Raw genomic sequence first — 53,796 nt, forward strand, 5'->3', positions numbered from 1 at the left:
CCCGGCCGGTCGAAGCGGACCACCGTACGGTGCGGGGCGAGCCGGACCGCGACCTCGTCCCAGTCGAACCAGCTCATGCCCAGGCCGCCGCTGAGAACGCACACCGGGCCGCCGCCCTCCCGCAGGACGTGCAGCACCACCCCGTCGACGCGCAGCATGCGGCCGGGGGCGGGCCCCGGGCCGTCCGGGAAGCCCTTGCCCGCGCCGTTCCCCGTGTCCTGCCGTCCCTTCCGCCCGCCGTCCCCGCTCATGCCGTGTCCCCTTCCCTCCCCGTAGTGGTGCCCGCTCTCCCGACGCACCACGCGAGCAGCCCCACGTACAGGGCGACGAGCAGGACCTGGAGGCGCTGGCCGACGCCGAGCGCCCAGGTGCCGTGGCCCTCGGTGAAGGCCGCGATGGAGCTGAGCGTCCAGGCGGTCGCGGCCAGTTCGGCCAGCGTCAGCCACGGCGCGAGGCGGCCGAGCGGCGGCCACCAGCCGTACCGGCGGGCGGCGGCCGTCAGCAGGACCAGCGCGGCCAGCGCGCCCACCATGGCCAGCGAACTGCTGATCGCGTGCGCGGTGTGGGTGGCGGGCACCAGGCCCGCGGTCTCCCGGGCCGCGCACTCGGGGTCGCTGGTCGGCGCGCAGCTCAGCGGCAGTCGGGAGTCGACGGCGGTGGCCGCGCCGAAGAGGGCGAGCGCCGACCAGCCGGCGGTCGCCCAGGGCCGGCGCGGCAGGGTGCGCAGCGCGGCGAGGGCGCCGGCCAGCACCAGGAGTCCGGCGAGCAGGTCCGTGGCGCGGAAGAGTCCGCCGAGCGGCTGGTCGGCGGCGGCCAGTTCGCTGACGTACGTCCGGATCGGGTCGAGGCCGGTGGACAGGACCACCTCCAGGACCCAGGCGGTGTACGCCACCGCACCGAGCAGGAGGAGTACGGGGGCGGCGCGGCGGCGCTTGCTCGTCTGCACGGACATCCTGGTGGTCGGGCTGGGACGCCAGGGGCGCTTGGAAAGGTCAAGAATAGGCAAAGTGAGCGCGGGCCGGGGCGCCCGGGGGCGGCATACCCCGTAGGGGTAGGGTGCTGGACAGTGGCACCGGGAGGACCGTCGACATGCCGTACGAAGTGCGAGGACAGGGCAAGGCCGCCGCGTGGTGCGGCCGCCTGCTGCTGTTCGCCGCGCTGCTCGTCGGCATCGTCGGCATGCACACCCTGGGGCACCCGGTGGGCGGGCACGGATCGGACCCGATGCCGGCGGTACACCAGGCACAGCCCGCCCACGAAGCGCAGCCGTCCCACGAGACGCAGCCGGCCAATAAGGCGCAACCGGCCCATCAGCCCTCGCGGCACACCCAGCAAGCCCAGCATCCCTCCTCCCCCGCCTCCCCCTCCTCCTCGACCGCCGACGACCACCACGCCATGAACCCCGGCGCGGTCTGCCTGGCCGTGCTGTCCGTCTGGGTGCTCGCCCTCGTCCGCACCGGCCGGCTGCTGGGGCGGCAGGCGGCCGACCTCCTGGCCGCCGTACGGGCCCGGTTGCTGCGCGGCCTGCGTCCCGAACCACCGCCGGTCCCCCGGCACAAACACCTCGCCCGGCTCTCGGTCCTGCGCGTGTAGAAGCGCGGCCGGCCGCCGACGCCTGCGCGCGTCCGCGGCCCAGCCCCCACGCGCTCACCACAGACCGCACTCCACCACGAGGTGTTTCTCCACCATGCGTACGCACACCCGCCGCGCCGTACTCGGCGCGGGCATCGCGGCCGCCGGCAGCGGCCTGCTCGCCGCCTGTTCGGCAGGCTCGGGCCCGGACGGCACCGGCCACTCCGGACACGGCAAACCGGCCGAGGCGCCGGGCGGTTACGTCTCCCCCGACGGCCCGGAAGTGGCCGCCGCCGAGGCCAAGCGCGGCTCGGGCCCGGTGCGCAAGTTCGCGCTGACCGCCACCGCCGCCCGGCTCGACCTCGGCGGCCGTTCGGTCGCCACCTGGGCGTACGGCGACGACCTGCCGGGCAAGGAGGTCCGCGTCACCGCGGGCGACACCCTGGAGCTGGCCCTCGCCAACCACCTGCCCGAGGCCACGTCCCTGCACTGGCACGGCCTGGCGCTGCGCAACGACATGGACGGCGTGCCGGACCTGACCCAGCGCGCGGTCAGGCCCGGCGGCTCGTTCACGTACCGCTTCGCCGTCAGCCACCCCGGCACGTACTGGTTCCACCCGCACTCGGGAGTGCAGCAGGACCGCGGCCTGTACGCGCCCCTGATCGTCGAGGACCCGAAGGAACCCCTCGCCTACGACAAGGAGTGGGTGGTCGTCCTGGACGACTGGGTCGACGGCGTGGACGGCAGCACGCCGGACGCGGTGCTGGCCGAACTCTCCAAGGGCATGGGCGGCATGGACCACGGCTCCGGCGGCATGGACCACGGCGGGATGGACCACGGTTCCGGCGGGACGGGCCACGGCGCGCACTCCATGGGCGGCCGCGAGGAGCCGTCGCCCACCGGCCCGTCCCGCATGATGATGGGCGCCACCAGCAAGCTGCTGGGCGGTGACGCGGGCGACGTGGCGTACCCGTACCACCTCGTCAACGGCCGTACGCCCGAGGACCCGCAGACCTTCCGCGCGCGGCCCGGCGACCGCGTCCGCATCCGGTTCGTCAACGCGGGCGGCGACACCGCGTACCGGGTCGCACTCGGCGGCCACACCATGACGGTCACACACACCGACGGCTATCCCGTCGCCCACGCCCTGACGGACGCCCTGCTGCTGGGCATGGGCGAACGCTATGACGTGGTGGTCACCGTCAAGGACGGCGTCTTCCCGCTGACCGCGCTCGCCGAGGGCAAGAAGCGCACCGCGCTGGCCCTGCTGCGCACCGGCGGCGGCGCGGCGCCCGACGCGTCCGTACAACCGGACGAGCTGGACGGTCGGCTGCTGACGGCCGACCGGCTCAAGGCCGACGGTTCCGTACGCCTGGCGCCCCGCAAACCGGACCGCACCATCAGGTTCGACCTCACCGGCTCGATGGCGAAGTACGACTGGGCCGTCAACGGCAAGAAGTACTCACCTGACCAGCGCTATCCGGTGCGGGCCGGTGAGCGGGTACGGCTGTCGTTCCGCAACAACACCACGATGTGGCACCCGATGCACCTGCACGGCCACACCTTCGCGCTGCCGGACGGCGGTCCCCGCAAGGACACCGCGATCGTGCTGCCCGGCCGCCGGCTGGACGTCGACCTGGACGCCGACAACCCGGGTCTGTGGATGCTGCACTGCCACAACGTCTACCACGCGGAGTCGGGGATGATGACGGTCCTCGGCTACCAGAAGTAGGCGTGCCGGAAGCAGGCATACGCAAGCGGGGCCGGCACGCCACCGGCCCCGCTCACGCGCGCTGCTAGCCCTTCAGATAGCTGCTAGCCCTTCAGGAAGGAGTAGTCCTTGACCTTCCCGTTGTCGTTGACGTGGACGGTGGCCGTCGACATGGCCGAGTCCATCGTGTAGGTGGCCTTGCCCTGGTCACCGAAGTCGCTGGTGACCGGACCCGGGTTGTCGTCGGAGAGCACGCCGACGGCGTCGCCGTCCGGGTCCAGGACCGTGGCGGTGCCCGCCTTGCCGTCCCACGCGAGGGTGTAGTGGTTGGCGATCTTCACCTTTTTCACGCCGTGCGACGCGGCGGCGGACGCCGAGGGGGCGGGGGCCGCGGAGTCCGCCGGGGCGGCGACCGCGGCGACGGCCGGTACGGCGACGGCGGCGCCGGCTGCCACGGTGACGGCCGCGGCGCGCAGGCCCGCCCGCTTGCCCGCCCGCTTGCCGGGGCGGGCGGCGGAGGCGGGCGCGGACGTGTCGGCCCTGCGGCTGGCTGCGAAGAACATGCTGCTCCTTGCTGTAGGTGCGACGTCCGGGGCCGGGCCCGGACCTGGCGTGCGGGCCCGTGGAGACCCACGCCAGGAACGCTAGGAAGCCGCTGTTGCCACTTCCCGGCCATCGGGTAACAGCCACCGCGCGGCCGTGGCACAGGGCCGTTGCACCGCCACCGCCACCGCCGAGACGCCCGCCGCCTGACGGGCCGGAGAACGAGAGCGGCCCCCGGCCACGGTCGTGGTCGGGGGCCGCTCTCGCGGTGGTCCGCGGGGCCGGGTCAGCTCACCCGGTCCGGCAGTTCCGCCGGTACGCCGTCGGCGTCCTCGCTGCTCGCGACGATGCGGGAGGACGCGGAGCCGCCGCGGTCGAGCAGCCCGGCGGTCACCGCGATGCCCAGGCCGACGACGGCCAGCACCGCGCCGACCAGCGCCGGGGAGGTCCAGCCCCAGCCCGCCGCGATGGCCACGCCGCCGATCCAGGCGCCGCCCGCGTTGGCCAGGTTGAACGCCGAGTGGTTGGACGCCGAGGCCAGGGTGGGCGCGTGCTGGGCCTTCTTCATGACCAGCATCTGCAACGGCGTGGTGGTCATGAAGCCGACCGCGCCCAGGATGGCGACGCACACCAGGGCCGCCCACTGCACGTGCACCGCGTAGTTGAAGACGACCAGGGTGACGGCGAGCGCCGCCAGCGCCCCGTACAGGGTGGGCCGCAGCGCGCGGTCGGTCAGCGGCCCGGCGGCCAGCGCGCCCAGGGTCATGCCGGCGCCGAAGAGCGCCAGGACGAACGGCACGGAGTTCTCGGCGAAGCCCGAGACCTCGGTCATCATCGAGGCGAGGTAGCTGTAGACGGCGAACACGCCGGCGAAGCCGAAGACCGCGGTGACCAGGCCGAGGACGACCTGCTTGTTGCCCATGGCGCGGATCTCGTGGGCGACGCCGCCGCGTTCCTCGCGCGGCATGTGGGGCACGAGCCGGGCCAGCGAGGCCATCGCGACCAGGCCGATGGCGGCCACGACCAGGAAGGTCGCGCGCCAGCCGAGGTGCTGGCCGAGCAGCGTGGCGGCGGGCACGCCGACGATGTTGGCGACGGTCAGCCCGAGGAACATGGTGGCCACCGCGCGGGCCTGCCGGCCTTCCCTGACCAGCCGGGCGGCCACGACCGCGCCGACGCCGAAGAAAGCGCCGTGCGGCAGTCCGGCGAGCAGCCGGCCCGCGATCAGCAGGCCGAAGTTGGGCGCCAGGGCCGAGGCCAGGTTGCCGACCGTGAAGACGGCCATCAGCAGAAGGAGCATCCGCTTGCGCGGGATGCGCGACCCGAGGGCGGTCAGCAGCGGCGCGCCGATGACGACGCCGAGGGCGTAGGCGGAGACGAGATAGCCGGCCGTGGGCACGGACGTACCCAGGTCGCCCGCGACATTGGGCAGCAGGCCCATCATCACGAACTCAGTCGTGCCGATGCCGAAGGCGGAGACGGCCAGCGCGAGCAGCGCCAGGGGCATGAGAGACCTTTCGAAACGGTGCGTACGGGCCCCCGGGCACGCCGGAGCGGTTGCGCTGGGGCGTGGGGGATTCGTACGACGGTGCGCGGCAAGATGTCCGTAAGTTCTTACACGGAACAAAGTCTCTCAGGGCATTCATTCCGCCGGAAGAACGCAAGGTGACGGAGGAGGGGCGACGGCGCTCGCGCGGCCCTTGGCACAGGGGGAACGGCCGCCCCCTGCCGGGGTGGCGGCCGTTCCGACTTTGATTCCGACTTTGGTTCCGACTTTGTCAGATTTTGACCGAGGCGGCCAGCGGAAGGTGGTCACTTCCGGTCCTGGGCAGCGACCAGGAGGAGACCGGGTCGATCCCCTTCATCATGATCTGGTCGATCCTGGCCATCGGGAAGCCGGCCGGCCAGCTGAAGCCGAAGCCGTCGCCCGCCGCGCCCTGCGCCGAGCGCAGCTGCGAGGTGACCGGGGCCAGCGAACGGTCGTTCATCGTGCCGTTGAGGTCGCCCAGCAGGATGACCTGCTTGACGGGCTCCCGGGCGATCGCCTCGCCGAGGGCTGCGGCGCTGTTGTCGCGCTGGTTGGCGGTGAAGCCCGCGTTGAGCTTGACCCGCACCGACGGCAGGTGCGCGACGTAGAAGGCGACCTCCCGGCCGTCGGGCGCCTTGACGGTGGCGCGCAGCGCCCTGGTCCAGCCCATCTTGATGTTCACCGGCGCGGCGTCCGAGAGCGGGTACTTGCTCCACAGCCCCACCGTGCCCTGCACCGTGCGGTACGGGTACGCCTTGGCCAGCCCCTCCTTGTACTTGGGCAGCGCGTCGCCGGTCAGCTCCTCCAGGGCCACCACGTCGGCGCCGGACTTCACGATGTCCTTCGCGGTGCCCGCGGGGTCGGGGTTGTCGGCGTCGACGTTGTGGGTGGCGACGGTCAGGTTGCCGCCGGTGCCCTTCTTGTCGGTGACCTGCCCGCCGAAGAGGCTGACCCAGACGATGGCGGGCAGCAGGAGCGCGACGATCGCGGTCGTGGAACGCCGCAGTACGGCGGCGACCAGCAGCACCGGGACGCCGAGCATGCCGAGCCACGGCAGGAACGTCTCCAGCAGGCTGCCGAGGTTGCCCACGGTGTTCGGGACGTGCGCGTGCACGATCATCAGCAGGCCGAGCAGCAGCGCCAGCACCGCGAGCACGATGCCCCGGCGCCACATGCCCTCCGGGCGCCACCAGTCGCGCAGGCGCCGCGCTCGGGAGGCGGTCCGCTCAGGGTCTTGGCCCTGCCCCGACTCCGTCATGTATGCCTGCGCCATGCCGCCGTCCTCACTGCCTTGCTCCGTACGCCCCGCCTGTGGTCTCCGACCCTAGGCGATGGTCCGTAATGTGCTTTCTTAGAAGTGAGGACGGCACGCTGACGCGTCCGGGTTCCGGTTCCGGAGGCCATCGCGGCCGCTGTGACAGAACGGGCATAGTCCCGTCATCGAGCGGTCAGCTGGTGTCGTCTTTTGCGCACGGTTGTCGCTTCGGGACGGGTACGGCGGGGACGCCGCGGCGCCTACGTCCGGGGCCGTACGCCGTCCAGCACCGTGTCGACGATCTCCTCGGCGAGCCCCTCCGGCAGGTCCGCCCACTCGTGCAGCAGGGCCCGCGACAGCACCGGTCCGACGAAGAGGTCGGCGAGCAGGTCGGTGTCCCGGTCGGAACGGATCTCCCCGCGCTCCATGCCGCGGCGCAGCACGGACAGCAGCACCTCGCGGCGCGCCTGGACGACCGTCTCGTGGTACTCCCGCCACAGCGCCGGCTGCGCCTTGACGTGGGTGACGACGGTGCGCAGCAGCGCCGAGTTGCGCTTGGCCAGGCCGCGGATGCGCAGGAACTCGATGATGCCGACCAGGTCGTCGCGCACGGACGCGCCGGCCGGCGGCGGGATGTCGGTGTCCAGCGAGCGCATCACGTCGAGCATCAGCTCGCTCTTGCCCGGCCAGCGCCGGTAGACGGTGGCCTTGCCGACGCCCGCCTGGCGGGCGATGCGCTCCATCGACAGCTCGCCGATGGAGACGCCGTCCTCGATCAGGTGCAGCACCGCCTCGATGATCGCGGTGTCCGCGGCGGCGTTGCGGGGACGGCCCCGGCGGGGGTCCGCCCCTTCCCCGGCGGCCTGCGTGCCCGCCGCCTCCCCGCTCGTGCCTGCCGTCCGGCTGCCGTTCATGTCCGTACCTTCGCCTCTTCCCGGTCCGCGCGGTCCGCACCGTGCGCACCGGCCTCCATCCTGCCCGGCAGGAAGGCCGCGACCACCACGGCGCCGAGCACCGCCACGCCGGCCGAGCCCAGCGCGGTGACGTGCATGGCGTGGATGAAGGCGTCGTTCGCCTGGCCGGCCAGCGCCTTGCCCGCGGGGCCCAGCTGCCGGGCCAGGCCGAGCGTCGCCTCGATGGACTCGCCCGCCGCGTGCCGGGCGCCGTCCGGCAGGCCGGGTACGGAGTTCAGCGCGCCCTCGATGCCGTCGCGGTAGACGGTGGACAGCAGCGAGCCCAGTACGGCGACTCCGAGCGTGCCGCCGACCTGCCGGGACGTGTTGTTCAGCGCCGACCCGGAGCCCGCCTTCTCGCGCGGCAGCGACTGCATGACCGAGACGGTGACCGGCGGCATGATGTGCGCCATGCCGGTGCCCTGGATGAAGAAGAGCACCTCCAGCACCCAGATCGGGGTGCCGGTGTCCAGGAGCAGGAAGCCGGCCATGGTGACGGCGACCAGCAGCATGCCGGCCGTGCAGACGGCGCGCGAGCCGAAGCGGTCGACGACGAGCCGGGCCCGCGGCGCGAAGATCATCTGGGCGGCGGCCAGCGGCAGGATCAGCAGCCCCGCCTGGAGCGGCGTGAAGCCGCGCACGCTCTGGATGTAGAAGACGACGAAGAACGTGACGCCCATCAGCGCGAAGAAGACCAGCGCGATGGCACCCACGGCGGCGGAGAAGGCCGGCTTGCGGAAGAGACTGACGTCGATCGACGGGTGATCGATGCGCTTCTCGTACAGCACGAAAACGACCAGGACGAGCACGCCGCCCAGGACCGTGCCGAAGACCTGCGGGTCGGTGAAGTCGGCGAGCTGGCCGCCCTTGATGATCCCGTACACCAGCAGCACCAGGCCGACGACGGAGAGCAGCACGCCGACCGGGTCCAGCTTCCCCGGCCGCGGGTCCCTGGAGTCGGGCACCAAGAGGAGTATCGCGACCAGCGCGACAAGCACGATCGGAACGTTGACGAGGAAGACCGAACCCCACCAGAAGTGGTCCAGCAGCAGACCGCCCGCGATCGGGCCGATCGCGATGGCCAGGCCCACGCTGCCCGCCCAGATCCCGATCGCCTTCGGCTGCTCGTCCCGCTCGAAGACGTTCATCAGGACGGCGAGGGTGGACGGCATCACGAAGGCGCCGCCCAGCCCCATCACCGCACGGAAGGCGATCAGCTGCCCGGGCGCCCCGGAGACGGCCGCCAGCACCGAGCCGATGCCGAACACCACCAGGCCGAAGAGCAGCACCTTCTTGCGGCCCAGCCGGTCGCCGAGCAGCCCGGAGGTGAACAGCAGCCCCGCGAAGACGAGCGTGTAGGAGTTGATCGCCCACTCCAGCTGGCTCTGCGTGGCGCCGAGGCCGGTGGGGGCCGGTGTGGCGATCGTCTTCATCGCCACGTTCAGGATCGAGTTGTCCAGCACCACGATCAGCAGGCTGAGCATGAGGACGGACAGGATCGCCCAGCGGCGGCGGTGGATGTGCTCGGGTACGTGCCGGGAGGCGCCGGATATGCCGGAGGGTTCGGAAGCACTGGCCATGAAGCGAGCGTACCTCCTTTAACGATACGGGCCCGTTCCGTATCGCATAAGGCCGCCGGACGTGCGGCTTCCCTCCTCCGGCGCCCCTTTCCCTCCGCCCGCCGGGCGTGCCAGCATGGAAGGGAGTCCGGAGACGCCGTCAGGGCGCTTCGAGATGACGAACAGGAGCCGTCACCATGACGCAGCTTTCGCCTGCCACGAACCCGGCCGAAGAGGGGACCACGGCGCCCGCCGGGACCACCGCGAAGCCCGCAACCGGCAGCGGCAAGTCGCTGTACGGGGGCAAGAGTTCGCGGCGGGTCACCGTACGCGACATCGCCGCCGCCAAGGAGCGCGGCGAGAAGTGGCCGATGCTCACCGCCTACGACGCGATGACCGCCTCCGTCTTCGACGAGGCCGGCATCCCCGTCCTGCTGGTCGGCGACTCGATGGGCAACTGCCACCTCGGCTACGAGACCACCGTGCCCGTCACGATGGACGAGATCACGATCCTGTCCGCGGCCGTGGTCCGCGGCACCCAGCGCGCCCTGATCGTCGCCGACCTGCCCTTCGGCGCCTACCAGGAGAGCCCCGTCCAGGCCCTGCGCAACGCCACCCGCCTGGTCAAGGAGGCCGGGGTGCAGGCGGTCAAGCTGGAGGGCGGCGAGCGCTCCGCCCACCAGGTCGAGCTGCTGGTCTCCTCCGGCATCCCGGTCATGGCGCACGTCGGCCTCACGCCGCAATCCGTCAACGCGTACGGGGGCTACCCGGTGCAGGGCCGCGGCGAGGAAGCGGCCCAGCAGCTCCTGCGCGACGCCAAGGCCGTCCAGGACGCGGGGGCCTTCGGCGTCGTCCTGGAAGCCGTACCGGCCGAGCTGGCCGCCGAGGTCACCCGCTCGCTGCACATCCCGACGGTCGGCATCGGCGCGGGCGCCGGCTGCGACGCGCAGGTCCTGGTGTGGACCGACATGGCGGGCCTGACCAGCGGCCACGTGCCGCGCTTCGTCAAGCAGTACGCGAACCTCCGCGCGACCCTGGGCGACGCGGCCAAGGACTTCGCCGAGGAGGTCGTCGGCGGCGCGTTCCCGGCCCGGGAACACTCCTTCCGCTGACGCGCGGAGCCCCCGCCGCCACGGCGGCGGGGGCGTTCGCCGGCCCGCTGTCGGCCGGATGTCGGTCGTTTGTCAGTGGGGTCTGCCATCTTGGTGGCATGACGCGAAAGACGATATCCAACGGCGCGGGGAACGCCGTCGAAGTGCGGGGACTGGTCAAGCACTTCGGTGATGTGAAGGCCGTGGACGGGGTGGATCTCGACGTACGGGAAGGCACCGTCCTCGGCGTACTGGGGCCGAACGGTGCGGGAAAGACGACGCTGGTGCGCTGCCTGTCCACCCTGCTGGTGCCGGACGCCGGCACGGCGACGGTGGCGGGGTACGACGTAGTGCGCCAGCCTCGCGCGCTGCGCCGCACGATCGGGCTCACCGGCCAGTACGCCTCGGTCGACGAGAAGCTCTCCGGCCGGGAGAACCTGTACATGATCGGGCGGCTGCTCGACCTCTCCCGCAAGGACGCCCGCGCGCGGGCGGACGAGCTGCTGGAGCGGTTCTCCCTGACCGAGGCCGCCGGGCGGCCCGCCGCCAAGTACTCCGGCGGTATGCGCCGCCGCCTGGACCTGGCCGCCTCGATGATCGGCCGGCCCGCGGTGCTGTACCTGGACGAGCCGACGACGGGCCTGGACCCCCGCACCCGCAACGAGGTGTGGGACGAGGTCCGCAGCATGGTGCGGGAGGGCGCGACGGTCCTGCTGACCACCCAGTACATGGAAGAGGCCGAGCAGCTCGCGCACGAGCTGACGGTCGTCGACCGCGGCCGGGTGATCGCCGAGGGCAAGGTCGACGAGCTCAAGGCCAAGGTCGGCGGCCGTACGCTGCAGATCCGCCCGGCACAGGCCGCCGAGCTGGACCGGATGGTCGGCGCCATCGCGCAGGCCGGCCTGGACGGCGTCGCGGGCGCCACCGCCGACCACGAGGACGGCGTGGTGAACGTGCCGATCGTCAGCGACGAGCAGCTCTCCGCCGTGGTCGGCATGCTCGGCGAGCGGGGCTTCACGCTCTCCGGCATCAACACCCATCTGCCCAGCCTGGACGAGGTGTTCCTGGCCATCACCGGCCAGAAGAGTTCGGAGGCCGACGGCAGCGGCCCGCAGGACGGTCCGCGTGACCCGCAGGGCGTACAGGACAAGCAGTTCGAGGAGGTTCCGGCATGAGTGCCGCGACGGTGACGGCGCCGGGCAAGCCGCAGCGGCCGGGTGCCGACGAGGGCCGGATCGGGCTCCGGGCCCACCTGCGTCACACGAGCGCCCTGGTGCGCCGCAACGCGATGCAGATCAAGAACGACCCGGAGTCGATGTTCGACGCCCTGTTGATGCCCATCGTCTTCACGCTGCTGTTCGTGTACGTCTTCGGCGGCGCGGTGGGCGGCAGCCTGGGCGGCGGCCGCTCCGCGTACATCAACTACATCATTCCCGGCCTGCTGGCCATGGGCGGCCTGAACATCGCCATGTCGGTCGGCTCCGGCGTCAACGACGACTTCAACAAGGGGGTGATGGACCGCTTCCGCACGATGCCGATCGCCCGTTCCTCGGTGCTGACGGCGAAGATGCTCGTGGAGTCCGGGCGGATGCTGGTCTCCACCGTCATCCTGCTGGCGCTGGCCTTCCTGATCGGCTTCGACCTGGAGACCGGCCCGCTGCAGCTGCTGGCGGCCATCGCCCTGGCGCTGCTCTTCGGCTCCTCGCTGACCTGGATCTTCATGCTGCTGGGGCTGACCATGAAGACCCCGCAGGCGGTGCAGGGCGTCGGCTTCATGGTGCTGATGCCGCTGCAGTTCGGCTCCTCCATATTCGCCCCGACCACGACGATGCCGGGCTGGATGGAGGCGTTCACCAAGATCAACCCGCTGTCGAACCTGGCGGACGCGGCCCGCGCCCTGATGAACGGGCACGGCGCGGTCGCCCACCCGGTGCTGATCACCCTGGCCTGGACCGCAGGCATCACCCTGGTGTTCGCGCCGCTGGCCGTGAACAAGTTCCGCAAGAAGACCTGACGCGTCACCTTCGCCCGGCGCGCGTCAGATGAGGGCGGTGGCTTCTTCGAGAGAGAGGCCGCCGCCCTCCGCGTACGCCCGCTCGTAGGCGGCGTCGTCGCCGAGTGCCGCGCGCGTCTCCGCCTCGGCCGCCGCCCGGTTCTTCCGGATGATCCGCTGCGGCCGGCGGGAACCGGCGCGGAGCGTGTCGTACGCGCCGATCAGCCGCGCCGCGTCCGTGCCGCCGGCCGCCGCGCCCCGCACGCCCAGCAGCACCCGCGCCCCGGTCAGGAGCTGGACCACCGGCAGGTCGGGCGCGACGATCTGCGTCAGTTCGTCCTGGAACAGCGCCATGGCCGACCGGACCTGCGGCAGCATGCCGGGGGCGAACTTCCCCTCCTCGATGTCCAGGGCGATCAGGGACATGGCCAGCACGCCCTTGAACAACTCCGGTCCACGCTGGCCGAACGTTTTGCGCACCTCTTCCAGGTGACCGCGCGCTTCCCGGAGACGGCCCGCGCACGTGAGGTGCGTCGCGAGCGTCAGATGGGCGAACGGCACCGCGTCCCGGCCGCTGTTGTGCTCCTTCGCCAGCTCCAGCACCTCGTACAGCAGCCGCTCGCCGGTCGCTTCGTCGTCGGCCTCGATCAGCACGCTGCCCAGCCGGGTCTGGAGCAGCAGGATCTGGCTGCGCGCCCCGAGGTCCTCGGCGTAGCGGATGGCCGCCCGGTAATCCTCGGCGGCCAGCTCGTACTCGCCGCGCCCCTCCCGGGACTCGCCGCGCCCCGCGATGGCCTCCGCCGCGCCCCACGCGTCCCCGAGCCGTACGAAGATCTCCAAGGATTCGTCGGCGTCCCTGCGGGCCTTGGCCAGGCCGCCCGGCCGGTCGTTGAAGATCTTGGCGCGCAGCTGGAGGACGAAGGCCAGCTCCCATTCGTAGCCGTACTCCCGGCAGGCGCGTACCGCGTCCTCCGTCATCTCCGCCAGGTCGTTGAACCGGCCCGTCAGCAGCACCGCGTAGTACCACATCACGCCCGGCAGCCGGCAGGTCTGCGGCATGCCGCTGCGGTAGGCGCCCAGGATGCCGGTCAGCTCGTCCCGCCGGTCCTGCTTGCGCAGCACCTCGATGTCGCTCTCGACGCTGGCCAGCCCGACCAGCCGGATCTCCCGGCGCGCCTCCTTGAGCTGCTCGGGGTCCATCGGCGGCGGCGCGTCGATGGGCCGGGCGTGCAGGACGGGCGCCGGTTCGACGGGCAGCGCGAAGGGGTCGGGGCCGAGGGCCGCCACGGCCGTCGACCAGGCGCGGGCGTCGGCGCGGTGGTCGCGCAGCGTCCAGAACCACTGGAGCGAGAGCAGCAGGCACAGGGCTTCGTGCTCGTCGTGGGCGGCGACGGCCCGGCGCAGCGCGGTCCGCAGGTTGTCGTGTTCCAGTTCCAGGCGGTCCAGCCAGGCGCACTGCTCGGGGCCGCGCAGCAACGGGTCCGCGTTGCGGGCGAGTTCACGGTAGGCGACCAGGTGCCGCCGTTCGGTCGCGGTCCGCTCCCCCGCCTCGTCCAGGCGCTCGCCCGCGTACTCCGAGACGGTCTCCAGCAGCCGGTAGCGCATCCGCCCGTCGGCGTCCTGGCCCGCGACCACCAGCGACTTGTCGATCAGCGAAGCGAGCAGGACGGCCACGTCGCGGGGCGCCACCCGCGCCCGGGAGCCCGCCTCCCCGTCGCCGCAGACCTCCTCCGCGACGACCAGGTCGCAGCCGCCGGAGAAGACCGACAGGCGGCGCAGCACGGCCCGTTCGGCGTCGTCGAGCAGGTCCCAGGACCAGTCCACCACCGCGCGCAGCGTCTGCTGCCTGGGCAGTACGGTACGGCTACCGCTGGTCAGCAGCCGGAACCGGTCGTCCAGCCGGTCGGCCAGCTGGCGCGGGCCGAGCAACCGCAGCCGGGCGGCGGCCAGTTCGATGGCGAGCGGCAGCCCGTCGAGCCGCCGGCAGATCTCGGCGCAGGCGACCGGGTCGTCCTCGACGCGGAACCCGGGCCGCGCGGCGGCCCCCCGGTCGGCCAGCAGCCGCAGCGCGACCGGGTCGGGCAGCGGTTCCACCGGCCGCAGCGCCTCGCCCGGCACGGCCAGCGGCTCCCGGCTGGTGGCCAGCACCGTCACGCCGGGGCACTCGGCCAGCAGCCGGTCCGCCAGTTCGGCGGCGGCGCCGATCACGTGCTCGCAGTTGTCGAGGACCAGGAGCATCCGCCGGTTCTCGCAGAACTCGGCGAGCTGGGCCATCGGGTCGTACGCGGACCGGTCGGTGGCGGCGCGCAGTTCCTCGGCGGTGGAGCCGCGCAGCACGGTCTCGCGCGCCCCGAGAGCGGTCAGCACCGCTTCCGGGACGGTCTGCGGGTCGTCCACGGGCGCCAGCTCCGCGAACCACACCCCGTCCGTCCAGGCGTCCGGTGCCGCGGCTGCCGCCGCCTCGGCACTCTCCTGCGAAAGCCGCGTCTTCCCGGCGCCACCGGGACCCAGCAGGGTCACCAGGCGATGGGCGGCCAGGTCGGCACGGATCGCGGCCAAATCGTCCTCCCGGCCCACGAAGGAGGTCGGCCGCGACCGCAGATTGCCCGGCCGGGCGGCAGGCCCGCTACGAACACCGTTCACGGCACCGCCCCCAGGGGCCACCCCCGCGCTCCGCCCGGCGGGCCGTCCACCACCACCCCCCGCCAGCACCGGCCGATCCGTCTCACCACCCCCCTCCAACCGCAACAACTCCCCATGCAACTCGCGCAGTTCGGGGCCCGGCTCGGCACCCAGGCGGTCGGCGATCGCGGCACGTACCGAGGCGTACGCGTCGAGCGCCTCCGCCGTACGGCCCGCGGCCCGCAGGGCACGCAAGCGCAGCGCCTGGAGCGGCTCGTCCAGCGGATGGTCGGCACACAGGGCCGCCAGCGCGGGCAGCGCCTGGCCGGCACGGCCGAGGGCGACCTCCGCGGCGAGCCGCGCACGGCGGGCGTCCAGGTGGCCGCGCTCGGCGCGCGCCGCCTCGCCCGCCGCCTCCGGGAGGTCGGCCAGCGCCGGGCCGCGCCAGAGCGCGAGGGCGTCGTCGAGCAGCGCCGCGGCCTTGACCGCGTCGGCGTCCGCCAGCGCCTGCGCCCCCTCGGTGGCAAGCTGGTCGAAACGGTGCAGATCCACGTCGGCCGGGGCGGCGCGCAGCCGGTACCCGCCGTGTACGGAGTCGATCGCGTCCCGGCCCACGGACCGGCGCAGCCGCGCTATCAGAGCCTGCAAAGCGCCGGTCGCGTCGGCGGGCGGCTCCGGGCCCCAGACGTCGGCGATCAGCAGATCGGCGGCGAGCGCCCGGCCGGGGCGCAACGCGAGCGCCGTGAGCAGTGCGCGCAGGCGCGGACCACCGAGGGCGACGGGCGTACCGTCGCTCCGGTGGGCCTGGGCGGTGCCGAGGATTCCGTAGCGCACCGGCCCATTGTCCTTTATGGACGGTGATTTCACGCGCGGCGCTCCCCGCACGCCACGTCCACCTCGACGATCACGCCGCACTCGGCACGGTGGTAGGCGCACCGGCCCCCGCCGCCCTTCGCCCGCGGGCCGGCGCCCGGCCCCGTACCGTCCGCTCCGTCCGCTCCCTCCTCGACGCGGCCCGCGAACCACCTCGGGCAGTGCTCGACCGGGCGCAGCCACCGTTCACCGGGCACCGGCTCGGCCGCCCGGTACCCCACGACCACCACCTGTATGGACCGGACCCGCCCCGCGACCCAAGGAGCCCCCGACCCCTTCTCCGGCGCGCCCCCGTGCAACGTGGCCACCCGCAGCCGCCCCCGGCCGTCCAGACAGTCCGCCCAGATCTCCGCGTCCGCGGCCGGCACGTCCTCGAAAACCAGCGGCCAGGCGACCTCGTCACCGACCGAGAAGGGCTTGCCGCAGCACTCCAGCTCCCAGCTGCGGTGGAAGAGCCTTACCGTCCGCCCCGTGCCCGAATCCGTCATGGGCCCAGCCTCCCGGAACTCCCCACCCGCCGCCCGCCGTTTTCCGTGCACGGCCGACCGGTCCGCGGATACGGTCGGTGCTGCCTGCCACAGAACTACCGGGAGCACCAGAAAATGACCACAGCAGCACAGCGCGCCGACCGCCGCGTCAGCCCGGTCTTCCTCGCGCTCGTCGCCGTCATGGCGGTGTCCGGGTGGGCCGTCTGGACCGGACGGCTCGCGGCGAGCACCGGCTTCGCCGTCTTCCTGTTCGTGGTCTCCGGCTGGATCGTCTCCCTGTGCCTCCACGAGTACGCCCACGCCCGCACCGCCCTGCACAGCGGCGACATCTCCATCGGCGCCAAGGGCTACCTCACCCTCAACCCCCTCAAATACACCCACGCGCTGCTCAGCATCGTGCTGCCGGTGCTCTTCGTCATCATGGGCGGAATCGGCCTGCCGGGCGGCGCCGTCTTCATCGAACGCGACCGCATCCACGGCCGCTGGCGGCACAGCCTCATCTCGGCCGCCGGCCCCCTCACCAACATCCTCTTCGCCGCCGTCGTCTCGGCCCCCTTCTGGCTGGGCGCCATGGACGGCGTACCGCAGCCGTTCCGCTACGCCCTGGCGTTCCTGGCCCTCCTCCAGGTCACCGCCGCCATCCTGAACTTCGTCCCGGTCCCCGGCCTGGACGGCTACGGCGTCATCGAACCCTGGCTCTCCTCCAACCTCCGCCGCCAGGTCGAGCCCTTCGCCCCCTTCGGCCTGATCGCCGTCTTCGGCCTCCTGTGGATCCCGGAACTCAACACCGTCTTCTTCGACGCCGTCGACGCCATCCTGCGCACCCTCGGCATCACCAACTGGGACACCTACTGGGGCCAGGAACTCTTCAGGTTCTGGCAGGGCGAGCCCCAGATCCCGTAGCCGGGCGGGGCGGGCCCGGCACAGGGCTCACGCGGGCGAGGCGGGGAACCCCGGCCCTACTCCGGCCGCTCCGGGGCGGTGTCGGGAATGACGAAGCCACGGACCGGGGCGTCGTCCCGCCCTTCGTCTTCCTGGGCTGCCCGGTAGGACCGCACGAGTTCGGCGTACCGGGAATTCGTCCACTCGGCCATGGAGCCTCCAATCGATGCGCCGAGTGTGGCAGACGTTCACTACGGCTTGTCGCGACATGGCGGACGTGGCGCGGGCATGGGCTTGGTCGGCCCGTCGTCCGGTGGGGAGTGCTGGCACTGAGCGGCGACCGTGACCAGCTCCGCTCCGCCCGGAGGGCCCCACAGGTCGGCGTCGACGTCGTAACCGGCCGCCCTGATGGCATCCTGCGTACGTTCCAAGATCGCCGGGTCGTAGTTGCCCGGCGCGTACCCCGGGTAGTGGTGGACGCGGCGTCCGAGCGAGTCGCACAGCTCCGCGTACACACTCGTGTGAAGGATGAGAGCATGCCAGCCCTCGTCGACGACTCGGGACGGCGCAAGCGCGGCGTCCGGCGTGGCAGCGCACGCGGTGACGAATTTCAGCCCTTCGTCGGTGATGCGGACCGCCGTGGTGACGTCCATGCCCGGATTGTTGTCCTTTACCGTACTCACGATGCTGACGTGCGCGGCAGCGCTGATCAATTCCCGTACGTTCTTCATGTGCGGCTCCCTTTGCCCGGCACCGTCACCGCTGCCCGTTCGTCTTGCCGTTCGGATGGGGGTGGCGCCAGATCTCGACGCTCGCGTCGACGGCCGTGGCCGGCAGCCCGGCCACGCGCGCGGCGGTGCGGCGCTGGTCCGCCGCGGCGCAGCGTGTGCACCCCGGCTTGGGGATGGGATCGACGTCTGCTGAGTACGGGTCCGTCAGGTACACCGGAGGTCCTTGGATTCCGCGGGGCTTGCTCATGGGAAAACCATGGCTCCTCCGCGCAGGACAGCCCAGATACGCTGCGTAGCAGTTCGACGCGAGGAGGGGCGCAACCACCACATGACGTGGTAGTCAGCCGCTGACTCCCAGGTGAGCTACGAGCGTTCGCATATCGTCGGTGAGCGTACGCGTCCGGGTCCTCAGCACGTTCTCCAGTACGCGGCGTGCCATCGGCTGATGGCGCATCCACTCCGGCTGCGACCGGAAGACCCCCATGAGTTCGCACGTGGCGTCATGGTGCGCACCGGTCAGGCTGTGAGCACGTGCGACATCGAGCCGGTACCGGCCCCACACGTTGCTGCCGGGGATGCCATACGCCCGCAGACTGTCTTTGTGGAGCGGCCCGGTGTCCGCTCGCCGCAACACCCCTCGCGCGTCCCCCTTCAACGACAGATCCTCGATGACCTTGATTTCCGCCGTAGCCGGTCCGAACGCCGCCCAGTGGGTGCGGAAGTCGGCGTGTTCGCGGCCGATCGCGCGGGCAGCCGTGGCGGCCATCCTTCGGGCGCCTTTCGCTTCTTCCTTCCGGTTGTTACGCACGGCAGCAGCAGCCACACGGAGGAACAGTTCACCCCAAATGGCGAGCTCCTCCGGCGCGGCCTTCGACATCCGGGGCTCCACCGCGTCGGCCGTGTCCGACGCCAGGTCCGCACATTCGGCGAAGCGGTCCTGGCGTAGCAGGAGCCAGCACAGCCCGATGACGCCGACGGCGGCTGCGGACGTCGCCTCGACCTCGCGGGCGTCCCGGATGCCCGAGGCCAACGCTTGGTACGCCAAGTCGTACTGCCGTACCTGGGTCAGGTACTTGCCCGTGAGGAACAGAGCCTGGGCCCGGGTCACCAGGGTCTGGTGCCGCTGCTCGTCCCCGTCGGCCACGCGCGCACTTCCCCCGGCGGCGGAGAGGATGCCGGGCAGCCGCCGCGCGACCGAGTCGTAGCGGTCGGCCTGGTAGAGCGCGTGCGCTTCGTCGATGTCATGCAGCAGCACGCTCCGGGGTACGCCTGCCTCCTGCGCCCCGGCCACATCGACGAGCCCCACGGGCGGCATCAGGTGACGGCGGAGGTCCAGCAGCTGCTGACGGCTGGGGCCGTCGTCACGGACCGGTTCGGGGCTCGCGGCCGGGGCGAAGAGCGCCGCCGTATCGACATCCAGGGCCTCCGCGAGCTGCGCCAGCGTTTCGACGCGCGCCACGCCTCCCTGTTCCAGCTTGCGTACGGTGCCCAGGGACACCCCGGCCGCCTCGGCCAGCCGCTCCTGGCTCCACCCCAGGCGACGGCGGTGTTTGCGGATGTTGGTCGAGATCTCCGGAGACATGGCAATCACCTACCTCTGGCACCAGGGTAGGGCGTCCTACCCGTGGACCAGGTGCCCCCGAAGGGCCTCCACCGGGCCGCCCGGCGCACTCCCAAAGCCGACCTGATGCCAGCACTGCGTGCACCCCTCTCTGCGCCTGTCGCTGCGTCATCACGCACAACAGCCGCCCCACGTCGGCAACGTGCCGATCGCACGTCGGCCAGTATGGAGTCATGCCGGAAAACATCGGACCTCGCGTCCGCCACCCCCGGGGCGAGCGTTCACAAGCGTGGCACGCCTCGGTGAGGCAGCAACGCAAGGACGCCGCCGACCGCGTCCCGCTGCTTCGCCTGAATGAAACGCGCGGGCCCGAGTACGCGCAGGCAATCCGGGAGGCGTCGCAGCGGCTGGTTTTTCTGGACAACGAGTTGACGGGCCTGCCCATCGCCGAAGTGGCGGCACGCACCTTCAAGAGCGTGCACAGGCGGCTAGGGGACGGCGAATACGACAGCAGGTACGAGCGCGACATCAGGTCGGCGGCGAGCGAGCTGGCCGAGGTCGCCGGCTGGGTCCTCTTCGACGCCGAGCAGCACGAAGCCGCACGCCGCTTCAACCAGGAGGCGCTGTTCCTGGCAAGGCTGTCCGGCGACCGGTCGATCGAGCTGCTCATCCTGCAGAACGTGGCGATGCAGTCCGGCTGGCTCGGGCGGTACCGCGAAGAGCTGGCCGTGGCCCGCGCGGTCATCGAGCAGGACCGGCTGTCGCCGCGCGTGGAAGCGATCTTCCGTATGCGCGAGGCCAGGGGGCTCGCAGGCTGCGGTGCCCTTGCCGAGGCGGGCCGGACGTTCGAGAAGGCGCGGTCACTGCTGGAGTGCGACGACCCATCGGGCGCCCCCGCCTGGGCGTGGTGGATCATGCCGAATGAGATCGACGGGCACCACGGCCACGCGCTCCAGAGCGCAGGCGATCACGCGGGCGCCGTGCGCTTCCTCCAGCGCTCCACAGAGCAGCGAGGCGGGCCTGTAGTCGGTCACCGGGGCATGGCACCCGCTCGGATGCTGAACTGCCTGCTGCACCTCTGCGCATGGAATGACGCCGAAGAGCTAGCGGTCGGCATAGTGCCCACCGTGGGCGAGACCGCGTCCGCGCGCACCCTGCGGCTACTGCACGAAGCCGTACAAAGCGGGCTCACCTCGGCCAAAGCGCCACCGCGGCTCCGCGACGCCCTCAAACATCTCGACGACACCATGCACGCCGACCCGTATGCGCTCTGACCGGCGAGCGCTCGCCACGGCCTTCGCCGCGCTCCTGCCCCCCGACGACCACGGGCGCGTCAGCCGCTCCATCGCACGCCCGGCCAGGCTGGACCGGCAGGCGGTCGACGCGTTGGCCGGGGTTCTGGCGGCGCAGCGGAGGCTGGACGACGCGGTGGGGGCGGCGCCGCTGGTCCGTCCGACGGAGGCGCAGCTTCTCACCGTGAAGCAGTTGCTGCGCGATGCTCGCGGGCCTCACCGGGACGCGCTGCTCGGCGTCGTCGCGGAGTACGTGCAATTCGCCGGGTGGTTGCATGCTTCGGCCGGGAATTACGTGGAAGCGTCGGTGCACCTGTACGACGCGGTGGAGCTGGCGGACGAAGCGGGTGAGGGCACGCTGGCGGCTCAGGCGCTCAACTTCCGCGGCTACATTGCGCGCCGCCAGGGGCGTCCGGCAGCCGTCGCGCGGTGGTTCGACGCCGCGTACCGTACGCCGGGCGCCCATGCCGCTCAGCGTATGGGCGACGCGGCCCAGGCGGCCCAGGGGTACGCCCAGCTGGGAGAGCGCGAGACGGCGAAGCGCCTCCTGGGCGAGGCGGGGAATCTCGCCGAGGCCGCTCGCGCGCAGCCGCCCGGGACGGCGTACTGGCTGACGCCGGACTTCCAGCGGCTCTCACTCGGTCTGGCGCACTTGGGGATGGCGGAGTACGGCGCCGCCGCGGACCACCTCCGCGCCGGGCTGGACGGCCTGCCCGCCGAGCAGCGCCATGCCGACTGGACCGCCGAGTACCGGGCGGCGCTGGAGGAGGCGGAGAGGGCTCGGTGAACGGGGGTGGGTGCCCCGGGCGGGCCTGGTCCGGTCGGTGTGACTCAGACCGCCGAAGCCGCCCCCTCGCGCTTCGTGCGGTCCAGCTTGGCCTTGCGTACGTAGAACCACGCCATGTTGCTGGAGATGCCCGCCATCAGGATCCATACGATGCCGAGCCAGCTGCCCTCGGCGAAGGAGACTACGGCCGCGGCGACGGCGAGGATGCAGACGACGAGGGCGAAGACGGCGAGGCGGGGCATGGGGTCGGCTCCTGTGCGAAGGGGAGGTATGGGGGTTTTCCTCCAGTGTCCCCCATGGGCCTCGGCGCGGAGGGCCGGGGGCGGCCCCGGGGCCGCCCCCCGGAAGGGGGCGGGTCAGTCGCCGTAGGTGACGTAACGGCGTGCCGCGCGTCGGTCAGCGTGGCGTCGCTTGCGGTTGCCGGTCTTGACCATGTCCTGCCACTCCTTGACGCAGCCGCGCTTGTGGCACCCCGCGCAGCAGGTGCGGCCGAGCAGGATCATGCCGGGGTCCGCCCACCGGCACCGGGTGGCGGCGGGGTCGCGCACCGGGTGCGGTGGCAGGTCGCAGGGGCCGTAGCGGTGATCGTGGACGGGGCGGGGGCCGTGTTCCGCGTGGCGGACCCACAGTGGTTTCGTTTTGTCCGTACGGGACATCGCGTTCCTTCCGGAACCCGCCGCCCGGGCTCCCGGACTTTCCGGGCGGGCGGCTAGGTCGACCACTGCATGGCGTCACGTTCCTTTCGGTGGAGGAGGAAGAGGCGGGTGGGTGGACGCGGGTGGTCGGACTATACGTCCGTGATCCGCAGGCCCGCGTGGGCCTTGTAGCGGCGGTTGGTGGAGATGATGTTGGCCACCAGGGATTCCACCTGGTGGGCGTTGCGCAGGCGGCCCGCGTAGATGCCGCGCATGCCGGGGATGCGGGCGGCCAGGGCCTGGACCTGGTCGGTGTCGGCGCGGGATTCGCCGAGGACCATCACGTCGGTGTCGATTTCGTCGACCTCCGGGTTCTGGAGGAGGACGGCGGAGAGGTGGTGGAAGGCGGCGGTGACCCGGGAGTCGGGGAGCAGGGCGGCGGCCTGTTCGGCGGCGCTGCCTTCCGCCGGCTTGAGCGCGTAGGCGCCCTTCTTGTCGAAGCCGAGGGGGTTGACGCAGTCGATGACGAGTTTGCCGGTCAGCTCTTCGCGGAGGGCTTCGAGGGTCTTGGCGTGGCCGTCCCACGGGACGGCGACGATGACGATGTCGCTGCGCCGCGCGCACTCGGCGTTGTCCGCGCCCTCGACGCCCTGGCCCAGCTCGTCGGCGGCGGCCTGCGCGCGCTCGGCGGCCCGCGAGCCGATGATCACCTTCTGGCCCGAGCGGGCGAGCCGGTAGGCCAGGCCGCGGCCCTGGTCGCCGGTGCCGCCGAGGACGCCGACGACGAGGCCGGAGACGTCGGGGAGGTCCCAGGGGTCCTTCTTGAGCGCCTTCTTGGCCTCGGTCGCGACATTAACGGGCTGCGCGTCGTCGCCGGTCCGCGCGTCGTCGGAAGTAGTCATGACAGCGATACTGTCACGCCTTCACGCTGCCCTCCGTGAGCCCCGTGCGCCAGTAGCGCTGGAGGACGGTCATCAGCACCATCAGCGGCAGTACGGACAGGAACGCGCCGCCGACCGTGTACTGGTACAGCTCCGGCTGCCGGTCCGCGTAGCCCGTCCAGGAGGTCAGGCCGAGCTGGATCGGGTACAGGTCGGAGTCGGAGAGCATGACCAGCGGCAGGAAATAGTTGTTCCAGATGTGGACGAACTGGAAGAGGAAGACGGTGACCAGGGCCGGGGTCATGAGCCGCAGAGCCAGGCCGGCGAAGATGCGGGGCTCGCCCGCGCCGTCGATGCGGGCCGCCTCCAGGAGCGAGTCGGGTACGGCGGCCGCCGCGTAGATCCGGCAGAGGTAGACCCCGAAGGGGCTCACGACGCTGGGGAGGAGAACGGCCCAGTAGGTGTTGGCCAGGCCCATGGAGCTGAAGAGGAAGTAGAGGGGCAGGGCGAGGGCGGTGCCGGGGATGAGGACGCCGGCGAGGACGAGGTTGAAGACGGCTTCCCGGCCGGGGAACGGGAACTTGGCGAGCGCGTAGCCGGCCGCGGCGGAGAGCAGGGTGGCGGCGAGCGCGCCAACTCCCGCGTACAAGAGGGAGTTGGTGAACCAGCGGAGGTAGACGCCGTGGTCGTAGGTGAGTACGTCGCGCAGGTAGGCGAAGGGGCGCGGGTGGGCGAACCAGAAGCTGAAGGTGCCGAAGAGGTCGGCGCTGTTCTTGGTGGCGGAGACGGCGAGCCAGTAGACGGGGATGAGGAAGTAGGTGGCGGCGAGGGTGAGGAGGGAGGCGGTGATGATGCGGTATCGGAGGGGTGGGTGGGTGGTGGTTCGGGCGGAGGGGTGTGTGGTGGCCTCGCGCACGGTGGTCTTGCCAACGGTGGCCTTGCCAACGGTGGTCTTGCTCACCTGACGCTCCCGTCGCCGTTCACCTGACGCTCCCCTCGCCGCGCTGTCCGACCAGCCGCAGGAAGCCGAAGGACAGTACGCAGGCGACCAGCGCCAGCAGCACCGCCTCGGCCGCGGCGACGTGCTGGTTGTTGCTGACGAACGCCTCGCTGTAGGCGTGCAGGTTGGGGGTGAAGCCGGAGTCGATGGTGGCGGCGAGGGGCCGCAGCACCATCGGTTCGGCGAACAGCTGGAGCGTGCCGATGATGCTGAAGACGGTGGTCAGCACGAGTGCGGGCCGGATCAGCGGGATCTTGATGTGGCGGGCGATGTGCCAGGCGTTGGCGCCGTCGATGCGCGCCGCCTCGTACAGCTCCTCCGGTACGGCCTTGAGCTGGGAGATCAGTACGAGCATGTTGTAGCCGGTGAACTGCCACAGGACGATGTTGGCGATGGACCACAGGACGGTGTCGCGGGCGAGGAAGTCCACGTGCCAGCCGAGCGATCCGGCGATTTCGACCAGCGGGCTGATGCCCGGTACGTACAGGAAGCCCCACAGGATGGAGGCGATGACGCCGGGGACGCCGTACGGCAGGAAGAAGGCGCTGCGGAAGAAGGTGACGCCGCGTGCGCTCGCGCTCTCCAGGAGGAGCGCGAGCACGGTCGCCAGCGCGATCATCAGCGGTATCTGCACGACACCGAAGAGCAGGACCCGGCCGAATCCGGTCAGGAAGCGGTCGTCGGCGAGCGCGTGCGCGTAGTTGGCGAGGCCCGCGAAGACTTCGCGCTCCCGGCCGCCCAGGCCGAGGGGGCCGGTGCGCTCGGTGCGGTGCAGGCTCTGGTGGACGGCGTAGCCGATGGGGGCGATGAAGCAGAGGAGGAAGAGGGTGAGGAAGGGGAGGACGAAGGCGGCGGCGGCTCGGGCGTTGCGGGCTTCGGTACGGGTAAGGCGGGGGCGGTGGGTGAGGCGGGTGGGATGGGTGAGGCGGGTGGGATGCGTGCGTCGTACGCGCCCGGTAGTGGTCTGTCCCCCGTCTCGTCCGCTCACCCGCCGCTCTCCACTTTCAGGCCCTTGCCCCGCAGGTCGGCGACGGTCTGCGCCTGTACGGTCCGGAGCACCGACCGGAACGTGCCGCCGCTGTCGAGCGCTTCGGTGAAGGCGTCGCCGAGCCGCTGGTAGAGGGTGTCCACGCCCGGCCCCCACTGCCAGCTCGTGTCGACGTGCGCGCCCGCGTCCGCGAAGACCTTGCTGTACGCCTGCCCGCCGAAGAAGTCGCGGTACACGTCGAGGTCGGTGGTGGCGTAGCCCTTCTTGGCGCTCGGGAACCCGTAGCCGCCCTTGATGAGCAGCGCGATGGAGCGCGGGTCGGAGTCGAGCCAGACGGCGAAGTCCAGCGCGTCCTTGGGGTAGGCGGCCTTCGCGAAGACGGCGGTGGTCGAACCGCCCCAGTTCGCGTGGTCGTTGGCGCCCTTCTGCCACTGGGGCAGGGGCGCGACGCGCCATTTCCCCGCGGTGCCGGGCGCGTTGCCCGCCAGCAGCGCGTCGCCCCAGCTCGCGCCGATCCACGCGGGGATGGCGCCGGTTTGGATGTCCTTGTACCAGGCGTTCTGCCGGTCCGGGATGGTCTTGACGAGCTTGCGCCGCACCAGGGACTCCCAGTAGTCGGCGACCTTGCGGGTGGGCTCGTCGTCGATGTGCACGGTCCAGGTGTCGCCCTGGGCTGCGTACCACTTGGCGCCCGCCTGCCAGGCCAGGCCGGCGAAGCGGTTGCCGTTCGTGGGGGCGAACGTCTCGATCCAGGCGTCCTGCCTGCGGACGGCCTTGGCGGCCTCCTCGTACTCGTCCCAGGTCTGCGGGAGCTGGATGCTCCACTTGTCGAAGAGGTCCTGGCGCAGGAAGAAGCCCATCGGGCCGGACGCCTGCGGGATGGCGTAGACGCCCTTGCCGAACACCGACTGCTGCCACTGCCAGCCCACGAACCGGTCCTTGTAGCGTGCGGCGCCGAGCGCGGACAGGTCCATCAAGGCGTTGTCGAGGAGGAAGCTCGGGACGACGGGGAACTCGATCTGGGCGAGGTCCGGCGGGTTCCCGGCCTTCACGGCGGCGTGCATCTTGGCGTACTGGCGGCCGTCGACCGCGGACACCTTCTCCACCTCGACGCGCACGTCCGGGTGCTCGCTGTTCCACAGGTCCACCGGCTTGTCGATGCCCGGTACCCAGGACCAGAACGACAGCGTGATCTTCTGGCCCTTCTTGCGCTCCTTCGGGGCGGCGCCGTCCCCGTCGCCGTCGCCGCAGCCGGCGAGCGGGAGACCGGCGGCGGCCGCGGCCCCGCCGAGCAGGGTCCGGCGCCGTATCCGGGGCGCACGGGCGCTGTCGTACGAACCGGTGCTCATGCCAGCTCCTCCACGGGGATGCGGCGGAAGGTGATCGTCGAGTAGGGGCTGAAGTCGCCCGTCTCGTAGAGCAGCCCGACGGTCGCGGCGTCGATGCGTACGAGGTCGGAGTAGGCGGCCGGAAGCCCGTCGACGGTGTGCGCGTCGTACCAGGTCAGGCCGCGGTCCCGGCTGGCCCGTACGGTCATCAGGGCGCGGGCGTCCGGGTCGGCGGGTCCTGAGAAGAGCAGGACGCCGGGCTCGTCCAGGTGCAGCGCGCTGCCCTCGACGACGGGTCCTGCCAGCCCGGCCTGCGGCCGGAAGGGTTTGATCAGCTGCTCGCCCCCGTGTACGGGTGCGGAGTGCGCGTCGGCGCGGTTGCCGGGGGCCGGGGAGTCGTTGCGGGTGTTGAAGTAGAGGGTGCCGTCCGGGAGTTCGGCGGCGGTCGTCTCGTTGGCGTTGATGTAGCCGTTGGGGTTGCTGTCGGTGTAGCCGATGCGCCAGTTCGCGCCGTCGTCGTCGCTGAGCAGGACGTGGCCGCCGTTGTAGCGGCCCTCCGTGCCGTCGTCGCCCGGGACGGTGGGGGCGATGGAGTGGTTGGCGGGGACGGCCAGGCGGCCGGCGTGCGGGCCGTGCCGGAGTTGCAGGGCATGGCCGGGGGTGGTGGCGTACCAGCGCCAGTTGGAGCGCTTGGTCTGTGCCGTGATCTCGCGCGGCGGGCTCCACGTCACGCCTTCGTCGTCGCTGTGCTGCACCCAGACGCGCCGCGCGTCGGCGGCGGACACCAGGCCGCGGCGGATGCGGTCCTCGGTGGCGGTGGCGGCGCTGCGTACGTGGACGAGGACGGTCCGGCCGCCGTCCAGCACGACGGGGGCCGGGTTGCCCGCCGTACCGGTGCCGTTGCGGGCGACGGCCTGGAGCGGGCCCCAGGTGCGGCCGCCGTCGGCGGAGCGCTTCAGCACGATGTCGATGTCGCCGTGGTCGGCGGCGCTGTGCACCCGGCCCTCGGCGAAGGCGAGCAGGGTGCCCTGGCCGCCGTCGGCCGGGGGGCGGGTGGTGACCACGGCCGGGATGCGGAAGCTCGCGTATCCCTCGGAACCGGCGCGGAACGGTAGGGAAGTCTCGTGAGCCATGGGTCCTCCCCGACGGCCGGACGTAGGACGTCCTCTGTCAGCGTGACCATAGGGAGGCCCCAACTGGCCGTCAAGGCGCGTCACACGTCCGGCGGACCCGGCCGGTGCGCCCGGGTCCCCGCCGCGTCCCCGCCCGTAAATGCGTTGCCCGCCGGCCGGTGCCGCCGCACGATGGTCCGTTGTGACCGAGAAAGACCACCCCCCGCCGCGCTCCCGCCGCGCCGCCGCGCTGCTGCCCGACCTGGCGCCGTGGCGCTCCTCCGCCGACTTCCGCCGGATGTGGTGCGCCGGCGCGGTGACCGTCTTCGGCTCGTTCCTCACCCTCGTCGCGGTGCCGTTCCAGCTCAAGGAGCTGACCGGCTCGACGCTCGCGGTCGGCGCGGTGGGCGCGGTGGAGATCGTGCCGCTGATCGTCTTCGGCCTGTACGGCGGCGCGCTCGCGGACTCCATGGACCGCCGCAAGCTCATCGTGTGGACCGAGGCGGCGCTCGGGCTGCTGTCGGTACTCCTGCTAATCAACACGCTGCTGCCGAACCCGCTGATCTGGCCGCTGTACGTGATCGTGGCCGCCACCAGCGCACTGACCGGCCTCCAGCGCCCGGCCCTCGACTCGATCGTGCCGCGCATCGTCCCGCACGACCAGCTGCCCGCGGCCTCCGCGCTCAACGCCCTGCGCTGGCAGGTCGGCGCCATCGCGGGGCCCGCGCTGGCCGGCGTCCTGCTCGCCTACGCGGGGCTGCGCTGGGCGTACGCGATCGACGCCGTCACCTACGCGGTCTCCGTGGCGCTCAGCGTCCGTCTCGCCCCCTCGCCCGCCTCGCACGACGCGGAGAAACCGTCCCTGCGCGGCATATGGGAGGGCGCGCGCTACGCCTGGAACCGCAAGGAACTGCTCGGCACGTACGCCATCGACGTCACCGCGATGCTCTTCGCCTTCCCGATGGCGATCTTCCCGTTCCTCGCGGACGACCTGGACGCGCCGTGGTCGCTGGGCCTGATGTACGCGGCGCTGCCCGCCGGGTCCTGCATGGTCAGCCTCACCAGCGGGTGGACGTCGCGGGTGCACCGGCACGGGCGGGCGGTGCTGTTCGCGGCGGCGGCCTGGGGGCTGGCGATGACCGCGGCGGGCTGGGTGCCCAATGCCTGGCTCGTCCTGCTGTGCCTGGCCGCGGCCGGCGCCTGCGACATGGTCAGCGGCATCTTCCGCTCCGCCATGTGGAACCAGACCATCCCCGACGAGCTGCGGGGCCGGCTCGCGGGCATCGAACTCCTGTCGTACTCGGTCGGGCCCCAGCTCGGCCAGGTCCGCTCCGGCGGCATGGCGGCCGTCACTTCGGTACGGACCTCGGTCTGGGCGGGCGGCCTGCTCTGCTTCGCCGGGGTGGCGGCGCTGGCGCTGGCCCTCCCGAAGCTGCTGGCCTACGACGCGCGGACGAACGAGCACGCGGTCCGCATGCGGGCGGCGCGCGGCGCGCAGCCGGAGACCGCGACGGCGGCGTAGCAGGGGGCCGGCGCGGGGACGCCGCGCCGGCCCCCGGGCTACGCGGGGTTCTCCGGACCCTTCTCGTGCCAGCGCGGGTCCGTCTCCCACTCCTGGTTGCGCTCGCGCGCGGTCTCCATCGCGTGGGTCGCCTCGTCGCGTGTCGCGTACGGGCCGAAGCGGTCGGCGGCGCGGCACTGGGGGCCCTCTTCGACCGTTCCGTGCTTGAGGCAGTAGTACCACTCGCCGGGCTTGCCGGCCGCCCGCCTCTTGAACAGCGCCATCACGGCCTCCTCTGTGCGACTCCTGTGCCGCCATCCTGCCCGATGGGCCGCGGATACACTCGCTGGCATGTCTGGCCAGTCGCTTCTTGTCCCGGGGAAGATTTCCCCCACCCGCCCCGTCCCCGCCTCGATCCCGCGCCCCGAGTACGTGGGCAAGTCCGCGCCCACCCCGTACACGGGCCCGGAAGTGCAGGACGCCGAAACGATCGAGCGGATGCGCATCGCGGGGCGGATCGCCGCCCAGGCGATGGAGGAGGCCGCCAAGCTGATCGCACCGGGCGTGACCACCGACGAACTGGACCGGGTCGCCCACGAGTTCATGTGTGACCACGGCGCGTACCCGTCCACCCTCGGCTACCGCGGCTTCCCGAAGTCCCTGTGCTCCTCGGTCAACGAGGTCATCTGCCACGGCATCCCCGACTCGACCGTCCTCCAGGACGGCGACATCGTGAACCTGGACGTGACCGCCTACATCGGCGGCGTGCACGGCGACAACAACGCCACGTACCTGTGCGGCGACGTGGACGAGGAGTCGAAGCTGCTGGTCGAACGGACCCGCGAGGCCCTCAACCGGGCGATCAAGGCGGTGAAGCCGGGCCGCCAGATCAACATCATCGGGCGGGTCATCGAGTCGTACGCCAAGCGGTTCGGCTACGGCGTGGTCCGCGACTTCACCGGCCACGGGATCAACTCGTCCTTCCACTCCGGGCTGATCGTCCCGCATTACGACAGCCCGCACCACACCACCGACATCAAGCCCGGGATGACCTTCACCATCGAGCCGATGCTGACGCTGGGCACCCACGAGTACGACATGTGGGAGGACGGCTGGACGGTGGTCACGAAGGACCGCAAGCGCACCGCCCAGTTCGAGCACACCCTCGTCGTCACGGAGACCGGCACGGAGATCCTCACGCTGCCGTAGGGGGCACCACCGTCCGAGGCGGTACCGCGCGCCGACGCGAGGGCGCGCGGTACCGCTTTTTCGTCGGCGTCCTGCCCGGCTCCCGTTCCCCCGGCTTCTCCCGCTTCCCCTGCGCCACGGTGGTCGGCACGCGTAAGGTTTTACCGACAGGACGTCGGGAACAGGTTGACTTAGGTAAGCCTAACTAAGCACAATCTGATCCCGTACGCACCCCATCGGTCCCCGGAGGTCCGCCTTGGCCGCGCCCAGCTCGACCCCGTCCGTGCCCGCCGATACGGCGGTGCCGTTCTCCACGCTGATCCGCACCGCGTCGCACGAACAGCACACGGAGGCCGAGAACTCGTCCTTCATGGGCGACATGCTCGGCGGCAGGCTCGGCGTCACGGCCTACCGGCGCTACACCGAGCAGCTGTGGTTCGTCTACCGCGCGCTGGAGGGCGCCTCCGAGGCCCTCGCGGAGGACCCGGTCGCCGGGCCGTTCCTCCGCCCGGAACTGGCCCGCACGGCCGCACTGGAACGGGACCTGGCCCACCTCGGCGGCCCTGCGTGGCGCACCGGCCTGGAGCCGCTGCCCGCCACCGCCGCGTACGCCGACCGCGTCACCGAATGCGCCCGCCGGTGGCCCGCCGGCTATGTCGCGCACCACTACACCCGCTACCTCGGCGACCTCTCCGGCGGGCAGATCATCCGCGGCACGGCCGAGAAGACCTGGGGCTTCGCCCGCAAGGGCGACGGAGTGCGCTTCTACGTCTTCGAGGGCATAGGCAACCCCGCCGCGTTCAAGCGCGAGTACCGCGAGCTGCTGGACGCGCTGCCGGTCGACGACCTGGAGAAGCAGCGGGTGGTCGACGAGTGCAAGCGCGCCTTCGCGCTGAACACGGCGGTCTTCCGCGAGCTCAGGGAGGAGTTCCCGCTCAGCGCGTAGGAGTTCCCGCTCGGCGCGTGAGCGGGCGGGCGCCGCCCGTCAGGGCCGCCCCGCGACGGGCAGGACGTGGCCGCCCACGGCGATCGTGCCGTCCGGGCAGGGGCGCGTCAGGATGCGGGAGCCGGCACCCTGGCGGATGTCGAGGGCCCGGCCCAGCTCGTGGGTGAGGGCGAGGGCCGCGGCGCCCGTGGCCTCGTCCTCGGTGATGCCGTCGCCGCGGCGCGGGAAGAAGCGGGCGCGTACGGTCCCCGCGCCTCGGTCCTGCCAGGCCCACACGTAGAGCGGCCCCTCCCCCGGCGGCGGGCTGGTCAGCGCTTCCACGTCCGCCACCGTCCGGTACTCCTCCGTACGGCGCCCCGTGGCCCATTCCGGGCGCCCGCGCACCCACACGCACTCCCCTTCGTACGTGACCGGCACCTCCCCGGCCGGCGGCCGCAGGGTGCCCACCGGGCGCCCGAGGTGCCGCAGCAGCCACGCTACGCCGACCAGGGGGTGCCCGGCGAAGGGCAGCCGCACGCTGGGCGTGTGGATGTCGACGCGGGCACCGTCCGCACCCTCCGTGCCGCCCGCGTCGTCCAGGAACACGGTCTCGCTGAAACCCAGTTCGGCGGCCAGGGCCCGGCGGGCCGCCTCCCCCGGCACGGCGGCGCCGTTCCGTACGACGCCCAGTTCGTTGCCGCCCCGGCCGCCGGGACCGCAGAAGACGCGCAGAACGTGCAGTTGGCGCGGCTGTGACTGGTGAGGCGTGTTGGGCGTGTTGGGCACGTGGGGCGCTGTCATGGGGACATTGTCGCTCGGGCGCGTTCCGTTCCCGGGAACGCCGAGTACCCGCCGCGCGGAGGCTGCGCGGCGGGTACGGTCCCCAGAGCCCGGGGCGCCTGTGTGTGGGGTGTGGGGGGAGGCGGCCCCAGGGGGTGCGGGGCCCGGGGATGCGGGGGCCCGGCCGGTGGTTACCGGGTGGCGCGGCGGCGTACGGCGTACGTGGCGGCGCCACCCGCCGCGATCAGCGCGGCGGCCACGCCCGCCAGCGCGCCGGTCGGCGTGGCGGAGCCGGTGGCCGCGAGCGAGGCACTGCCGCTGGTGAAACTGGCACCGCCGGACGTACCGCCCGACGTACCGCCCGACGTGCCCGACGCGTCACCGGCGGACGGGAGTTGGGCACCGGGGTCGACGGTGACGACTGCGGTCACCGGATCGAGTTCCTGGCCCGCCGGGTAGTTCTCGAACGCCTTGGCGCCCGCCGCGGTCAGCGTCGCGGGCACGTTCTCGAGCGTGACGACGCCGTCCTTGGCGGTGAGGGCACCGGCCGGGATCTTGAGGTCGGCGACCGCCATGCCGGGCGTGCTGGTGACCTTGCCGGTGGCGCGGGACTTGGCCGAGACGTCCGCCACCAGCGTGCCCTTGGTGCCGGCGGCCTTGACCTTGAGGTGGGCGAAGGTCAGGTCGAGGGCGCCCGCGTGCCCCGTGAAGCGGACCGAACCGTTGAACTCGGCGGCGACGGCGGCCTTGGCGCTGTCGTACGTACCGTGCCCCTTGGGGAAGCGGTAGCCGGCGGCGGACGTGGCGGCGCCGCCCGCGAGTTCGGCCTTGCCGTGCGCGATGGGGCCGGTGACGTAGTCGCGGAAGGACTTCTTCACGCCCCAGTCGAGGTTGCCGTCCACGATCTTGCCGGCGGCGGCTGCGGAAGCGGTGCCGGTTCCGGAGGAGGGCGTGGCGGCGGGCTGCTCGGCGGGCTTCTTGCGGGGAGCGGCCGGGCCGGGGCCCGGGTGGGAGCCGGACGCGCTCCCGGACGTGCCGCCGGGCTGCTCTTCCGTCGTGCCGCCCTGGCTGCCCTGCCCGCCCTTTCCGCCCTGGCCCTCCCGGCTGTCCTCGCCGCCCTTGCCCGGCGTGCTCGCGGGCGTCACGGACAGCGTGGCCGGGTCGAGTTCCTGGCCCTCCTTGTACATGTCGTTGAACGCCTTCGCGCCCTGGGCGGTCAGTTTCACCGGGATCTTCGCGAACGTCATCGCGCCGCCCGTGCCGCTGCCCGGCCGGACGCCCGACAGGTCCAGCGAGGCCAGGGGCACGTCGCCCTGGGTCTTGCCGGCCGCCGTGATGTCGGCGGTGAGGGCGCCGGACGTGCCCTTCGTGGCGAACTTGAGGTCCGCCAGCTCGATGTCGAAGCCGTGTGCCTTCGAGGTGAAGCGGACGCTGCCCTTGAAGGTGGTGGCGACGGCGTGGGTGCTCGTGTCGTAGGTGCCGGTGCCGTCGGTGAAGGTGAACGGGCCGTTGCCGGGGGCCTGGCGGGCGCCGTCGGCGGTGGTGATGTCGCCCTGCGCCATACCCTTGACGTACTTGCGGAAGGACTCCTTGACACCCCAGTCGAGGGTGCCGTTCTTCAACTCCAGTTTCGGCGCCGCTGCGCCGGTCGCGGGGGCGGCCGTGGCGGTGGACGGCAGGCACAGGGCCGCTGTGGTGGCGGCGGTGGCGATGGCTGCCGCGAGGGCGAGCGGGCGGCGTATGGCGGCCATGGTCGGTGGCTCTCCTTGGGAGTGGGTGCGGACGTGCGGTGGGGGTCAGTCCTGCGGGGGCGCCGCGGGGGTCGTACGGCGGCGGGCGCGCAGGACGAGGAAGGCGGCGACGGCGACGAGCAGCACGCCGGCCGCGATGGCGAGGGTGCGGGTGCGGGCGGACACGGACGTGGCGGGGGCGGCCTGTTCGGTGGCGGCGGCCTTCTTCGCCTGCCCGCCGTCCGCGGGGGCGGACTTGGGGTCGGTGCCGAGGTCGGGGAGCGCGGGGAGCGCGGCCTTCTTGTCGACGGCCACGGCGAGCGAGACGGGGTCCATGGCGGTGCCGGCCCGGTACCTGCCGCCGAACGCCTTGGCGCCTTCGGCAGTGAGTTCCGTGGGCGCTTCGGTGAGCTTGATCAGGCCCTTTTCCAGGGTGAGGCGCTTCGCCTCGAAGGTGGCGAGCGGGGTGCCCTCGGTGGTCGTGCCGCCGGTCGTGACGTCGGCGGCGAGGGTGCCGCGGCCGTCCTTCACGGCGACGGAGACCGCGCTGAGGGTGAGGTCCAGGTTCTTGCCGGTGAAGCGGAGGGTGCCGGCGAAGTCCGCGTCGAGAGTGCCCGCTCCGGTGTCGTACGTGCCCTTGCCGCGCGGGAAGCGGAAGAGCGCGCCGCCGTCCTGGGCGCCGCCGGACAGGTGCCATGCGCCGTGGGCGATGCCGCCGGTGACGTACTCGCGGAAGGTGCGGCGGACGCCCCAGTCGACGGCGGCGTCGGCGACGGCACCGCGTTCGGGGTTCCCGTCCGCGTCGCCGCTGTCCGAAGGGCCGGGCTGCGGGCCGGGCTTCGCGTCCGCGCGGACGTCGGCGGACAGGCTCACCGGGTCGAGCTGGGTGCCTTCCGTGTAGTAGCCGGCGAAGGCCCGTGCGCCCTGTGCGGTGAGCTTCGCGGGGACGTTGGCGAGCGCGATGGGCGTGCCGCCGCCCCGGGTGTCGACGCCGTCGAGGCCGAGCGTGGCGAGCGGCACCCGCGCGGCCGTGGTGACCTTGCCGGTGCCCTTCTCCTTGCTGGTCATGTCGGCGTAGAGGGTGCCGTGTCCGCCGGCGACGGCGACCTGGGGGCGGCTGATGGTCAGGTCCAGTTCGTACGAGCCGTCCGGCTTGCGGTGGCCGGTGAAGTGGACGCCGCCGGAGAAGCCGGCCGTCAGGGCGCCGCTGTCCGGGTCGTAGCTGCCGGTGGCGGTGTGGAAGCGGAACCGGCTGTCGCCGACCGTGGCCGCGCCGCCCGTCAGGCTCCAACTGCCGTGGGCGATGGGCCCGGTGACATAGGACTGGAAGGAGGATTTGATGCCCCAGTCCAGTCTGCCGCCCGCCACGGTGCGGGCCGCGGCCTGCGCGGTGGAGGCGCCGGCCACCGGCAGCGTCGCCGCCGGCAGTGCCACCAGGGCGGCGGCGGCGAGCAGGCGGGCGCGGCCGCGGATACGGCCGCTGACCGGTCTGAACGGCAGCATCGGGGACCCCTCCAGGGCTAGCGATTAAGGTAAGGCTAACCTAAGCTAAGCCCGGTCGAAGCGGAACCCCGGGAGTCACCCGGAGCACCGGCCGCACCACCGGACCCGGGTGAACTCGCGTATACAGAAAGGCGGGACAGTGCCAGCAACCTTCCGGGAGCAGGGGAGCCGGCGCCCGTCACGCCCCCTCGGCGCACTGGCCGCCGCCCTGGCCCTCGCCCTCGCGCTCACCGGCTGCGACGGCGGCGCGGACACCGCCGCCCCCCACGGACGGCCCGCCGCCCGGCCCGCGGCCGACCGCGTCGAGCCGCTGTCCGGACCCGCGCCCCGGCCCGAACTGCCCGCGACCGTACGCTCCGCCGACGGCCACGACACGACGGTCCGGGAGGCCGGCCGTATCGTGCCCCTCACCGGCTCCCTCTCGGAGATCGTCTTCTCCCTCGGGCTCGGCGACCGGGTCGTCGCACGCGACATCACCGCCACCTTCGACCAGGCGAAGAAGCTGCCCGTGGTGACCCGCGCGCACGACGTCTCGGCGGAGAACGTCCTCTCCCTCAAGCCCGACGTGGTGCTCGCGGACACCACCACGGGACCGGCGGAAGCTGTCGCGCAGATCCGCGACGCCGGCATCCCCGTCGTCACCTTCGAGCCCGCGACCGAACTGGCCGATGTGGACGCCCGGATCGGCGCGGTGGCCGCGGCGCTCGGCGTACGGAAGGCGGGCGACGCCCTCACGTCCCGTACGGACCAGCGGATCAAGGCCGTGGAGAAGGACATCCCGCACGGCGCCGAGGCGGCCGACCGGCCCCGGGTGGCGTTCCTCTACCTGCGCGGCCCGGCCTCCGTCTACCTGCTCGGCGGCGCCGGGTCCGGCGCCGACTCGCTGATCGAGGCGGCGGGCGGCATCGACGCGGGCAAGGCGTCGGGACTCGGGAAGGACTTCACGCCGATCACGAGCGAGGCGCTGGCCAAGGCGGCGCCGGACGTGATCCTGGTGATGACCAAGGGCCTGGCGTCCGTCGGCGGCGTCGAGGGGCTGGTGAAGATCCCCGGCGTGGCCGAGACCCCGGCCGGGATGGACCGGCGGGTGGCCTCCGTCGACGACGGGGTGCTGCTCAACTTCGGGCCGCGCACCGACGCCGTACTGCGCTCTCTCGTGCAGCAGATCCACGCCAAGGGGAAGTGACATGACGGCTCCTCCCCGCGCGGCGGCGCCCGGCACCTCCGCACCCCTCCCGGCAGCCGCCGGCGACCGGTCCCTGGCCCGCCGGTTCCGCGGCCGTACCGCCCTGCTGACCGCCGGGCTCGCCCTCGCCCTGATCCTCTGCTGCCTGCTCTCCGCCGGCCTCGGCGCGTACCGCATCCCGCTCGGCGACGTCGCCGGCTCACTGCTGCACCGGCTGCACCTGGGCGGCGCCGGGCTGGACCGGGTCGCCGAGAGCGTGCTGTGGAACGTGCGCCTGCCGCGGGTCGTCCTGGCGCTGCTCGTCGGCTCCTCGCTCGGCTGCGCGGGCGCCCTCATGCAGGGGGTGTTCGGCAACCCGCTCGCCGAACCGGGCGTCATCGGCATCTCGTCGGGCGCGGCGGTCGGCGCGGTCGGCGCCATCGCGCTCGGCCTCGGCTTCCTCGGCACCTGGACCGTACCGGCCTGCGCGTTCGCCACCGGCCTGCTGACCGTCCTGATCGTCTACACGCTGTCCCGCTCCGGCGGCCGCACCGAGGTCGTCACGCTGATCCTCACCGGCATCGCGGTGAACGCCTTCGCGGCGGCGCTGATCGGCCTGTTCATCTTCTCCGCCGACAACGCCCAGGTCTCCCAGATCACCTTCTGGCAGCTCGGCTCGCTGTCCGGTGCCGTCTGGCCCAAGGTGCTGGCGGTCCTGCCCTGCGCCCTCGCCGGGCTGGCCCTCGCGCCCTGCTACGCACGCAAGCTGGACCTCCTGGCGCTCGGCGAACGCCCCGCCCGGCACCTGGGCGTCGACGTGGAGCGGCTGCGCGTCGTCCTCGTCGTGGTCGTCGCCCTGCTCACCGCTGCGGCCGTGGCGGTGGCCGGCGTCATCACCTTCGTCGGACTGCTGGTCCCGCACCTGCTGCGGATGGCCGCCGGGCCGGGGCACCGCTTCCTGATCCCCGGCAGCGCTCTGGGCGGCGCCCTGGTCCTGGTCGCCGCCGACCTCGCCGCTCGTACCGTGGCCCGGCCGGCAGAGCTGCCGCTGGGCGTCCTGACCGCCCTGTTCGGCAGCCCGTTCTTCTTCTGGCTGCTGCGCAGGACCCGTCGCAAGCAGGGAGGCTGGGCATGAGCCGCGGCCGGTTCCCGGTGCCAGGGCGGTGGTTCGCGGGGCGCTCCCGCACGCTGCCGGGACCCGTCGCCGAAGGCACGGCGTACGCGCGGGCCCGCGGCCTCGGTGTGCGGCTGGGCGGCCGTACGGTCCTGGACGGGGTGGACCTGGAGGTCACCGCGGGCCGGGTGCTGGCGCTCGTCGGGCCGAACGGCGCCGGCAAGTCCACGCTGCTCGCCGCGCTCGCCGCCGACCTGCCCGCCACCACGGGCGAGGTACGGATCGACGGCCGCCCCGCCACCGCCTGGACCGCGCCCGAACTGGCGCTGCGCCGGGCGGTCCTGCCGCAGTCCGCCGCCCTGTCCTTCCCGTTCACGGTGGACGCGGTCGTCCGGATGGGCCGCGCGCCCTGGGCCGGGACGCCGCGCGAGGCCGAGGACGGGGCCGCCGTGGCGGAGGCGATGGCGGCGACCGAGGTGGCCGGCTTCGGCGGGCGGCCGTTCTCCGCGCTGTCCGGCGGCGAGCGGGCCCGGGTGGCGCTGGCCCGCGTCCTGGCGCAGCGCGCCCCGCTGCTGCTGCTCGACGAGCCGACCGCCGCGCTGGACCTGCGCCACCAGGAGCTGGTGCTGCGGATCTGCCGGGAGCGGGCGGCGGCGGGGGCCGCGGTGGCGGTCGTCCTGCACGACCTGGGGCTGGCCGCGGCGTACGCGGACCGGGCGGCCCTGCTGTACGGCGGCACGGTCGCGGCGCAGGGCCCGCCCGCCGAGGTGTTCGAGGCGGAGCTGCTGAGCCGGGTCTACCGGCAGCCGGTCGAGGTGATCGGCCACCCGCGTACCGGAACACCGCTGGTCATGCCGCTGCGTGAGCGCTGAGGCACGGCCGGTGGCGGTCGTGCCGGTGCCGCGCGCGGGCCCGTACCGGTCCCCGCGCTTGCCGCCGTCGGCTTCCCCGGTAGGGTTGCGCCGAATCGCGCCACCCCGGCGGCCGCCCAGGCCGCCCCGGCCCCGGTCGCCCCGAAGGAGCCCGAGCCCCATGACACGCAGGTCGCCGTTCCGGGTGCCCGTAGCGATGACCGCCGCGAGCGCGGCGCTGCTGACCCTGAGCGGGTGCATGACCGTGCACGGCGAGCGGGAGATGCTCCCCGCGGTGTCGAAGGCCGAGGCGGGCAAGGCGCTCCAGCAGTTCGTCGACGGCTTCAACACGTCCAACAGCAAGCTGGACCCGAAGGTGAACCCGACGTACGAGACGGATTCGCTGCTCGCCGTCGACCAGGCGCTCACCAAGGCGGGGCACGCGATCAGCCCGCAGGGCAACCCCAAGTTCCCGCCGCTGGCGCTGCGCAACCCGACCTTTACCGTGCCCAAGCAGGCGGGCTGGCCGAAGGTGTTCCTCGCGGACGCGGTCAGCAACCGCAACAACGCGCGGTGGTTCCTGGTGTTCACGCGGGACTCCGTCGGCGCGAAGTGGAAGGCCAGTTACTTGTCGGCGCTGGCCGACAAGGAAGTACCGCAGTTCAAGACGGACAAGGACGGCTTCGCCGAGGTGGTGCCGGCCGACGCCGGGGACTCGGGGCTCAAGGTCGCGCCGGGCAAGCTGGGCGAGACGTACGCGGCGTACCTGAACACCGGCAAGGGTGACGTGTTCGCGCCCGGCCCGCACACCGACCGGTGGCGGGCCCTGCGCGAGAAGCAGGGCCGGCAGCCGGGCGCCCGCATCCAGTACGAGGACCAGGCGTCGGGGTTCGCGCCGGTCGCGCTGCGGACCAAGGACGGCGGGGCGCTGGTCTTCTTCTCGACCTACTACCACCAGCAGAAGACCGTCGCCGAGGGCTCGCGGATCAACATTCCCCCGGAGATAAAGGGGATCATGGACGGTCCGGCGAAGTCGTCCGACCGGATGACCTTCACGACGCTCTCCGAGCAGGTGGTGAAGGTCCCGGCGGCAAGCTCCCAGCAGAAGATCGCTTTTCTGCACCGGCTGGAGGCCAAGACCTCGGCCAAGTCGCTGTAGGGCCCGTTCAGCGGCCGATCGGCCAGGCCGCCGCTTCGTGGTCGTGGTCGGGCTGCCGGTCCGCGTACTCCGCGCAGGCGTCGGTGAGGGTCTCCAGCAGCGTCAGCGGGTCCGGCACCGGGCGCTCGGGGCCGCGCAGCCAGGACACCGAGGGCTGGTCACCGGGCAGGCGGGAGGGCGGCAGGAGCACGTAGCTGCCGCGGCAGTGCCAGCGCAGGCCGGGGTGCTCGTCCATGGTCTCCGGATGGCAGTCCAGCTCGCAGGGCCACCACTCGTCCTCGTCGTCCGGGGTGCCGCGGGTGGCGGTGAAGAACAGCATCCGGCCCTGCCCGAGCGCCGCGCCGCTCAGCGCGACCGGGCCGACGTCGATGCCCGCCGCCTCCAGGCGCTCCAGCGCGCTGCTGCCTGCCTCGACGGGGACGTCCAGGACGTCGTGGGCGATGCCGGTGGCGGTGATGAAGTTGGCCTGCGGATAGGCGCGCGCCCAGGCGGCGACCTTCTCCCGGTCGGTGCTGGCGACGGTCTGCCAGCCGAAGGAGACGGGGTGCCGGCCGGGCGTGGGACAGCCGATGCGCTCACAGGAACAGCCGTAGCCGGAGGGGTGGGCTGCCGGGGCGAGCGGGAATCCCGCGTCGGCGACCGCCAGCAGCAGGTCCTCGCGGCTCTGTGCGGCCGCTGATCCCGTGTCCGTATCGCCGCCGTCCGAACCGCTCTTCGGCCGGCGAAGCCACTGGGAGAACCTGCTCTTGCGTTCCATCTATCCCCTCACTTCGAGCGGTGGTCTGGGATCAATGCTGCCACCATCCTCCTCCTCGGGTGACCGGAGTACGGATCCGGGGTGGCCGACGAACGGGCGAATCGCACCATTACGGGCGTTATCCACTCCCTTTCGTTCATCTTCCTTTACCTTGCACGCCCCCCGCGGGACCCCGGCGCCTCATCCGGGTGCCTCAGCCGCGCGGCCGCAGCCCCGCGAGCGCCTGGTCGACCAGCGTGTCGACGAACTCGTACGTCAGCTCGCCGGTCCGCATCAGCCAGCGCTGCGAGAACGGGCTCAGCACCATCTCGGCCGCCACCCGCACGTCCACGCCCGGCGCGATCTCCCCCGCCTCCTGGGCGGCCCGCATCCGGTCCACGTAGACCTTGATGCCGGGCTCCAGCAGCCGTTCGACGAACCGCGCCGACAGCTCCGCGTCGTTCGCGCCGGCCACCGCGAGGGCGCGGTAGGGCGCCTGCCACTTCGCGTCGTTGAACTCGTCGGCGGTGGCCCGCAGGACGAACTTGAGGTCGGCCGCGAGGTCGCCGGTGTCCGGCAGTCCGGCCTCGTACCCCTCGACGTCCTGGGTGAAGGCGTCGAGCAGGACGGCGGCCTTGGAGGGCCACCAGCGGTAGATCGTCTGCTTGCCGACGCCGGCGCGGGCGGCGATGCCCTCGATCGTCAGCTTCTCGTAGCCGACCTCGCCGACGAGGGAGAGGGCGGCTTCGAAGATGGCGCGACGCGAGCGTTCGCTGCGGCGGGTGGCGTCGGGCGCTGTTTTGTTGGCCATGCCGGGAGTCTACCGACGCATGAGGCGAGACGTATCGTCTTGACAAGACGCGGCGTCTCGTTCAGACTCGGTAGCGAACGAGACGAAACGTCTCGTTGGCCGACGGACGAAGGAGATGACCCTCATGAGCAAGGGCAACGCGAGCGGCATGCTCGGCGTCGGCGGCACCCGCAGCAAGCTCTCCCGCGGCGCGCTGCGCGGCGGCCGGGGCGGCAACGGCGTGGGAGGCGGCACGGACCCGATGGCGCAGCGGCGCGCCCTGCTGCGCAAACTCCAGGAACAGCGCACCGACCGGCAAACCCCCTAGGGTTTGAATTCACCCGGCCGGACCACTGCGCCAACGGCTCCTCACCGTGCACGATTTGAGCGCGTACACCACCCCGTACGCCTACCGAGTCCCCCGCACCCTGAGGAGCCTTCCTTGCGTACACCCCAGCGCAGCGCCCGGGCCCGGCGTTACCTGATGTGCCCACCGGCCCACTTCAAGGTCAGCTACTCCATCAACCCCTGGATGGACCCGGACAAACCCGTCGACCTGCCGCTGGCGCTCGCCCAGTGGGAGGTGCTGCGCGACCGCTACCGCGCGCTCGGCCACACCGTCGAGGAACTGCGGCCCCACCCGGACCTGCCCGACATGGTCTTCGCCGCCAACGGCGCGACCGTCGTGGACGGCCGGGTGCTGGGCGCGCGGTTCGCCTTCGAGGAGCGCCGCGGCGAGGAGGCGGTGCACGCCGAGTGGTTCCGCGAGCACGGCTTCACCGAGATCCGCGAGCCGGCGAACGTGAACGAGGCCGAAGGCGACTTCGCGGTCACCGCATCCTGGCTGCTGGCCGGGCGCGGCTTCCGCAGCAGCCCGCTCTCGCACGCGGAGGCGCAGGAGTACTTCGGCCGCCCGGTCATCGGCCTGGACCTCGTCGACCCCCGCTACTACCACCTCGACACGGCGCTGTGCGTCCTGGACGACACGACCGACTCCGAGGTCATGTACTACCCCGGCGCCTTCTCGGCGGGCAGCCGGGCCGTGCTGGCCCGGCTGTTCCCCGACGCCCTGATCGCCTCGCGGGCGGACGCCGAGGCGTTCGGCCTGAACTCGGTGAGCGACGGCCGCCACGTGCTCCTGCCGCAGGCCGCCGTGGGGCTGTTCGCACCGCTCCGCGAGCGCGGCTACGAGCCGATCGGCATAGACATGACCGAGCTGCTCAAGGGCGGCGGCAGCGTCAAGTGCTGCACGCAGGAGCTGCGCTCAGCCTGACGTCCCGCCGTCCCGCGCGCCGTCCCACGCGTCGCCCCACTCGGCGTTCCTGGCGGCCTTGTAGCGCTCGCCGTGCCGCTTGGTGACCGTTTCCCGCCGCAGCCCCGCCTCCGTGCACAGGTCCAGCAGGACCTGTCCCTTGCGGAGCTGGGGTTTGCGGACGATGCGGGACGGCGCCGCGCCCGCGGCCGCCTCCGGGCGCACCGCCGCCACGTAGCTGAACTTCTCGTCCTCGTACGGCAGCGAGCCGCCCTTGACCTGGCGGTGCAGCGAGGAGCGGGTCACCCGCGCGGACATGTGGCACCAGTCCGCGCCCGGCACGATCGGGCACGCGCCGCTGTGCGGGCACGGGGCGACGACGCGCAGCCCGGCGTCCGTCAGCTGCTCGCGGGCCTCGCGGATACGCAGGTAGCCCTCCGGCGTGCCGGGCTCGATCAGGACGACGGCCCGCGCCCCGGCCGCCGCGCCGACGACCGCCCTGCGGGCCTCCGGGCGCAGCTCGCCAAGCACGTACGAGACCGTGACCAGGTCCGTGCCCTCCGGGACCGTCATGCCCTCGCCGATGACCCGGCGCTGCCAGTCCGTGTCCGGCAGCACGCCCGCCGCCAGCTCGCGGCCCAGCTCCAGCGCCGGTTCGGCCCAGTCGTACACGGTGGTGCGGTGGCCCGCCCAGGTGGCGGCCACCGCCCAGGTCGCGGCCCCGGTGCCGCCGCCGATGTCCACGTGCGAGGCGGGCGAGAAGTCCGGCAGCCGCGCCGCGAACGCGTCCAGCGCGTGCCGCACGGCCTCGAAGGTCGCGGGCATCCGGTAGGCGGCGTACGCGGCGACATCCGCGCGGTCCCTGAGCACCGGGGCGTCGGTGGGGGTACGGCCCCGGTAGTTGGCGATCAGCCGGTCGACGGCCCGCGCGGCCTGCGTGGGCGGCAGGCCGTCGAGCAGGCCGGCCAGTGCGGCGCGCAGTTCGTCGTGCATTCCGGCAATTTTACGGTGCCGGGGCGGTGGCTCCGGACGCGTCTCACAGCCCGCCGAAGGCGGCGGGGCCCGCCCCCGGCGCCCCGCGGCCCGCCCGTACCGCCCGCGCCAGCCGGGTCGCGGCCGCGGCCCGCGGCGCGCTGCCCGCCTCGCGCCGCCGCGGATGGACCGTGTTGGCCAGCAGCACCAGGAACGTGTCGGTCGCCCGGTCCACCACCAGGCTCGTACCGGTGAACCCGGTGTGCCCGGCCGCGCCGCGCCCCGCCAGCTCGCCCATGAAGTACGGCTGGTCGACGCCGAAGCCGAGGCCCGGCGGGTCCAGCAGCAGCGCCACCGACTCGGCGCTCAGGATGCGGGCCGTGCCGTACGCGCCGCCGCCGAGCAGGGCCCGGCACAGCACCGCCAGGTCCTGTGCCGTCGAGAACAGGCCCGCGTGCCCGGCGATGCCGCCCAGCGCCCACGCGTTCTCGTCGTGCACCGCGCCGCGCACCAGGCCGCGGTCCGCCTTGGCCCACGGCCGCCGCTGGTCCTCGGTGGCGGCCACGCCCGCCGGGGCCAGCGGCCCGAACGAGGTGCTGGCCATGCCCAGCGGGCCGGTGATCCCCTCCCGTACGAGGGCGTCCAGCCGCAGCCCGGTGAGCCGCTCCAGCACCAGCTGGAGGGCGATGAGGTTGAGGTCGGAGTAGCGGTACGCCCCGCCCGCCGGGCCGGCGGGCGCCGCCGCCTCCTCCCACAGCAGCGCCAGCTGGGCCGCGCGGCCCCTGCGCTCGTAGAACGGCAGCTCGGCGCGGAGTCCCGAGGTGTGGGTGAGCAGCCTGCGTACCGTGATCCCGGCGGCGAAGCCCGGCAGCCACCCGGCCGCCTCGGCGTCGAGGTCCAGCAGGCCGCGCTCGGCCTGCTGGACCGCCACGACGGCGGTGTACAGCTTGGTCAGCGAGGCCAGGTCGAAGACGGTGCCGACGCGCATCGGCTCCCAGCGTTCCCTGGGCAGTTCCACGCCGCGGTCGCGCTCCGGGTCGTAGCGGGCGTAGCGCAGCGCCCAGCCCGCCGCTTCCTCCGCCGCGACGACCGGGCCGCGCCCGGCGAGCACCACGGCCCCCGCACACCAGGGCTCCGGGCCCTCGGTCGCCTCCCGTACCCCGCGTACGAGCCGCCGCATCCAGGCGGGGTCGAGCCCCGCCCTGGCGGGGGTGCCGCGTCGTAGCCTCGGTGCGTTCAGAGCCTGGTCCTCTCGCCGGTCCCGGTGGCGGTCTCCTCCCTACGCTGCCACGGGCGGCACAGTCCCAGGAAGCTCAGCAGCGCCAGTACGCCACAGGAGAGCTGCACCACGGCCATCGGTACGGCGGTGTGCTCGCCCGCGATGCCGACGAGCGGCGAGGCGACGGAGCCCAGGAGGAAGGTCGAGGTGCCCAGCAGCGCCGAGGCGGAGCCTGCGGCGTGCCCGGAGCGCAGCAGCGCCTTGGTGTTGGCCGACGGCATGACCAGTCCCATCGCGGACATCAGGACGAACAGCCCGGCGGCCATCGGCCACAGTCCGACGGTGCCGAAGACGCCGCCCGCCATCAGCAGGAGCGCGGTCGCGGCGGCGGTGATCAGGCCCAGGCCGATGCCGAGGACCGTGTCCAGGCTGACCCGGCCGACCAGGACCTTGCCGTTGATCTGGCCGACCAGCACCAGGCCGACCGAGTTGACGCCGAACAGCAGGCTGAACGTCTGCGGGGAGGCGCCGTAGATCTCCTGGATCACGAAGGGCGAGGCGGAGATGTACGCGAACAGGGCGGCGAAGGCGAACGCGCCGACGAGGAGGTAGCCGGAGAAGGCGCGGTCGGCGAGGAGGGTGCGCATGGTGTGCAGGGCCTCGCCGAGGCCGCCGGAGTGCCGCCGCTCGGGCGGCAGCGTCTCGTGCAGGCGGCGCCAGACCAGCAGGGTCAGCAGCACGCCGACCACGGTGAGCACGACGAAGACGCCGCGCCAGTCGGTGATCCGCAGGATCTGCCCGCCGATCAGCGGCGCCACGACGGGGGCGACGCCGGAGATGAGCATCAGGGTGGAGAAGAAGCGGGCCATCGCCACGCCGTCGTACAGGTCGCGGACCACCGCCCGCGCGATGACGATGCCCGCGGCGCCGGCCAGGCCCTGGAGCAGGCGGAAGGCGATGAGCAGTTCGGCGTTGGTGGCCAGCGCGCACAGCGCGGTGGCCAGTACGTACAGGACCATGCCGACGAGCAGCGGGCGGCGGCGCCCCCACTTGTCGCTCATCGGCCCGACGACCAGCTGCCCCAGGGCCATGCCCGCGAGGCAGGTGGTCAGGGTGAGCTGGACGGTGGCGGCCGGGCTGTGCAGCGCGTCGGTGACCTCCGGCAGGGCCGGGAGGTACATGTCCATGGAGAGCGGCGGCACCGCTGTCAGGCCGCCGAGTACGAGGGTGACGAGCAGGCTGGTGCGGCGGGACGCGGCGGGCGGCGCCGGCGCGTCCCGCCCGGCTATCGGAACGCTGTCCTGGGTTTCTACCGCTCCGGTACCGGAGTCCGTCATGAGTGTCTCCATGGATGATTGATGTCTGGACCATGGTGTCATGCACGGAACGGGCTCCGGCGCCCTTTCGGCCAGGACCTTGGTACCGGGCCCGGGGTCCTAGGACCGCGGGTCCGGCGGGCTCAGGCCGGCTTGAGCCCCGGGTTGCCCGCCTCGGTCACGAACGACCCCGCAGTGATCACCGGCGCCCCCGGTGCCGTCACCTTCGACACCGTGCGGAAGTCGGCGCGCGCCTTCTCCCGGTCCAGCGTGACGGTCACGTAGCCGCGCCTGCCGTTGTAGAACTTCATGTGCGGGTTGGCCGCCATGTACGTGCCCCAGTTCGCGGGCTTGTCCGCGCCGTCCTCGCCGCTGGCGATCGAGGTGGTCACGAACTCCACGCCCGCGGTACGCGACTTCTCGTCCCGGAAGTCCCGCTTGACGTCGAACGCGTAGTGCACGTGCACATCGCCGGTCAGCACGACCAGGTTCTCCACACCCGCCGCCTCGGCCCCCTTCAGCACCCGCTCGCGGGAGGCCGGGTAGCCGTCCCAGGAGTCCATGCTGAGCTTGTAACCGGGGCCGGTGGCGTTGCGCCGCTCGGAGAAGGTGACCTGCTGCGGCAGCACGTTCCACAGCGCGGAGGACGACCGCCAGCCGTCGATCAGCCAGCGCTCCTGCTCCTTGCCGGTCAGGGTGCGGGCGGGGTCGGTCGAGTCGGGGCCCGGCGCGTGCCAGCCGTCGCCGTACGCCTGGTCGGAGCGGTACTGACGGGTGTCCAGGACGTCGAACTGCGCCAGCTGCCCGTAGTGGACGCGGCGGTAGAGCCGGGCGTCCGGGCCGTGCGGCTGCTGGGGGCGGCGCAGCGGCTGGTTCTCCCAGTAGGCGCGGTACGCGGCGGCTCTGCGCAGCAGGAACTCGCCCTTGGGGTCGTTGTTCTCGCTGATGTCGTCGGCGTAGTTGTTCTCCACCTCGTGGTCGTCCCACGTGACGATGAACGGGTGCGCGGCGTGCGCGGCCTGGAGGTCGGGGTCGGACTTGTAGAGCGCGTAGCGCAGCCGGTAGTCCTCCAGCGTCACCGTCTCGCGGTTGAAGCGCGCGGGCAGCTTGCGGTCGGTGTACTTCCGGGCGCCGCCGGCGGCGTCCACCGGGTACTCGTACAGGTAGTCGCCGAGGTGGAAGACCACGTCGAGGTCCTCGTCGGCCAGGTGCCGGTGCGCGGTGTAGTAGCCGTCGTGGTACGCCTGGCAGGAGACGACGCCCAGGCGCAGTTCGGCGAGCTTGGCGCCGCGCGCGGGGGCGGTGCGGGTGCGGCCGACCGGGCTGATCCAGCTGCCGGCCCGGAAGCGGTAGTAGTACACACGGTCCGGCGCGAGGCCGGTGGCCTCGATGTGCACCGTGTGGTTGAACTCCGGGTGCGCCTCGGCCCGTCCGCGCCCCGCCAGGCGCCGGAACTTCTCGTCGTAGGCGATCTCCCAGCGCACCGTGACGCGGGCCTGGGGCATGCCGTTGCCCGGCTCGTACGGCTTCGGGGCGAGCCTGGTCCACAGCACGACGGAGCCGGGCAGCGGGTCGCCGGAAGCCACACCGAGCGTGAAGGGGTTCTCGGTGATCTTCCTGGCGTCGGCCTCGGCCGCGGCGTACGCGACGCCGGTGCCGGGCAGGTTGGCCGCGAAGGCGAGCGCCGCGACGGTCCCGGTGCCGGCGAGGAAGCGGCGCCGGGCGAGCCGCGCCGCGGCGGCCCGCGCCTCCGGGCCGTGCGGTGCGTCCTGGGCCCCCTGCGTGCCCTGCGCACCCTGCTCGTACTGACCTTGACGGGCCATCTGCCCCTCCCCTGGCTGGTGTTGTCACCAGAGATTGGAGGGGCGGAGGACGGCGTACCGCTGTCCCGTGTACGACGCACTCATGACAACCCGATGATGTCTGCGCCCGCTTCGGACGCCGCCGGACAATCACGGCGGATCCGTGCGAGCCGTACCGTCTTCCACCGGTACGCGCGCTCCGTAGGATTCGGGGCATGGCTGAACTGATGGTGCGCGACGGCACGTGGTCCTTCGACGGCGATCAGGTACGGATCGTGCCGGGACAGGAACGAGGCGTGCACCGGCTGCGGCAGGACCTCGGCGAGATCTCCGTACCGCTCACGGCGCTGGCCGGCATCGCCTACGAGCCCGCGCGCAAAGGCGGCCGGCTGCGGTTGCGGCTGCGCGACGGCGCCGACCCGCTGCTGTACGTCACCGGCGGCGGCCTGCCGGACGACGCCAACCCCTACCAGGTGACCGTCGACCCGGACCGCACCGGCGTCGCCGAGTACTTCGCCGACGAGGTGCGCCAGGCCCTGCTGCTCGACCAGGTGGCGACCGGGCCCACCGACCGCTACCTGCTGCCGGGGCCCTCCGTACCGCTGTCCGCCGCCGGGGTGGACGGGGTGGCGACCTTCGACGGCGAGCACGTGCACATCGAGTGGCGCTGGACCACCAGCGAGAGCAAGAAGCACGCCGGCGCCAGGGACTTCGCCCTCGCGGACCTGGACGGGGTGGACTGGCACCCCGCCGGCGGCCTGGAACCCGGCTACCTGCGCTTCCGGCCCAAGGGCCTGAACGTCAGGCTCAAGCCGGAGCACGACCCGAACGCCATCGAGCTGTGGGGCTTCAAGAAGGAGAGCGGCCGCACGGCGCTGCTCGCGGCGGCGGTCGCGGCCCGGCTGCCGCACCCGGCGGCCCCGGCGGCACCCGTGGCGGGGCCCGAAGCCGCACCGGCCCTGGAGAAGAAGGCCGCGCCCCCGGGCGACGGAAGCGGCGGCGAAGGCGCCGACGTACTGCTGCGCCGGCTGCGCGAACTCGGCGAACTCCACCGGGACGGCATCCTGACCGCCGAGGAGTTCACCGCGGCCAAGGCCGCGGTGCTCAAGGACTTCCACGGGGCGGGCTGAACGAGAAACGCCCGCAGCCGCTCCGCGAGCCCGCTCCCCCGGGCGGCCGGGCCGCGCCCTACCCTGCCGCCATGACGACACCCGACACCCGCCCCGGCACCACCCCACCGCCCGCACCCGTCGCCCTGGTCACCGGCGCCGGCTCCGGCATCGGCCGCGCCGTCGCGCTGGCCCTCGCCGGGGCCGGCTGGTCCGTGGCGCTCGCCGGGCGGCGCGCCGACGCCCTGGAAGAGACCGCCCGCCGAGCGGCCCAGGACGCCGGCGGTGCCACCCTGTGCGTACCGGCCGACGTCACCCGCCCCGAGCAGGTCGACGCCCTGTTCGCCGCGGTCCGCGACCGCTTCGGGCGGCTGGACCTGCTCTTCAACAACGCCGGCACGTTCGGCCCGCCCGTACCGCTCGAAGAGCTGGCGTACGACGACTGGCGGACGGTCGTCGACACCAACCTCACCGGCGCGTTCCTCTGCGCCCAGGCCGCCTTCCGCACGATGAAGCAGCAGGACCCGCGCGGCGGCCGCATCATCAACAACGGTTCGGTCTCCGCGCACACACCGCGACCGCATTCCATCGCGTACACCGCCACCAAGCACGCGATGACCGGCCTGACCAAGTCCCTCTCCCTGGACGGGCGTCCGTACGACATCGCCTGTGGGCAGCTCGACATCGGCAACGCGGCGACCGAGATGACGGGGCGGATGCAGACCGGCATCCTCCAGGCCAACGGCACCACCGCGGCCGAACCCGTGATGGACGCGGCCGACGTGGCCCGTACCGTCCTGCACATGGCGCAGCTGCCACTGGCCGCGAACGTGCAGTTCGCGACGGTGATGGCGACGGCCATGCCGTACATCGGGCGCGGCTGAGGGCCCGCCCCTTCCGGACTTCGGCGCGCCACGCTCCTGACATCCGGCGCGTCCGGTGGCACGCTTCCTGACGCACGTCCATCCGCACCGCTCATCTGCCGGGCCGCGGAACCCGCGGCCCTGGAGGGACGGCCGCGCGGTTCGCCACGCGGCCCCGCAGAAGGAGTTACGCGTGAGACGAACCGCCAGCACCTCGCCGGGCGCCCGCAAGCGCGGGGTGTCCCGTGCCGTCGCCGGAGCCCTGACCGCCGCCGGCGCCCTGCTCGTGTCGGCCCTCCAGACCGGGCCGGCCGCCGCGACCGGCGCGGCAGCACCCGACCGAACCGGGACCGACACGTCCGCCGCGGCCGGCTTCTGGACCGCGGAACGGATGCGCGAGGCCACCCCGATGGACCTGATGTCCGCCGGGACGGAGGCAGCGGTACCGCGGTCCGGTACGGGGGCGGACACGACCACCCCGGCGGTTCCGCGCGGCACCGAGCGCACCGTACGCCCCAGCCTCCCCGGCGGCGCCCCGGCCGCCCCCACACCGAAGTCCTTCCCGCAGAAAGGCGCCGCCTGGACCGGCGGCGGCGCCGTGACGAAGACCGCGGGCCGGGTGTTCTTCACCTACCAGGGCCGCACCGCCTCCTGCTCGGGCAACGCCGTCACCAGCGCGAACAAGAGCACCGTGCTCACCGCCGGGCACTGCGTGAAGCTCCAGGGCGCCTGGCACGGCGACTGGGTCTTCGTGCCCGGCTACCACGACGGCCAGGCCCCGTACGGCAAGTGGGCCGCCTCCAAGACCCTCGCCACACCACAGTGGACGGCGAGCGAGGACATCAACTACGACGTGGGCGCGGCGGTCGTCGCCCCGGTCGGCGGCCAGCGGCTCACCGACGTCGTCGGCGGCCAGGGCCTGGCCTTCAACACCGGCTACAACAAGCCCATGTACGCCTTCGGTTACCCGGCCGCGGCACCCTACGACGGCAGCAAACTCGTCTATTGCAGCGGCAACACCATCAAGGACCCGCTGTTCTCCACCGACCACGGCCTGTCCTGCAACATGACGGGCGGCTCCAGCGGCGGCCCCTGGTTCACCTCGTTCAACGAGGCCACCGGCACCGGCTTGCAGTCCTCGGTGAACAGCTTCGGCTACACCTTCCTGCCGAACACCATGTTCGGCCCGTACTTCGGCGACGACGCCGAGAACCTGTACGACGAGGCCCAGTCGAGCTGACCCGCCCGGCACCGAACGGCAACCGCCGCCCCGGAGACACCGTCTCCGGGGCGGCCGAGAGGACTCCCGTGCCAGTGAACGAAGGCGGCAGCGATAGCGGCAGCGGCGGCGGTGCGAGAGACGCCTCGGGGGGGCCAAGCCGGAGTCCTGACCCGGCGGCCCTCCGCCTCTCTCCGACGTGCCCTCTCCCTCCCCCACTCGTTGACCGTGATGTGTCTCACGGGGCGTGTGGGCACCCGTGAGGTGGGTATCCGGCCCGAAGATCGCGGGCAGGGACCCTCCGTGAAATGGTAGAAATGCGGAGGAAAGCCCCACCTCGGAGAGGAGACGCCATGTCGTCGAAGCGACGCCGCAAGAAGAAGGCACGTCGTAAGAACGGTGCCAACCACGGCAGCCGGCCCCAGTCCTGAGCGGCCGCGCCCACATACGGGAGGGCCCCCGGGACAGCTGTCCCGGGGGCCCTCCCGCATGTGGGCGCCACGGCCCCGTTACGCGGCGTCCACCACGCCCGAAGCCGCCACCTCGATCTTCGCGGAGGTCGCGCCGGAGCGGGAGCCCAGGCCCTCGATCTTGGTCACCAGGTCCGAGCCCTCGACGACCTCGCCGAAGACCACGTGCGCGCCGTCCAGCCACGGCGTGGCCACGGTGGTGATGAAGAACTGCGAGCCGTTGGTGTTGCGGCCGGCGTTCGCCATCGACAGCAGGAACGGGCGGTCGTGCTTGAGCTCGAAGTTCTCGTCCGCGAAGCGGTCACCGTAGATGCTCTTGCCGCCGGTGCCGTTGCGGCGGGTGAAGTCGCCGCCCTGGAGCATGAACTCGGGGATCACCCGGTGGAAAGGCGAGCCCGCGTAACCGAAGCCGTGCTCGCCGGTGGCCAGCTCACGGAAGTTGCGCGCGGTCTTGGGCACGACGTCGTCGTACAGCTTGAAGACGATGCGGCCCGCGGGAACGTCGTCGATGGATATGTCGAAAAATACGTTGGAACTCATGGAAGCTATCCTTCCACTCCGCCCGGGCCCCTCCGTCCGCCCCCCTTCGTACGAGGGACACCCGGCCGGTCCGGCGGCATCCGCCCCGTACCGAAGGCATGATCGCACCATGAACGCGCATCGCGGACACGGAAACCGACAGGGGAGAAGGCAGACCCGGTGACCGAGCACGGCAGTGACCACGATCAGGACCACGACCACGTCTGCCCCGGCCCCCACCTGCTGTGCAAGGGATGCGGCGGCCAGCAGACGGAACTCCGCTCCACACTCTACGTATCCGGCGTGGGCCACCCCGGCGAGATACACGCCCCGCACGGATGCCGCTCGTGCCGGGGCCGCGGCTTCTTCTGCCGGCACGGAACGTCCTGCCGCGGCGAGCACAACGAACAGACCCCGTTCCGGCGCCCGGACGAGATCCCGCCGGTCTAGGGCAACGCCGGTCTAGGGCGACCGGTCCGGGGGCACCGGCCGGACGGCGAGGATGGCGATGTCGTCGGCGCTGTCGGCGCCGAGGCCGATGAGCAGTTCGTCACAGAAGACGTCGAGGGGCTCGCGCGCCAGTGCGGCGGTGTACCGGCGGAGCCGGTCCATGGCGTGGTCGAGGGACTCGTCGCGGCGTTCGATGAGGCCGTCGGTATACAACAGGACGGTCGAGTGGGCGGGGAAGGGGTTCGCGGCTCCCGGGCGGGGCATCTCGGGTTCCATGCCGAGCAGCAGACCAGCGCCGCCTTCGAGGTAGCGAGTGCCGCCTTCTTTGGTGGTCAGCAGCGGCGGCAGGTGCCCGGCGGAGGAGTGCTTCAATTCCCAGGGCCCGCTCTCGGGGCCCGTCACCAGGGCGTAGATGCACGTGGCGGTGGCTTCCTGGGACAGGGTGTGGCTCGCCACGTCCAGGCGGCGCAGCACCTCTTCCGGGGGCTCCTGGCGGTCGATGGCGATGCCGCGCAGCATGCTCCGCAACTGGCTCATGGCGACGGCCGCCTCCAGGTCGTGCCCGGCGACGTCACCGATGACCACGGCGGTCTGGCCGTTGGGGACGAGGAAGCTGTCGTACCAGTCGCCGCCGATCTGCGCGGTGGTGGAGGAGGGCGCGTAGCGGGCGGCCATCTGCAGGTGCTCGACGTCCGGCAGCACGGGCAGCAAGGAGCGCTGGAGACGCTCGGCGATCTGCCGGGTCTCCTGGTAGAGGCGGGCGTGCTCCACCCCCAGGGAAAGGCTGCGGACCAGGTCGCCGATCAGGGGCAGCGCCTCTTCGGTGAAGGCCCGCTCCTTGCCGGTACGGGCCAGGGTCAGGGCACCGAAGACCGGCCCGCGGGTCCGCAGCGGAGCGACCACGGCGCTGTTCGCCCCCACCCGCTCGAACAGATCGACGTAATGCGCGTCGAGCGGGCTGTTGACCTGACTCGGCGGCGGGCGCTCGGTGAGCAGCAGCGGGCCGGCTCCGCGCAGCACCCGCGCCAGCGGTCCCCGTGCGGTCCCGGTCACCGACGGCAGCCTGCCCGCGTGTACTTCGGCGGGCAGTGCCGCGGGGCCGCAGTGCCCGACGCACATCCGCTCCAGCTGGTCCCAATCGTTGAGCAGGTCCACCACACACCAGTCGGCCAGCCGCTGGGTCAGGATCGTGCAGACCCGCTGCAAGCCTTCCTCCAGGTTCGGGGTGCTGCTCAGCGACTCCCCGATGTCGGCCAGCAGCCGGCGCTCCTGGGCCGCCGCCCCGCCGGGTTCGTCACCAGACTCCTTCCCGACAAGCTCCGGAGCTTCCGGCAGGACGGCCTCGCCCACCTCGTCCGACCCACCCGCCTCGTCCGGCCCACCCATCTCACCCGACTCAGCCGGCTCTTCTGCCCCGGCGAACCCGCTCTCCCCCGAAGCCGGAGGTACCGGGTCGGGAGGCGCGGTCCTGGGAGAAAGCTGGGCGACGAACACAGTGCGGCCGTCGGCCGTCCCCTGCGTCTGGATGAACAGCCGTACGGGAACCAACCGGCCGTCCCGGTGCAGGGCCGGCAGCGGCACCGAGCGGCCCAGGATGTGCGGCTGCCCGGTACGCAGAAGCGAAGTGAACGCCGCCATGTGCCGACCCCGTAGATGCTCGGGGATGAGCACGGTCAGCCGCCGGCCGACCAGGTCGTCCGCCTGCCACCCGAGCATGTCGGCCGCCGGCCCGTTCGCCACGACGATCCGGTTCTCCTCGTCGGCCGCGATGGTGGGGA

At 72.6% G+C, this 53,796-nt stretch carries 54 protein-coding genes (2 of these 54 cut by a window edge); 22 read left to right on the forward strand and 32 right to left on the reverse strand.

The window, feature by feature from the left end; genetic code table 11:
* Together ACH4OW_RS00980 and ACH4OW_RS00985 are read right to left on the reverse strand one after the other, a co-directional pair.
* Window positions 1-158, reverse strand: partial view of an alpha/beta fold hydrolase gene (locus ACH4OW_RS00980; RefSeq protein WP_398024425.1) — the 5' end (the start) only. Its footprint begins 712 nt before the window's first position; only the first 158 of its 870 coding nucleotides appear in the window; its start codon is at window positions 156-158; the stop codon falls past the left edge of the window.
* 89 nt (window positions 159-247) lie between these two features.
* Complete coding sequence (locus ACH4OW_RS00985; RefSeq protein ID WP_360135109.1) at window positions 248-952, reverse strand: DUF998 domain-containing protein; 705 nt, start codon at window positions 950-952, stop codon at window positions 248-250.
* A gap of 137 nt (window positions 953-1,089) precedes the next feature.
* Between ACH4OW_RS00985 and ACH4OW_RS00990 the strand changes: the two genes are divergently transcribed.
* A complete protein-coding gene (locus ACH4OW_RS00990; protein WP_398023933.1) occupies window positions 1,090-1,593 on the forward strand; it encodes a hypothetical protein in 504 nt (167 codons plus the stop codon).
* A gap of 94 nt (window positions 1,594-1,687) precedes the next feature.
* Window positions 1,688-3,304 carry a multicopper oxidase family protein gene (locus ACH4OW_RS00995; RefSeq protein ID WP_398023935.1) on the forward strand — a complete coding sequence of 539 codons (1,617 nt, stop codon included), beginning with the start codon at window positions 1,688-1,690 and terminating at the stop codon, window positions 3,302-3,304.
* 83 nt (window positions 3,305-3,387) lie between these two features.
* Here ACH4OW_RS00995 and ACH4OW_RS01000 read toward each other — a convergent pair whose 3' ends face one another.
* The 5 genes from ACH4OW_RS01000 to ACH4OW_RS01020 all read right to left on the reverse strand — a co-directional run bounded on the left by ACH4OW_RS01000 (window position 3,388) and on the right by ACH4OW_RS01020 (window position 9,142).
* Window positions 3,388-3,846: a hypothetical protein gene (locus ACH4OW_RS01000; RefSeq protein ID WP_398023937.1), complete on the reverse strand. Its 459-nt coding sequence runs from the start codon at window positions 3,844-3,846 to the stop codon at window positions 3,388-3,390.
* Window positions 3,847-4,112: 266 nt separating this feature from the next.
* On the reverse strand, window positions 4,113-5,333 hold the full coding sequence (locus ACH4OW_RS01005) for an MFS transporter (RefSeq protein ID WP_398023939.1): 1,221 nt from the start codon (window positions 5,331-5,333) through the stop codon (window positions 4,113-4,115).
* 271 nt (window positions 5,334-5,604) lie between these two features.
* Window positions 5,605-6,612, reverse strand: a complete 1,008-nt coding sequence (locus tag ACH4OW_RS01010; RefSeq protein ID WP_398024427.1) for an endonuclease/exonuclease/phosphatase family protein — start codon at window positions 6,610-6,612, stop codon at window positions 5,605-5,607.
* 257 nt (window positions 6,613-6,869) lie between these two features.
* Window positions 6,870-7,523, reverse strand: coding sequence for a TetR/AcrR family transcriptional regulator (locus ACH4OW_RS01015; protein ID WP_360135127.1), 654 nt, complete (start codon window positions 7,521-7,523; stop codon window positions 6,870-6,872).
* Window positions 7,520-9,142 carry an MFS transporter gene (locus tag ACH4OW_RS01020; protein WP_398023941.1) on the reverse strand — a complete coding sequence of 541 codons (1,623 nt, stop codon included), beginning with the start codon at window positions 9,140-9,142 and terminating at the stop codon, window positions 7,520-7,522. Before ACH4OW_RS01020 ends, ACH4OW_RS01015 begins: the two co-directional genes overlap by 4 nt.
* A gap of 176 nt (window positions 9,143-9,318) precedes the next feature.
* Here ACH4OW_RS01020 and panB point away from each other — a divergent pair, with 176 nt between their 5' ends.
* The 3 genes from panB to ACH4OW_RS01035 all read left to right on the forward strand — a co-directional run bounded on the left by panB (window position 9,319) and on the right by ACH4OW_RS01035 (window position 12,226).
* A complete protein-coding gene (gene panB, locus ACH4OW_RS01025; RefSeq protein ID WP_398023943.1) occupies window positions 9,319-10,233 on the forward strand; it encodes a 3-methyl-2-oxobutanoate hydroxymethyltransferase in 915 nt (304 codons plus the stop codon).
* A 98-nt stretch (window positions 10,234-10,331) separates the two neighbouring features.
* On the forward strand, window positions 10,332-11,387 hold the full coding sequence (locus tag ACH4OW_RS01030; protein WP_398023945.1) for an ATP-binding cassette domain-containing protein: 1,056 nt from the start codon (window positions 10,332-10,334) through the stop codon (window positions 11,385-11,387).
* Window positions 11,384-12,226 (forward strand): ABC transporter permease, encoded by an 843-nt coding sequence (locus ACH4OW_RS01035; RefSeq protein ID WP_360135139.1) that lies wholly within the window; start codon window positions 11,384-11,386, stop codon window positions 12,224-12,226. The genes ACH4OW_RS01030 and ACH4OW_RS01035 overlap by 4 nt, the downstream gene beginning before the upstream one ends.
* 24 nt (window positions 12,227-12,250) lie before the next feature.
* On the opposite strand, the gene ACH4OW_RS01040 is transcribed toward ACH4OW_RS01035, so the two are convergent.
* Together ACH4OW_RS01040 and ACH4OW_RS01045 are read right to left on the reverse strand one after the other, a co-directional pair.
* A complete protein-coding gene (locus ACH4OW_RS01040) occupies window positions 12,251-15,661 on the reverse strand; it encodes an AfsR/SARP family transcriptional regulator (RefSeq protein ID WP_398023948.1) in 3,411 nt (1,136 codons plus the stop codon).
* 29 nt (window positions 15,662-15,690) lie between these two features.
* Window positions 15,691-16,188, reverse strand: a complete 498-nt coding sequence (locus tag ACH4OW_RS01045) for a DUF6578 domain-containing protein (protein ID WP_360135145.1) — start codon at window positions 16,186-16,188, stop codon at window positions 15,691-15,693.
* A gap of 114 nt (window positions 16,189-16,302) precedes the next feature.
* On the opposite strand from ACH4OW_RS01045, the gene ACH4OW_RS01050 reads away from it, so the two are divergent.
* Entirely contained in the window at window positions 16,303-17,091 is a 789-nt protein-coding gene (locus tag ACH4OW_RS01050) for a site-2 protease family protein (RefSeq protein WP_398023950.1), read from the forward strand.
* 56 nt (window positions 17,092-17,147) lie between these two features.
* Here ACH4OW_RS01050 and ACH4OW_RS01055 read toward each other — a convergent pair whose 3' ends face one another.
* From ACH4OW_RS01055 to ACH4OW_RS01070, 4 genes are all read right to left on the reverse strand, one after another.
* Window positions 17,148-17,282 carry a hypothetical protein gene (locus tag ACH4OW_RS01055; protein WP_398023952.1) on the reverse strand — a complete coding sequence of 45 codons (135 nt, stop codon included), beginning with the start codon at window positions 17,280-17,282 and terminating at the stop codon, window positions 17,148-17,150.
* Between the two features lie 39 nt (window positions 17,283-17,321).
* Window positions 17,322-17,801, reverse strand: a complete 480-nt coding sequence (locus ACH4OW_RS01060; protein ID WP_398023954.1) for a glycine-rich domain-containing protein — start codon at window positions 17,799-17,801, stop codon at window positions 17,322-17,324.
* 25 nt (window positions 17,802-17,826) lie between these two features.
* Complete coding sequence (locus ACH4OW_RS01065; protein ID WP_398023956.1) at window positions 17,827-18,048, reverse strand: hypothetical protein; 222 nt, start codon at window positions 18,046-18,048, stop codon at window positions 17,827-17,829.
* Between the two features lie 93 nt (window positions 18,049-18,141).
* The gene (locus ACH4OW_RS01070; RefSeq protein WP_398023959.1) at window positions 18,142-19,383 is read right to left on the reverse strand and encodes a helix-turn-helix domain-containing protein; all 1,242 of its coding nucleotides are present in this window, start codon (window positions 19,381-19,383) and stop codon (window positions 18,142-18,144) included.
* A 212-nt stretch (window positions 19,384-19,595) separates the two neighbouring features.
* On the opposite strand from ACH4OW_RS01070, the gene ACH4OW_RS01075 reads away from it, so the two are divergent.
* Both ACH4OW_RS01075 and ACH4OW_RS01080 read left to right on the forward strand, forming a co-directional pair.
* Complete coding sequence (locus tag ACH4OW_RS01075) at window positions 19,596-20,636, forward strand: XRE family transcriptional regulator (RefSeq protein WP_398023961.1); 1,041 nt, start codon at window positions 19,596-19,598, stop codon at window positions 20,634-20,636.
* Window positions 20,626-21,441 carry a hypothetical protein gene (locus ACH4OW_RS01080; protein WP_398023963.1) on the forward strand — a complete coding sequence of 272 codons (816 nt, stop codon included), beginning with the start codon at window positions 20,626-20,628 and terminating at the stop codon, window positions 21,439-21,441. The genes ACH4OW_RS01075 and ACH4OW_RS01080 overlap by 11 nt, the downstream gene beginning before the upstream one ends.
* A 44-nt stretch (window positions 21,442-21,485) precedes the next feature.
* Here the strand turns inward: ACH4OW_RS01080 and ACH4OW_RS01085 are convergent, their stop codons facing one another.
* The 7 genes from ACH4OW_RS01085 to ACH4OW_RS01115 form a co-directional block, all read right to left on the reverse strand.
* Window positions 21,486-21,683: a hypothetical protein gene (locus ACH4OW_RS01085; protein ID WP_398023965.1), complete on the reverse strand. Its 198-nt coding sequence runs from the start codon at window positions 21,681-21,683 to the stop codon at window positions 21,486-21,488.
* Window positions 21,684-21,797: 114 nt separating this feature from the next.
* Complete coding sequence (locus tag ACH4OW_RS01090; RefSeq protein WP_398023967.1) at window positions 21,798-22,097, reverse strand: hypothetical protein; 300 nt, start codon at window positions 22,095-22,097, stop codon at window positions 21,798-21,800.
* 131 nt (window positions 22,098-22,228) lie between these two features.
* Window positions 22,229-22,978, reverse strand: coding sequence for an NADPH-dependent F420 reductase (npdG, locus tag ACH4OW_RS01095; RefSeq protein WP_398023970.1), 750 nt, complete (start codon window positions 22,976-22,978; stop codon window positions 22,229-22,231).
* A 13-nt stretch (window positions 22,979-22,991) separates the two neighbouring features.
* Window positions 22,992-23,873, reverse strand: coding sequence for a carbohydrate ABC transporter permease (locus ACH4OW_RS01100; RefSeq protein ID WP_398024429.1), 882 nt, complete (start codon window positions 23,871-23,873; stop codon window positions 22,992-22,994).
* A 64-nt stretch (window positions 23,874-23,937) separates the two neighbouring features.
* The gene (locus tag ACH4OW_RS01105; protein WP_398023972.1) at window positions 23,938-24,945 is read right to left on the reverse strand and encodes a carbohydrate ABC transporter permease; all 1,008 of its coding nucleotides are present in this window, start codon (window positions 24,943-24,945) and stop codon (window positions 23,938-23,940) included.
* On the reverse strand, window positions 24,942-26,294 hold the full coding sequence (locus ACH4OW_RS01110; protein ID WP_398023974.1) for an ABC transporter substrate-binding protein: 1,353 nt from the start codon (window positions 26,292-26,294) through the stop codon (window positions 24,942-24,944). The genes ACH4OW_RS01105 and ACH4OW_RS01110 overlap by 4 nt, the downstream gene beginning before the upstream one ends.
* Complete coding sequence (locus tag ACH4OW_RS01115; protein WP_398023976.1) at window positions 26,291-27,406, reverse strand: exo-alpha-sialidase; 1,116 nt, start codon at window positions 27,404-27,406, stop codon at window positions 26,291-26,293. Before ACH4OW_RS01115 ends, ACH4OW_RS01110 begins: the two co-directional genes overlap by 4 nt.
* Before the next feature lie 139 nt (window positions 27,407-27,545).
* Between ACH4OW_RS01115 and ACH4OW_RS01120 the strand changes: the two genes are divergently transcribed.
* Entirely contained in the window at window positions 27,546-28,907 is a 1,362-nt protein-coding gene (locus ACH4OW_RS01120; RefSeq protein WP_398023978.1) for an MFS transporter, read from the forward strand.
* Window positions 28,908-28,945: 38 nt separating this feature from the next.
* Here the strand turns inward: ACH4OW_RS01120 and ACH4OW_RS01125 are convergent, their stop codons facing one another.
* Window positions 28,946-29,170 (reverse strand): hypothetical protein, encoded by a 225-nt coding sequence (locus tag ACH4OW_RS01125; protein WP_398023980.1) that lies wholly within the window; start codon window positions 29,168-29,170, stop codon window positions 28,946-28,948.
* 67 nt (window positions 29,171-29,237) lie between these two features.
* On the opposite strand from ACH4OW_RS01125, the gene map reads away from it, so the two are divergent.
* Both map and ACH4OW_RS01135 read left to right on the forward strand, forming a co-directional pair.
* Window positions 29,238-30,095: a type I methionyl aminopeptidase gene (gene map / locus ACH4OW_RS01130; protein WP_360135172.1), complete on the forward strand. Its 858-nt coding sequence runs from the start codon at window positions 29,238-29,240 to the stop codon at window positions 30,093-30,095.
* Between the two features lie 235 nt (window positions 30,096-30,330).
* A complete protein-coding gene (locus tag ACH4OW_RS01135) occupies window positions 30,331-31,020 on the forward strand; it encodes a heme oxygenase (biliverdin-producing) (RefSeq protein WP_398023982.1) in 690 nt (229 codons plus the stop codon).
* A 39-nt stretch (window positions 31,021-31,059) separates the two neighbouring features.
* Here ACH4OW_RS01135 and ACH4OW_RS01140 read toward each other — a convergent pair whose 3' ends face one another.
* The 3 genes from ACH4OW_RS01140 to ACH4OW_RS01150 all read right to left on the reverse strand — a co-directional run bounded on the left by ACH4OW_RS01140 (window position 31,060) and on the right by ACH4OW_RS01150 (window position 35,012).
* Window positions 31,060-31,800, reverse strand: coding sequence for a PhzF family phenazine biosynthesis protein (locus ACH4OW_RS01140; RefSeq protein ID WP_398023985.1), 741 nt, complete (start codon window positions 31,798-31,800; stop codon window positions 31,060-31,062).
* Between the two features lie 170 nt (window positions 31,801-31,970).
* The gene (locus ACH4OW_RS01145; RefSeq protein WP_398023987.1) at window positions 31,971-33,530 is read right to left on the reverse strand and encodes an HtaA domain-containing protein; all 1,560 of its coding nucleotides are present in this window, start codon (window positions 33,528-33,530) and stop codon (window positions 31,971-31,973) included.
* Between the two features lie 45 nt (window positions 33,531-33,575).
* Entirely contained in the window at window positions 33,576-35,012 is a 1,437-nt protein-coding gene (locus ACH4OW_RS01150; protein WP_398023989.1) for an HtaA domain-containing protein, read from the reverse strand.
* Between the two features lie 139 nt (window positions 35,013-35,151).
* On the opposite strand from ACH4OW_RS01150, the gene ACH4OW_RS01155 reads away from it, so the two are divergent.
* From ACH4OW_RS01155 to ACH4OW_RS01170, 4 genes are all read left to right on the forward strand, one after another.
* Window positions 35,152-36,198, forward strand: a complete 1,047-nt coding sequence (locus tag ACH4OW_RS01155) for an ABC transporter substrate-binding protein (RefSeq protein ID WP_360135182.1) — start codon at window positions 35,152-35,154, stop codon at window positions 36,196-36,198.
* A gap of 1 nt (window position 36,199) precedes the next feature.
* Complete coding sequence (locus tag ACH4OW_RS01160; protein WP_360135184.1) at window positions 36,200-37,312, forward strand: iron ABC transporter permease; 1,113 nt, start codon at window positions 36,200-36,202, stop codon at window positions 37,310-37,312.
* Window positions 37,309-38,163 (forward strand): heme ABC transporter ATP-binding protein, encoded by an 855-nt coding sequence (locus ACH4OW_RS01165; protein WP_398023991.1) that lies wholly within the window; start codon window positions 37,309-37,311, stop codon window positions 38,161-38,163. The genes ACH4OW_RS01160 and ACH4OW_RS01165 overlap by 4 nt, the downstream gene beginning before the upstream one ends.
* Before the next feature lie 160 nt (window positions 38,164-38,323).
* The gene (locus ACH4OW_RS01170) at window positions 38,324-39,301 is read left to right on the forward strand and encodes a hypothetical protein (RefSeq protein WP_360135188.1); all 978 of its coding nucleotides are present in this window, start codon (window positions 38,324-38,326) and stop codon (window positions 39,299-39,301) included.
* A gap of 7 nt (window positions 39,302-39,308) precedes the next feature.
* On the opposite strand, the gene ACH4OW_RS01175 is transcribed toward ACH4OW_RS01170, so the two are convergent.
* A complete protein-coding gene (locus ACH4OW_RS01175; protein ID WP_360135190.1) occupies window positions 39,309-40,058 on the reverse strand; it encodes a bifunctional DNA primase/polymerase in 750 nt (249 codons plus the stop codon).
* Window positions 40,059-40,251: 193 nt separating this feature from the next.
* Window positions 40,252-40,848, reverse strand: coding sequence for a TetR/AcrR family transcriptional regulator (locus ACH4OW_RS01180; RefSeq protein ID WP_360135192.1), 597 nt, complete (start codon window positions 40,846-40,848; stop codon window positions 40,252-40,254).
* A 124-nt stretch (window positions 40,849-40,972) separates the two neighbouring features.
* On the opposite strand from ACH4OW_RS01180, the gene ACH4OW_RS01185 reads away from it, so the two are divergent.
* Window positions 40,973-41,155 carry a DUF6243 family protein gene (locus tag ACH4OW_RS01185; RefSeq protein WP_360135194.1) on the forward strand — a complete coding sequence of 61 codons (183 nt, stop codon included), beginning with the start codon at window positions 40,973-40,975 and terminating at the stop codon, window positions 41,153-41,155.
* A gap of 114 nt (window positions 41,156-41,269) precedes the next feature.
* A complete protein-coding gene (gene ddaH / locus ACH4OW_RS01190; protein WP_360135196.1) occupies window positions 41,270-42,100 on the forward strand; it encodes a dimethylargininase in 831 nt (276 codons plus the stop codon).
* On the opposite strand, the gene ACH4OW_RS01195 is transcribed toward ddaH, so the two are convergent.
* The 4 genes from ACH4OW_RS01195 to ACH4OW_RS01210 form a co-directional block, all read right to left on the reverse strand.
* The gene (locus tag ACH4OW_RS01195) at window positions 42,092-43,072 is read right to left on the reverse strand and encodes a small ribosomal subunit Rsm22 family protein (protein WP_360135198.1); all 981 of its coding nucleotides are present in this window, start codon (window positions 43,070-43,072) and stop codon (window positions 42,092-42,094) included. The two genes, ddaH and ACH4OW_RS01195, sit on opposite strands and share 9 nt — an antisense overlap.
* 43 nt (window positions 43,073-43,115) lie before the next feature.
* A complete protein-coding gene (locus tag ACH4OW_RS01200) occupies window positions 43,116-44,231 on the reverse strand; it encodes a serine hydrolase domain-containing protein (RefSeq protein WP_360135200.1) in 1,116 nt (371 codons plus the stop codon).
* 56 nt (window positions 44,232-44,287) lie between these two features.
* Window positions 44,288-45,607, reverse strand: a complete 1,320-nt coding sequence (locus ACH4OW_RS01205; RefSeq protein ID WP_360135202.1) for a multidrug effflux MFS transporter — start codon at window positions 45,605-45,607, stop codon at window positions 44,288-44,290.
* Window positions 45,608-45,729: 122 nt separating this feature from the next.
* A complete protein-coding gene (locus ACH4OW_RS01210; protein ID WP_398023997.1) occupies window positions 45,730-47,409 on the reverse strand; it encodes an alkaline phosphatase D family protein in 1,680 nt (559 codons plus the stop codon).
* A gap of 194 nt (window positions 47,410-47,603) precedes the next feature.
* Between ACH4OW_RS01210 and ACH4OW_RS01215 the strand changes: the two genes are divergently transcribed.
* From ACH4OW_RS01215 to ACH4OW_RS01230, 4 genes are all read left to right on the forward strand, one after another.
* Window positions 47,604-48,518, forward strand: coding sequence for a DUF4429 domain-containing protein (locus ACH4OW_RS01215; RefSeq protein ID WP_360135206.1), 915 nt, complete (start codon window positions 47,604-47,606; stop codon window positions 48,516-48,518).
* A 71-nt stretch (window positions 48,519-48,589) separates the two neighbouring features.
* Window positions 48,590-49,381, forward strand: a complete 792-nt coding sequence (locus ACH4OW_RS01220; RefSeq protein WP_398023999.1) for an SDR family oxidoreductase — start codon at window positions 48,590-48,592, stop codon at window positions 49,379-49,381.
* A gap of 172 nt (window positions 49,382-49,553) precedes the next feature.
* Entirely contained in the window at window positions 49,554-50,600 is a 1,047-nt protein-coding gene (locus ACH4OW_RS01225) for a trypsin-like serine peptidase (RefSeq protein WP_398024001.1), read from the forward strand.
* Window positions 50,601-50,932: 332 nt separating this feature from the next.
* Window positions 50,933-51,010, forward strand: a complete 78-nt coding sequence (locus tag ACH4OW_RS01230; protein WP_370443954.1) for a 50S ribosomal protein bL37 — start codon at window positions 50,933-50,935, stop codon at window positions 51,008-51,010.
* Between the two features lie 78 nt (window positions 51,011-51,088).
* On the opposite strand, the gene ACH4OW_RS01235 is transcribed toward ACH4OW_RS01230, so the two are convergent.
* A complete protein-coding gene (locus tag ACH4OW_RS01235) occupies window positions 51,089-51,589 on the reverse strand; it encodes a peptidylprolyl isomerase (RefSeq protein WP_360136803.1) in 501 nt (166 codons plus the stop codon).
* A gap of 159 nt (window positions 51,590-51,748) precedes the next feature.
* Between ACH4OW_RS01235 and ACH4OW_RS01240 the strand changes: the two genes are divergently transcribed.
* On the forward strand, window positions 51,749-52,018 hold the full coding sequence (locus ACH4OW_RS01240; RefSeq protein ID WP_360136804.1) for a hypothetical protein: 270 nt from the start codon (window positions 51,749-51,751) through the stop codon (window positions 52,016-52,018).
* Between the two features lie 12 nt (window positions 52,019-52,030).
* Here ACH4OW_RS01240 and ACH4OW_RS01245 read toward each other — a convergent pair whose 3' ends face one another.
* Window positions 52,031-53,796, reverse strand: partial view of a SpoIIE family protein phosphatase gene (locus ACH4OW_RS01245; RefSeq protein ID WP_398024003.1) — the 3' portion only. 934 nt of this gene lie beyond the right edge of the window; the window shows 1,766 of its 2,700 coding nt (coding positions 935-2,700); its start codon lies off the right edge, out of view; its stop codon occupies window positions 52,031-52,033.

Origin of the sequence: Streptomyces sp. NPDC017056 (assembly GCF_044332485.1) — a bacterium.
Classification (GTDB): Bacteria; Actinomycetota; Actinomycetes; order Streptomycetales; family Streptomycetaceae; genus Streptomyces.

What these genes read in the sequence shown, in the direction of transcription:
- ACH4OW_RS01070 (WP_398023959.1), bottom strand. Translation starts at nt 19,383, where the DNA reads ATGTCTCCGGAGATCTCGACCAACATCCGCAAACACCGCCGTCGCCTG.
- map (WP_360135172.1), top strand. Translation starts at nt 29,238, where the DNA reads ATGTCTGGCCAGTCGCTTCTTGTCCCGGGGAAGATTTCCCCCACCCGC.
- ACH4OW_RS01110 (WP_398023974.1), bottom strand. Translation starts at nt 26,294, where the DNA reads ATGAGCACCGGTTCGTACGACAGCGCCCGTGCGCCCCGGATACGGCGC.
- ACH4OW_RS01005 (WP_398023939.1), bottom strand. Translation starts at nt 5,333, where the DNA reads ATGCCCCTGGCGCTGCTCGCGCTGGCCGTCTCCGCCTTCGGCATCGGC.
- ACH4OW_RS00995 (WP_398023935.1), top strand. Translation starts at nt 1,688, where the DNA reads ATGCGTACGCACACCCGCCGCGCCGTACTCGGCGCGGGCATCGCGGCC.
- ACH4OW_RS01175 (WP_360135190.1), bottom strand. Translation starts at nt 40,058, where the DNA reads ATGGAACGCAAGAGCAGGTTCTCCCAGTGGCTTCGCCGGCCGAAGAGC.
- ACH4OW_RS01065 (WP_398023956.1), bottom strand. Translation starts at nt 18,048, where the DNA reads ATGAGCAAGCCCCGCGGAATCCAAGGACCTCCGGTGTACCTGACGGAC.
- ACH4OW_RS01090 (WP_398023967.1), bottom strand. Translation starts at nt 22,097, where the DNA reads ATGTCCCGTACGGACAAAACGAAACCACTGTGGGTCCGCCACGCGGAA.
- ACH4OW_RS01145 (WP_398023987.1), bottom strand. Translation starts at nt 33,530, where the DNA reads ATGGCCGCCATACGCCGCCCGCTCGCCCTCGCGGCAGCCATCGCCACC.
- ACH4OW_RS01010 (WP_398024427.1), bottom strand. Translation starts at nt 6,612, where the DNA reads ATGACGGAGTCGGGGCAGGGCCAAGACCCTGAGCGGACCGCCTCCCGA.
- ACH4OW_RS01085 (WP_398023965.1), bottom strand. Translation starts at nt 21,683, where the DNA reads ATGCCCCGCCTCGCCGTCTTCGCCCTCGTCGTCTGCATCCTCGCCGTC.
- ACH4OW_RS01165 (WP_398023991.1), top strand. Translation starts at nt 37,309, where the DNA reads ATGAGCCGCGGCCGGTTCCCGGTGCCAGGGCGGTGGTTCGCGGGGCGC.
- ACH4OW_RS01045 (WP_360135145.1), bottom strand. Translation starts at nt 16,188, where the DNA reads ATGACGGATTCGGGCACGGGGCGGACGGTAAGGCTCTTCCACCGCAGC.
- ACH4OW_RS01170 (WP_360135188.1), top strand. Translation starts at nt 38,324, where the DNA reads ATGACACGCAGGTCGCCGTTCCGGGTGCCCGTAGCGATGACCGCCGCG.
- ACH4OW_RS00985 (WP_360135109.1), bottom strand. Translation starts at nt 952, where the DNA reads ATGTCCGTGCAGACGAGCAAGCGCCGCCGCGCCGCCCCCGTACTCCTC.
- ACH4OW_RS01185 (WP_360135194.1), top strand. Translation starts at nt 40,973, where the DNA reads ATGAGCAAGGGCAACGCGAGCGGCATGCTCGGCGTCGGCGGCACCCGC.
- ACH4OW_RS01220 (WP_398023999.1), top strand. Translation starts at nt 48,590, where the DNA reads ATGACGACACCCGACACCCGCCCCGGCACCACCCCACCGCCCGCACCC.
- ACH4OW_RS01115 (WP_398023976.1), bottom strand. Translation starts at nt 27,406, where the DNA reads ATGGCTCACGAGACTTCCCTACCGTTCCGCGCCGGTTCCGAGGGATAC.
- panB (WP_398023943.1), top strand. Translation starts at nt 9,319, where the DNA reads ATGACGCAGCTTTCGCCTGCCACGAACCCGGCCGAAGAGGGGACCACG.
- ACH4OW_RS01205 (WP_360135202.1), bottom strand. Translation starts at nt 45,607, where the DNA reads ATGACGGACTCCGGTACCGGAGCGGTAGAAACCCAGGACAGCGTTCCG.
- ACH4OW_RS01235 (WP_360136803.1), bottom strand. Translation starts at nt 51,589, where the DNA reads ATGAGTTCCAACGTATTTTTCGACATATCCATCGACGACGTTCCCGCG.
- ACH4OW_RS01125 (WP_398023980.1), bottom strand. Translation starts at nt 29,170, where the DNA reads ATGGCGCTGTTCAAGAGGCGGGCGGCCGGCAAGCCCGGCGAGTGGTAC.
- ACH4OW_RS01215 (WP_360135206.1), top strand. Translation starts at nt 47,604, where the DNA reads ATGGCTGAACTGATGGTGCGCGACGGCACGTGGTCCTTCGACGGCGAT.
- ACH4OW_RS01230 (WP_370443954.1), top strand. Translation starts at nt 50,933, where the DNA reads ATGTCGTCGAAGCGACGCCGCAAGAAGAAGGCACGTCGTAAGAACGGT.
- ACH4OW_RS01030 (WP_398023945.1), top strand. Translation starts at nt 10,332, where the DNA reads ATGACGCGAAAGACGATATCCAACGGCGCGGGGAACGCCGTCGAAGTG.
- ACH4OW_RS01020 (WP_398023941.1), bottom strand. Translation starts at nt 9,142, where the DNA reads ATGGCCAGTGCTTCCGAACCCTCCGGCATATCCGGCGCCTCCCGGCAC.
- ACH4OW_RS01150 (WP_398023989.1), bottom strand. Translation starts at nt 35,012, where the DNA reads ATGCTGCCGTTCAGACCGGTCAGCGGCCGTATCCGCGGCCGCGCCCGC.
- ACH4OW_RS01080 (WP_398023963.1), top strand. Translation starts at nt 20,626, where the DNA reads ATGCGCTCTGACCGGCGAGCGCTCGCCACGGCCTTCGCCGCGCTCCTG.
- ACH4OW_RS01210 (WP_398023997.1), bottom strand. Translation starts at nt 47,409, where the DNA reads ATGGCCCGTCAAGGTCAGTACGAGCAGGGTGCGCAGGGCACGCAGGGG.
- ACH4OW_RS01075 (WP_398023961.1), top strand. Translation starts at nt 19,596, where the DNA reads ATGCCGGAAAACATCGGACCTCGCGTCCGCCACCCCCGGGGCGAGCGT.
- ACH4OW_RS01015 (WP_360135127.1), bottom strand. Translation starts at nt 7,523, where the DNA reads ATGAACGGCAGCCGGACGGCAGGCACGAGCGGGGAGGCGGCGGGCACG.
- ACH4OW_RS00990 (WP_398023933.1), top strand. Translation starts at nt 1,090, where the DNA reads ATGCCGTACGAAGTGCGAGGACAGGGCAAGGCCGCCGCGTGGTGCGGC.
- ACH4OW_RS01160 (WP_360135184.1), top strand. Translation starts at nt 36,200, where the DNA reads ATGACGGCTCCTCCCCGCGCGGCGGCGCCCGGCACCTCCGCACCCCTC.
- ACH4OW_RS01060 (WP_398023954.1), bottom strand. Translation starts at nt 17,801, where the DNA reads ATGAAGAACGTACGGGAATTGATCAGCGCTGCCGCGCACGTCAGCATC.
- ACH4OW_RS01000 (WP_398023937.1), bottom strand. Translation starts at nt 3,846, where the DNA reads ATGTTCTTCGCAGCCAGCCGCAGGGCCGACACGTCCGCGCCCGCCTCC.
- npdG (WP_398023970.1), bottom strand. Translation starts at nt 22,978, where the DNA reads ATGACTACTTCCGACGACGCGCGGACCGGCGACGACGCGCAGCCCGTT.
- ACH4OW_RS01180 (WP_360135192.1), bottom strand. Translation starts at nt 40,848, where the DNA reads ATGGCCAACAAAACAGCGCCCGACGCCACCCGCCGCAGCGAACGCTCG.
- ACH4OW_RS01035 (WP_360135139.1), top strand. Translation starts at nt 11,384, where the DNA reads ATGAGTGCCGCGACGGTGACGGCGCCGGGCAAGCCGCAGCGGCCGGGT.
- ACH4OW_RS01195 (WP_360135198.1), bottom strand. Translation starts at nt 43,072, where the DNA reads ATGCACGACGAACTGCGCGCCGCACTGGCCGGCCTGCTCGACGGCCTG.
- ACH4OW_RS01055 (WP_398023952.1), bottom strand. Translation starts at nt 17,282, where the DNA reads ATGGCCGAGTGGACGAATTCCCGGTACGCCGAACTCGTGCGGTCCTAC.
- ACH4OW_RS01140 (WP_398023985.1), bottom strand. Translation starts at nt 31,800, where the DNA reads ATGACAGCGCCCCACGTGCCCAACACGCCCAACACGCCTCACCAGTCA.
- ACH4OW_RS01050 (WP_398023950.1), top strand. Translation starts at nt 16,303, where the DNA reads ATGACCACAGCAGCACAGCGCGCCGACCGCCGCGTCAGCCCGGTCTTC.
- ACH4OW_RS01120 (WP_398023978.1), top strand. Translation starts at nt 27,546, where the DNA reads ATGCGTTGCCCGCCGGCCGGTGCCGCCGCACGATGGTCCGTTGTGACC.
- ACH4OW_RS01200 (WP_360135200.1), bottom strand. Translation starts at nt 44,231, where the DNA reads ATGCGGCGGCTCGTACGCGGGGTACGGGAGGCGACCGAGGGCCCGGAG.